This window comes from Synergistetes bacterium HGW-Synergistetes-1 (assembly GCA_002839185.1).
In the GTDB taxonomy this organism is placed as follows: Bacteria; Synergistota; Synergistia; order Synergistales; family Synergistaceae; genus Caenicola.
Genome location: PGXO01000005.1, coordinates 230,686 through 288,356 on the forward strand (window position 1 = coordinate 230,686; position 57,671 = coordinate 288,356).

At 46.4% G+C, this 57,671-nt stretch carries 57 protein-coding genes (2 of these 57 only partly in view); 34 read left to right on the plus strand and 23 right to left on the minus strand.

Annotated features, from left to right (window positions below):
- Together folK and CVV54_06315 are read left to right on the plus strand one after the other, a co-directional pair.
- On the plus strand, positions 1-233 hold the end of the coding sequence (folK, locus tag CVV54_06310) for a 2-amino-4-hydroxy-6-hydroxymethyldihydropteridine diphosphokinase (protein PKL04485.1). The gene continues 256 nt to the left of window position 1, outside the view; the window shows 233 of its 489 coding nt (coding positions 257-489); its start codon lies beyond the left edge, outside the window; its stop codon occupies positions 231-233.
- Between the two features lie 2 nt (positions 234-235).
- On the plus strand, positions 236-1,051 hold the full coding sequence (locus tag CVV54_06315) for a hypothetical protein (protein ID PKL04486.1): 816 nt from the start codon (positions 236-238) through the stop codon (positions 1,049-1,051).
- Between the two features lie 76 nt (positions 1,052-1,127).
- On the opposite strand, the gene CVV54_06320 is transcribed toward CVV54_06315, so the two are convergent.
- Positions 1,128-1,619 (minus strand): aminoacyl-tRNA deacylase, encoded by a 492-nt coding sequence (locus CVV54_06320; protein ID PKL04557.1) that lies wholly within the window; start codon positions 1,617-1,619, stop codon positions 1,128-1,130.
- Positions 1,620-1,682: 63 nt separating this feature from the next.
- Positions 1,683-2,657: a hypothetical protein gene (locus tag CVV54_06325; protein PKL04487.1), complete on the minus strand. Its 975-nt coding sequence runs from the start codon at positions 2,655-2,657 to the stop codon at positions 1,683-1,685.
- Positions 2,658-2,741: 84 nt separating this feature from the next.
- On the opposite strand from CVV54_06325, the gene CVV54_06330 reads away from it, so the two are divergent.
- The 6 genes from CVV54_06330 to CVV54_06355 all read left to right on the plus strand — a co-directional run bounded on the left by CVV54_06330 (position 2,742) and on the right by CVV54_06355 (position 7,797).
- Positions 2,742-3,593, plus strand: coding sequence for a triphosphoribosyl-dephospho-CoA synthase (locus CVV54_06330; GenBank protein PKL04558.1), 852 nt, complete (start codon positions 2,742-2,744; stop codon positions 3,591-3,593).
- A gap of 53 nt (positions 3,594-3,646) precedes the next feature.
- A complete protein-coding gene (locus tag CVV54_06335; protein PKL04488.1) occupies positions 3,647-4,012 on the plus strand; it encodes an XRE family transcriptional regulator in 366 nt (121 codons plus the stop codon).
- Positions 3,996-4,433 (plus strand): ImmA/IrrE family metallo-endopeptidase, encoded by a 438-nt coding sequence (locus CVV54_06340; protein PKL04559.1) that lies wholly within the window; start codon positions 3,996-3,998, stop codon positions 4,431-4,433. Before CVV54_06335 ends, CVV54_06340 begins: the two co-directional genes overlap by 17 nt.
- Positions 4,400-5,404 carry a hypothetical protein gene (locus tag CVV54_06345; GenBank protein PKL04489.1) on the plus strand — a complete coding sequence of 335 codons (1,005 nt, stop codon included), beginning with the start codon at positions 4,400-4,402 and terminating at the stop codon, positions 5,402-5,404. The genes CVV54_06340 and CVV54_06345 overlap by 34 nt, the downstream gene beginning before the upstream one ends.
- A gap of 117 nt (positions 5,405-5,521) precedes the next feature.
- Positions 5,522-6,694, plus strand: coding sequence for an NADH-dependent flavin oxidoreductase (locus CVV54_06350; protein PKL04490.1), 1,173 nt, complete (start codon positions 5,522-5,524; stop codon positions 6,692-6,694).
- 236 nt (positions 6,695-6,930) lie between these two features.
- Positions 6,931-7,797, plus strand: a complete 867-nt coding sequence (locus CVV54_06355; protein PKL04491.1) for a MurR/RpiR family transcriptional regulator — start codon at positions 6,931-6,933, stop codon at positions 7,795-7,797.
- A gap of 60 nt (positions 7,798-7,857) precedes the next feature.
- On the opposite strand, the gene CVV54_06360 is transcribed toward CVV54_06355, so the two are convergent.
- From CVV54_06360 to CVV54_06370, 3 genes are all read right to left on the minus strand, one after another.
- Positions 7,858-8,121 carry a hypothetical protein gene (locus CVV54_06360; GenBank protein PKL04492.1) on the minus strand — a complete coding sequence of 88 codons (264 nt, stop codon included), beginning with the start codon at positions 8,119-8,121 and terminating at the stop codon, positions 7,858-7,860.
- Positions 8,122-9,117 (minus strand): membrane dipeptidase, encoded by a 996-nt coding sequence (locus CVV54_06365; GenBank protein PKL04493.1) that lies wholly within the window; start codon positions 9,115-9,117, stop codon positions 8,122-8,124.
- A gap of 78 nt (positions 9,118-9,195) precedes the next feature.
- Complete coding sequence (locus CVV54_06370) at positions 9,196-10,041, minus strand: thiamine biosynthesis protein ThiF (protein ID PKL04494.1); 846 nt, start codon at positions 10,039-10,041, stop codon at positions 9,196-9,198.
- Positions 10,042-10,160: 119 nt separating this feature from the next.
- Here CVV54_06370 and CVV54_06375 point away from each other — a divergent pair, with 119 nt between their 5' ends.
- The 4 genes from CVV54_06375 to CVV54_06390 all read left to right on the plus strand — a co-directional run bounded on the left by CVV54_06375 (position 10,161) and on the right by CVV54_06390 (position 14,892).
- Positions 10,161-11,261: a tRNA 2-thiouridine(34) synthase MnmA gene (locus CVV54_06375; GenBank protein ID PKL04495.1), complete on the plus strand. Its 1,101-nt coding sequence runs from the start codon at positions 10,161-10,163 to the stop codon at positions 11,259-11,261.
- A 217-nt stretch (positions 11,262-11,478) separates the two neighbouring features.
- Positions 11,479-13,149 carry a hypothetical protein gene (locus tag CVV54_06380; GenBank protein ID PKL04496.1) on the plus strand — a complete coding sequence of 557 codons (1,671 nt, stop codon included), beginning with the start codon at positions 11,479-11,481 and terminating at the stop codon, positions 13,147-13,149.
- A gap of 1 nt (position 13,150) precedes the next feature.
- Positions 13,151-13,729 (plus strand): sulfurtransferase-like selenium metabolism protein YedF, encoded by a 579-nt coding sequence (gene yedF, locus CVV54_06385; protein ID PKL04497.1) that lies wholly within the window; start codon positions 13,151-13,153, stop codon positions 13,727-13,729.
- Positions 13,730-13,731: 2 nt separating this feature from the next.
- Entirely contained in the window at positions 13,732-14,892 is a 1,161-nt protein-coding gene (locus tag CVV54_06390; GenBank protein ID PKL04498.1) for an aminotransferase class V, read from the plus strand.
- A gap of 25 nt (positions 14,893-14,917) precedes the next feature.
- Here CVV54_06390 and CVV54_06395 read toward each other — a convergent pair whose 3' ends face one another.
- Both CVV54_06395 and CVV54_06400 read right to left on the minus strand, forming a co-directional pair.
- Entirely contained in the window at positions 14,918-15,202 is a 285-nt protein-coding gene (locus CVV54_06395; protein ID PKL04499.1) for a hypothetical protein, read from the minus strand.
- On the minus strand, positions 15,192-15,428 hold the full coding sequence (locus CVV54_06400; protein PKL04500.1) for a hypothetical protein: 237 nt from the start codon (positions 15,426-15,428) through the stop codon (positions 15,192-15,194). Before CVV54_06400 ends, CVV54_06395 begins: the two co-directional genes overlap by 11 nt.
- A 111-nt stretch (positions 15,429-15,539) precedes the next feature.
- Here CVV54_06400 and CVV54_06405 point away from each other — a divergent pair, with 111 nt between their 5' ends.
- Positions 15,540-16,085, plus strand: a complete 546-nt coding sequence (locus CVV54_06405) for a hypothetical protein (GenBank protein ID PKL04560.1) — start codon at positions 15,540-15,542, stop codon at positions 16,083-16,085.
- 33 nt (positions 16,086-16,118) lie between these two features.
- Positions 16,119-18,032 (plus strand): hypothetical protein, encoded by a 1,914-nt coding sequence (locus CVV54_06410; GenBank protein ID PKL04501.1) that lies wholly within the window; start codon positions 16,119-16,121, stop codon positions 18,030-18,032.
- A 136-nt stretch (positions 18,033-18,168) separates the two neighbouring features.
- Here the strand turns inward: CVV54_06410 and CVV54_06415 are convergent, their stop codons facing one another.
- Complete coding sequence (locus tag CVV54_06415) at positions 18,169-19,614, minus strand: glycoside hydrolase (GenBank protein PKL04502.1); 1,446 nt, start codon at positions 19,612-19,614, stop codon at positions 18,169-18,171.
- Positions 19,615-19,747: 133 nt separating this feature from the next.
- On the opposite strand from CVV54_06415, the gene CVV54_06420 reads away from it, so the two are divergent.
- Positions 19,748-20,278, plus strand: coding sequence for a hypothetical protein (locus tag CVV54_06420; protein PKL04503.1), 531 nt, complete (start codon positions 19,748-19,750; stop codon positions 20,276-20,278).
- A 33-nt stretch (positions 20,279-20,311) separates the two neighbouring features.
- Positions 20,312-21,226, plus strand: a complete 915-nt coding sequence (locus CVV54_06425) for a hypothetical protein (protein ID PKL04504.1) — start codon at positions 20,312-20,314, stop codon at positions 21,224-21,226.
- Positions 21,227-21,276: 50 nt separating this feature from the next.
- Here the strand turns inward: CVV54_06425 and CVV54_06430 are convergent, their stop codons facing one another.
- Together CVV54_06430 and CVV54_06435 are read right to left on the minus strand one after the other, a co-directional pair.
- Positions 21,277-23,019, minus strand: a complete 1,743-nt coding sequence (locus CVV54_06430; GenBank protein ID PKL04505.1) for a pyruvate, phosphate dikinase — start codon at positions 23,017-23,019, stop codon at positions 21,277-21,279.
- Positions 23,016-24,752, minus strand: coding sequence for a pyruvate, phosphate dikinase (locus CVV54_06435; GenBank protein PKL04506.1), 1,737 nt, complete (start codon positions 24,750-24,752; stop codon positions 23,016-23,018). The genes CVV54_06430 and CVV54_06435 overlap by 4 nt, the downstream gene beginning before the upstream one ends.
- A gap of 129 nt (positions 24,753-24,881) precedes the next feature.
- Between CVV54_06435 and CVV54_06440 the strand changes: the two genes are divergently transcribed.
- The gene (locus CVV54_06440) at positions 24,882-25,325 is read left to right on the plus strand and encodes a hypothetical protein (protein PKL04507.1); all 444 of its coding nucleotides are present in this window, start codon (positions 24,882-24,884) and stop codon (positions 25,323-25,325) included.
- Between the two features lie 106 nt (positions 25,326-25,431).
- On the opposite strand, the gene CVV54_06445 is transcribed toward CVV54_06440, so the two are convergent.
- The 4 genes from CVV54_06445 to CVV54_06460 all read right to left on the minus strand — a co-directional run bounded on the left by CVV54_06445 (position 25,432) and on the right by CVV54_06460 (position 30,419).
- A complete protein-coding gene (locus CVV54_06445; protein ID PKL04508.1) occupies positions 25,432-26,175 on the minus strand; it encodes a hypothetical protein in 744 nt (247 codons plus the stop codon).
- Positions 26,176-26,243: 68 nt separating this feature from the next.
- A complete protein-coding gene (locus CVV54_06450; GenBank protein ID PKL04509.1) occupies positions 26,244-27,074 on the minus strand; it encodes a hypothetical protein in 831 nt (276 codons plus the stop codon).
- Positions 27,067-27,546 (minus strand): hypothetical protein, encoded by a 480-nt coding sequence (locus tag CVV54_06455; protein ID PKL04510.1) that lies wholly within the window; start codon positions 27,544-27,546, stop codon positions 27,067-27,069. Before CVV54_06455 ends, CVV54_06450 begins: the two co-directional genes overlap by 8 nt.
- Positions 27,546-30,419 (minus strand): hypothetical protein, encoded by a 2,874-nt coding sequence (locus CVV54_06460; protein PKL04511.1) that lies wholly within the window; start codon positions 30,417-30,419, stop codon positions 27,546-27,548. The genes CVV54_06455 and CVV54_06460 overlap by 1 nt, the downstream gene beginning before the upstream one ends.
- A 187-nt stretch (positions 30,420-30,606) precedes the next feature.
- Here CVV54_06460 and CVV54_06465 point away from each other — a divergent pair, with 187 nt between their 5' ends.
- Positions 30,607-31,368: a hypothetical protein gene (locus CVV54_06465; GenBank protein PKL04512.1), complete on the plus strand. Its 762-nt coding sequence runs from the start codon at positions 30,607-30,609 to the stop codon at positions 31,366-31,368.
- Positions 31,369-31,372: 4 nt separating this feature from the next.
- Here the strand turns inward: CVV54_06465 and CVV54_06470 are convergent, their stop codons facing one another.
- The 6 genes from CVV54_06470 to rarD all read right to left on the minus strand — a co-directional run bounded on the left by CVV54_06470 (position 31,373) and on the right by rarD (position 40,009).
- Positions 31,373-32,329 carry an LPS biosynthesis protein WbpP gene (locus CVV54_06470; protein PKL04513.1) on the minus strand — a complete coding sequence of 319 codons (957 nt, stop codon included), beginning with the start codon at positions 32,327-32,329 and terminating at the stop codon, positions 31,373-31,375.
- Between the two features lie 116 nt (positions 32,330-32,445).
- The gene (locus CVV54_06475) at positions 32,446-33,921 is read right to left on the minus strand and encodes an RND transporter (protein PKL04514.1); all 1,476 of its coding nucleotides are present in this window, start codon (positions 33,919-33,921) and stop codon (positions 32,446-32,448) included.
- A 10-nt stretch (positions 33,922-33,931) separates the two neighbouring features.
- Positions 33,932-37,057: a hydrophobe/amphiphile efflux-1 family RND transporter gene (locus CVV54_06480; protein ID PKL04515.1), complete on the minus strand. Its 3,126-nt coding sequence runs from the start codon at positions 37,055-37,057 to the stop codon at positions 33,932-33,934.
- A gap of 2 nt (positions 37,058-37,059) precedes the next feature.
- A complete protein-coding gene (locus CVV54_06485; GenBank protein PKL04516.1) occupies positions 37,060-38,469 on the minus strand; it encodes an efflux RND transporter periplasmic adaptor subunit in 1,410 nt (469 codons plus the stop codon).
- Complete coding sequence (locus CVV54_06490; protein PKL04517.1) at positions 38,360-38,980, minus strand: TetR family transcriptional regulator; 621 nt, start codon at positions 38,978-38,980, stop codon at positions 38,360-38,362. Before CVV54_06490 ends, CVV54_06485 begins: the two co-directional genes overlap by 110 nt.
- 120 nt (positions 38,981-39,100) lie before the next feature.
- Complete coding sequence (gene rarD, locus CVV54_06495) at positions 39,101-40,009, minus strand: EamA family transporter RarD (protein ID PKL04518.1); 909 nt, start codon at positions 40,007-40,009, stop codon at positions 39,101-39,103.
- A gap of 123 nt (positions 40,010-40,132) precedes the next feature.
- Between rarD and CVV54_06500 the strand changes: the two genes are divergently transcribed.
- The 12 genes from CVV54_06500 (at position 40,133) to CVV54_06555 (ending at position 53,509) form a co-directional block, all read left to right on the plus strand.
- On the plus strand, positions 40,133-41,323 hold the full coding sequence (locus CVV54_06500) for an amidohydrolase (protein ID PKL04519.1): 1,191 nt from the start codon (positions 40,133-40,135) through the stop codon (positions 41,321-41,323).
- An 18-nt stretch (positions 41,324-41,341) separates the two neighbouring features.
- The gene (locus CVV54_06505) at positions 41,342-42,817 is read left to right on the plus strand and encodes an AMP-dependent synthetase (GenBank protein ID PKL04520.1); all 1,476 of its coding nucleotides are present in this window, start codon (positions 41,342-41,344) and stop codon (positions 42,815-42,817) included.
- Between the two features lie 6 nt (positions 42,818-42,823).
- Complete coding sequence (gene citC / locus CVV54_06510) at positions 42,824-43,879, plus strand: [citrate (pro-3S)-lyase] ligase (GenBank protein PKL04521.1); 1,056 nt, start codon at positions 42,824-42,826, stop codon at positions 43,877-43,879.
- Positions 43,860-44,384 (plus strand): hypothetical protein, encoded by a 525-nt coding sequence (locus CVV54_06515; protein ID PKL04522.1) that lies wholly within the window; start codon positions 43,860-43,862, stop codon positions 44,382-44,384. Before citC ends, CVV54_06515 begins: the two co-directional genes overlap by 20 nt.
- Positions 44,385-44,621: 237 nt before the next feature.
- A complete protein-coding gene (locus tag CVV54_06520) occupies positions 44,622-45,113 on the plus strand; it encodes a cytidine deaminase (protein ID PKL04523.1) in 492 nt (163 codons plus the stop codon).
- Entirely contained in the window at positions 45,114-45,677 is a 564-nt protein-coding gene (locus CVV54_06525) for a hydrolase (GenBank protein ID PKL04524.1), read from the plus strand. It abuts the gene before it with no gap.
- Positions 45,678-45,718: 41 nt separating this feature from the next.
- A complete protein-coding gene (locus tag CVV54_06530) occupies positions 45,719-46,357 on the plus strand; it encodes a DNA-binding response regulator (GenBank protein PKL04525.1) in 639 nt (212 codons plus the stop codon).
- A complete protein-coding gene (locus CVV54_06535; GenBank protein ID PKL04526.1) occupies positions 46,354-47,739 on the plus strand; it encodes a sensor histidine kinase in 1,386 nt (461 codons plus the stop codon). The genes CVV54_06530 and CVV54_06535 overlap by 4 nt, the downstream gene beginning before the upstream one ends.
- A 55-nt stretch (positions 47,740-47,794) precedes the next feature.
- A complete protein-coding gene (locus CVV54_06540; GenBank protein PKL04561.1) occupies positions 47,795-49,426 on the plus strand; it encodes an MBL fold hydrolase in 1,632 nt (543 codons plus the stop codon).
- 100 nt (positions 49,427-49,526) lie between these two features.
- The gene (locus CVV54_06545; GenBank protein ID PKL04527.1) at positions 49,527-51,077 is read left to right on the plus strand and encodes a hypothetical protein; all 1,551 of its coding nucleotides are present in this window, start codon (positions 49,527-49,529) and stop codon (positions 51,075-51,077) included.
- 61 nt (positions 51,078-51,138) lie between these two features.
- The gene (locus tag CVV54_06550) at positions 51,139-52,419 is read left to right on the plus strand and encodes a tyrosine--tRNA ligase (protein ID PKL04528.1); all 1,281 of its coding nucleotides are present in this window, start codon (positions 51,139-51,141) and stop codon (positions 52,417-52,419) included.
- Between the two features lie 229 nt (positions 52,420-52,648).
- Positions 52,649-53,509, plus strand: coding sequence for a lipid A biosynthesis acyltransferase (locus CVV54_06555; GenBank protein PKL04529.1), 861 nt, complete (start codon positions 52,649-52,651; stop codon positions 53,507-53,509).
- Here CVV54_06555 and CVV54_06560 read toward each other — a convergent pair.
- The gene (locus tag CVV54_06560; GenBank protein ID PKL04530.1) at positions 53,506-53,718 is read right to left on the minus strand and encodes a 4-oxalocrotonate tautomerase; all 213 of its coding nucleotides are present in this window, start codon (positions 53,716-53,718) and stop codon (positions 53,506-53,508) included. The genes CVV54_06555 and CVV54_06560 overlap by 4 nt on opposite strands.
- 65 nt (positions 53,719-53,783) lie before the next feature.
- Between CVV54_06560 and CVV54_06565 the strand changes: the two genes are divergently transcribed.
- The 3 genes from CVV54_06565 (at position 53,784) to CVV54_06575 (ending at position 56,489) form a co-directional block, all read left to right on the plus strand.
- The gene (locus CVV54_06565; protein ID PKL04531.1) at positions 53,784-54,584 is read left to right on the plus strand and encodes a prepilin peptidase; all 801 of its coding nucleotides are present in this window, start codon (positions 53,784-53,786) and stop codon (positions 54,582-54,584) included.
- 16 nt (positions 54,585-54,600) lie between these two features.
- Entirely contained in the window at positions 54,601-55,788 is a 1,188-nt protein-coding gene (locus CVV54_06570; GenBank protein ID PKL04532.1) for an alcohol dehydrogenase, read from the plus strand.
- A gap of 74 nt (positions 55,789-55,862) precedes the next feature.
- Complete coding sequence (locus tag CVV54_06575; protein ID PKL04533.1) at positions 55,863-56,489, plus strand: nitroreductase; 627 nt, start codon at positions 55,863-55,865, stop codon at positions 56,487-56,489.
- A gap of 72 nt (positions 56,490-56,561) precedes the next feature.
- On the opposite strand, the gene CVV54_06580 is transcribed toward CVV54_06575, so the two are convergent.
- Positions 56,562-57,041, minus strand: a complete 480-nt coding sequence (locus CVV54_06580; protein ID PKL04534.1) for a Cys-tRNA(Pro) deacylase — start codon at positions 57,039-57,041, stop codon at positions 56,562-56,564.
- A gap of 65 nt (positions 57,042-57,106) precedes the next feature.
- On the opposite strand from CVV54_06580, the gene CVV54_06585 reads away from it, so the two are divergent.
- Positions 57,107-57,502: a ribonuclease H gene (locus CVV54_06585; GenBank protein PKL04535.1), complete on the plus strand. Its 396-nt coding sequence runs from the start codon at positions 57,107-57,109 to the stop codon at positions 57,500-57,502.
- A gap of 90 nt (positions 57,503-57,592) precedes the next feature.
- On the opposite strand, the gene CVV54_06590 is transcribed toward CVV54_06585, so the two are convergent.
- Positions 57,593-57,671, minus strand: the 3' end of a protein-coding gene (locus CVV54_06590) for a phenylacetate--CoA ligase (protein PKL04536.1). It continues 1,151 nt past the right edge of the window; 79 of the gene's 1,230 nt are visible here — the last part of the coding sequence; its start codon lies off the right edge, out of view — the gene reads right to left on this strand; it ends in the stop codon at positions 57,593-57,595.

Genomic DNA, 57,671 nt, shown 5'->3' on the forward strand with positions numbered 1-57,671 from the left:
GCAAGAGCATAAAATGGGGGCCGCGTGAGATAGATATCGACATCATAGCAATAGACGAACTGGTCATTGAGACACCGGATCTTTCTGTTCCCCACCGGCATATGCATGAAAGGGCCTTTGTCCTGATACCTCTTAAAGAGATCGCTCCTTGGTTCAGGCATCCGGTAACAGGGAAAACTCTGGACGAAATGATATGCGCTCTCCCTGCTGAAAAAATGGAGTGGATCATATAGAAATGAAAAACATAGATGAGGCAATCAACAACTTAAGAAAAAAGTATGCTTCTTATTTCTCCGATAATTATCTGATCTGGCTAATGCCCGCATTGGCACTCTTCCTTGCCCTGATCATCTATCTGGTGCCGGGGAACGAAATCCCCGAGGGCGGTGCTAATCTCAGGACCCTTAGAGTCGGGAATTTTCCGATAGTACTTATTCTGGAGCAAAGCCAGGGAGAGGTTGCATCGGCATGGCTGAGGACTCCGGCAGGGGTAAAGCAGATAGAACAGCTTGACGGACTCTCTTATGTATCGGACAGCATATTCCTCTCTAAAGTAGACCAAGATGACAAAGAGGATCTCCTTTGGCGGACATCCTTCACAAATTTTGAAGGTACCGGGGTCCACCTTTGGGTAGGTGTCACGACATGGTCACCCAAGGCGCACATATTCATCACTCCATACGAATACACAAGATGGGATGCTGTTCCGGCAAAGCTGGTAGTACCTAAGGGAACAGCTGTATATGTTTCTCCTGCCATTCCTACATATGACAAGGCAGATTCATTCCGGGGCCGCGACAGTTATTCTTTCATCTACACCATAAGGATGACGCCGGAAGGACCTGCTTTTGTACCTGTGCCTGAGGTTTACAGACAGCTATCCATACTCCTCAGAGCTGGAATACAGGGAGAATTCACACCTGCCAAGAGACTCGCATATGTCAGGATGCTCAATGAGTTCAACAGCCTTGCTGAGGGGAAGCCTCCCAAGACAGAGACCCTCCTGAACTTTCAGATCGAAAAGATAGCTGCTCTGAGCTGGAGAAGATGATCCCGAGGACAGTTACTGCATGACGATCATTTTGATAAGAGAAAGTAATATTTGCTGTTGATAAAAACTTCGCAATTCACTTTTTGATATCAACTTTTTCTCCCTCCGTTATCCTCATCAGCTCTTCAGGGGATATCGGGAAAAATTCGTGATCGGTCCCGGCAGCAGCCCACACTTCGGAATATTTAAAAAGATCTTCGTCCAACAGCGTCTTTGGCTGCTCGGGATACCCAACAGGCGGAACTCCTCCAGGTTTGAATCCTGACCAGTTACTGCACTCTTCCGGATTTGCGAAAGATACATGGGAGACTCCCATGATTTTTTTTATTTTTTTTGTGTCGACCCGGTTTATCCCTGACATCAGAGCAAGAGCAAAGTATTCACCCCTGTTTACCCTCAGAAGGATGCTTTTGAGTATCTCCTCTTCAGGCGCCCCGACAGCCGAAGAGGCATCAGAGACAGTGAATATCGTTTCTTCTGTATGAAATATCCTTCCGTCAAACCCTGAGTTTGAAAGATATCTGCTTACAGCCTCCACAGGATCAAAATCTTCTGCCGCCTTAAGAATGCACAATTTAAACCAACCTCGTTTCTGGCTTAGTGTATTAAATTTTCTGGATATCGATCATTTTCACCTGTTGGCCGAAGCCAGTTTCTCGACAGGCATGGGTCTCTCTGAGATTAAAAAAGATATCGGAAGACCATGATTTTCGCCGGAGATCATGTTGTACATCTCTCTGTTCTGAAGTACGGCCCTCACAAATTCCCTCGTCTCGGAATAAGGTATCTCCTCAATCCATTCAATCCAGTCCCCTGCTGAAAGTGTGTTCCATCTGATGACTGGCATCATCCCGGCATTGTATGCCGCAATCACTCGAGGGAGATCTCCTTTGAATTTACGTGAAAGACGGGCAAAATAGCTTGCCCCGATAAGGATGTTTTTTCTCGGGTCAGTGATCTCCGAAGAGAGGATATCAAGAGATCGCATCTCTTCTTTTGCGGTAGACGGCATCAGCTGCATAAGTCCCAGCGCACCGGACCTGCTTACAGCGTTTTTCCTGAACTTGCTCTCCTGTTTCATAACCGACCATATCATCACATCAGAGATCCCTGTCCGCTTAGCAGCATCAGATACTTCTTTTTTCCAGGGACAGGGATAGAAAAGGCTTTCTGTCTTTATTCTGCAGGCATTGTTTAAAATCCCGGCTCCACCGTCTTTAAAAAACAAAAATGTATAAAAATCAAAAGGATATTTCCTGGCAAGATCTACCTTAAGATCATCAGCCTCAGCGTGCATTCCTAATTTTTCAAGTGCCCTGATCTTCCAGTAAAAGATCCTTGAAGGCCTTACTGTAAAATTTCCCGAAACGCCGATTTCAGACCAATACCCAAGAGCAGTCTCCGGATCATCGTTGCGCCATGCATGCCAGCCTTCATTCCATTTCTCCGAAACATCCTTCCTGCACATAGATATGACCGAAGGCAAAGAGAGATGGGCGGCAAATGCAAACAGGACAAATAATGACAACATCACATGCTTGCGGGAGACAACGAATTGAGTTAATGTAGAGAGGCATATTTTGAACGCGGAGGTAATATCTTGCATAGATCCGGGCCACCCTCTTATTTTTTTACATACACCGAAAGTATCCGTCACTTGAACAGACAAGTCAAGCCTTTCTCTCCCTCGATATTATGGCAGGCTGCATCTGAAGCAGTCGCAGATGAAATAGCTACAGCGCCTAAACCCGGATTGGTAGATCCTCTTGGTCAGGGCTGCCACTTAGATATGACCTGGCGAACATTTATCAAAAGCGCCCAGGCAATAGAACCTTTCTGGGAGTACCAGGCATTGATCGGATTATCAGGCACTTCGCCTTCAGAATCCTTGGGGCGCCTGAGATTTATCGGTATTGAAATGGAGAAAAAAATGTTTGCCGCGACTTCAGGCATAAACACTCATAAAGGCCTGATATTTCTTTTGTCCCTCCTTTTATACGGGGCAGGCTACTGCATATATTCCAGAAAAGAGCTGACTCCTGAAAATATTACATGTTTCGCTTCCGGATCCGTTGAGGGGCTGACGTCCAGAGAGCTGAGCTCTCTTTCTGAAAAAATCGCCTCAGAAAATCTGACAAACGGCGAAAGGCTCTTTCTCACGCACGGTATAACCGGTGCAAGAGGAGAAGCTGAAAAAGGTTTTCCCTCACTACTGCAGCATGGGCTTCCTGAACTCAGGCGCGTATCCTCAATGGGTGGGTCAATAAACAGCTCGCATATTGCCGCTCTTTTAGAGATCATGCACAACTGCGAAGACAGCAACGTGATCCACCGAGGAGGTTACGGCTTCTGGCAAAATGACTATAAAGATATGGTAAAAGAGACTATCGAAAAATTCGATCCTCTGTCGGAAGACTACCGCCCTATAGAAGACCTCGAAAAAAAATTCTTGAGATACCGCATCAGCCCGGGCGGAGCAGCAGATCTGCTCTGCTGTTCGATTTATATTGACCTTATAACTAAACCTACTTGTCAACAATAAAAAAATGTTGTATTCTTTTATTGCACATAATGTAAAGAAAGGGTGGATATTTTATGAGTCTTGGCAACAGGATTAAGACATTGCGCAAGGCGCAGAACCTTACTCAGCAAAAGCTTGCTGATAAGGTCGAGGTCAGCAGGATATACGTACAGGCTCTTGAAAGCAACAGGAGACTGCCTTCGATGAAACTTCTCCAAAGGCTTGCACCTGCTCTCAATGTAGACGTAACAGACCTTCTGATGGACTTTTCATCCCCGGACAACCCTGGGAGAGTCCAACTTGAATCAATGCTGGACAACGGAGAGCTTGAAATATGGTACCGCAGCAAAAAACTGACCGAGCAGGAACTAAAAAGGGTTTACCGTCTTATTGAGGCGGCTCTTGATGACTGGGAAACAGAGGATGCTTCAGCAAAATAAACCTGACACTGAGGATCTTTGTGAGTGCATCCCCTCTCCTCCGGAAGAGATCCCTCATTGGGCGATCCATGAAGGAAGGGGATGGCAAAGACTGAGCGAGTTCGAGATACTGGCAAGGGCAGAAGAGATCACCGGTCTCTCTCTTGAGCTTAAGTTTGAGCTCCTTCCTGCCGGTGTCTGGGGTATACACATAGTCCGCGGCAAAAGAGGACGTATTTATATAAATTCAGTTCTTCCTTTGGTATGGAGGAGGTTCGCACTTTTCCATGAGACCTACCACCTTTTAAATCACAGAAAAGGACACCGTTTCTGGTCTCACACCTTTGAATCAATGGAAAGTTTTGAAAACAGGGCTGACACTTTTGCCTGGGCTGCTCTCTGGCCCGAATGGAGCGAGGGGGATTACTCGGATTGGGCCTGATAAATTCAATGAAAAAGCTTCCTTTCTTTCTTCCATTCGGCGGATGCAGGGGAAGATGTGTGTACTGCAGCCAAAACACAATAACAGGCGCTTCAGAGATCCCTTCGTCTGAATATGTTTCCTCAGTTTTAAGTGAGCTCGATGAACCGAGAGAGGTTTGTTTTTTCGGAGGGTCTTTCTGCAGGTTCGGTATTTCAAAAGTCAAAGAGTATCTCGATTCTGTAGTAAAGTATGCACCAGAAGGAAGCCGGATACGTTTTTCAACATACCCCGGAGATCTCAGCGACATTTCAATGAGAAACCTCATAAAAATCTACCCTATCTCATGCATAGAACTTGGTATACCTTCTCTTGATCCCAATGTTCTCTCTTTGTGCAAAAGGGAGACTGATCCTGATACAGTTCTCAATGATATAAAAACCATAATGAACGAGTCTCTTCCGCTCGGAGTCCAGATGATGATCGGTCTGCCCGGCCAGACAAAAGAGAGCAGCATCAACGATCTGAAAAATCTGGCTGGGATCAAGGGGGCCATAGCGTGGGATTTGAGACTTTATCCATGTCTGGTCCTTGAAGGAACTGAACTTGAGGATATGATGACCAAAGGGAGCTATATTCCTCTTACTCTGGACCAGGCTATCGAATGGGGCGGTATTTTCATTGACAGGGCAGTTTCTTTGGGATTCAATCCGATAAGGATAGGACTTCAGGAATCTGAACTGCTTGCATCAAAGGTCAAAGGAGGGCCGCATCATCCGGCCTTAGGGGAGATGATAGCATCGGAATCCCTAGTAAGGAAACTGACCAGAAACAACTGGACAGGTCCATGGATTGTCCCTGAAGAGCACATTTCAAAATTCACCGGACATGGGTGCTTTGGACTCAGGCGTTTGGCTGAGCTTACCGGTACAACAACAACTGCAGTATCAGAAAAGCTATCTTTTTTTCCTCCTGCTGGAAAAATACTCTGACACCGGATCATATCTTCTCCCGCAAAATATCAACAGAATCAAAACAATAAAGATTTTAGATTGCAGAAATTGCGCTGTCTTCTGCGTAATATTTGTTATAGATTATTCACAGTTTTTATGAAAGGACAGTTGCACATGGATAAAGCCGAAAAAATTAATTCACTGTTCTATGGATTCGAACGATCATCCTTTAAAGCAAGCAACAGATTCGTCCGTTCTGCCACGCACCTTGGCGGAGCTGATGAGGCTACAGGCGAAATTTCCATTGCCGAGATAAAAAGGCACTCAGAGATCGCAGCAGGCGGTACAGGCACACTGATTACCGGTCTGGCTTTCATAAGCCATGAAGGGAAATCTTTTAAAAGAGAGTGGGGACTTCATACCGACGAGAGGATAAATGACGTTGGCAAGCTATCCGAAGAAGTCCATAAATTTGGTTCCAACCTTATAGTTCAGATATGCCACGGCGGCGGACAGCGCGAAGCTTCCGTTGCTGAAGGAACAGTATCTTTTTCGCCCTCTGGCGGGATCCATCCGATGTGTGATTTTGAAACAACCCCCCTTTCAAAGGATGGCATCAGAAAGGTAGCAGAAGATTTCGCCGCAGCTGCGCTCAGAGCAAAGAAGGGCGGAGCTGACGGAGTAGAGATACATGCAGGACATGGATTCCTTCTGACGCAGTTCCTCTCACCTTCGATAAACAAAAGAGATGACGAATACGGCGGATCACTGGAAAACAGATCTAGGATATTTTATGAAATACTGGAAGATGTAAGGCGCTCTGTCGGAGAGGGTTTCAACATTTGGTTCAAGATAAGCATTGCGGAAGGCACTGAAAATGGTTACGGCCCCGAGGACGGTACAGCGCTTTCCATAGGCCTTTTGAAAAGAGGGGCAGACGGCATAGATGTTTCTTCCGGCACGAGCTATGCCGGAGCAATGAACTCTCCCAGCACTCTGGGGGTATCAGCCGGCGAATCTGAGGCTCCATTTGCGGAATATGCCAGGGAGTTAAAAATACATGCATCCGACAGACAGATAATAATTCTCACAGGAGGACTCAGAAGCCTTCCAGTGATGGCTGAACTGATACATAACAAAACTTGTGATCTTCTTGCTTTGAGTCGTCCTTTCATCGCGGAACCGGATCTGATAAACAGGTGGCGTGAAGAAGATGCCAGGCCGACTGCGTGCATTTCATGCAACGCCTGCTTCAAAACCTCGAAGTATGGACTTATAGAGTGCCCCATACTAAGGGACAGAAATGAAGGAAACTGGGATCCTCTTTAAATCTTCATCCATCAAGGGATCATAAACTTTGAAAAGGTATGAACAGGGGCAAAGACATATTTCGAACTGACCGACTGTTGATTTCCATTTGATATAAATATTTTTACGTATTTTCACTGAACTAACCGGACCAAAAGTTGACTAATGTTGACAAGCTTATCCGGTGAGACTAAACTTGTAATAAAGTTCAGAAATGAAATCAGCAGTTGACCAATAACAATAAGGAGTGTTACCAAATGGACAGCACACAGCTTCAGAACCTGCTTATGGAAAGGGCTCATACGATGCCCAACAAAGCAAGGCGTGTAGCAGAATATCTTCTCGCAAACATGCGTGAAGCCTCTTTTCGTTCTATAGGAGATATTGCAGAAGAGCTTAAAGTATCAAAAGCACAGCTGGTAAGAGTAGCACAAATGCTTGGTTTCTCCGGTTACGCAGAGCTAAAGAGCTGTCTTCAGAAAGCCATTCTGGAACAGATCAACCCTGCTGCCCTTCTTGCCAGAGCGGTAAGCAGCGGGGACAGTTTTCCGGATAGTCTTTACAAAGCAGAGCATGCCAACCTTGATGACACGATGGCACAGCTGTCACCGGAGGACACGGATAAATTCTGTGAACTTGTCCGATCTGCAAACACTATTTACTGTGTTGGGTGGGGCATTTCATCCCTTGTCGTTGAACTCCTCCAGATGCGGCTCTCAGTAATGGGAAGAAAAGCTGTATTCGTACACAGAGGCAGTCTCTCGATGTGGGAACAGGCCAGGTGCATCGGGGAGGACGATCTGGTAGTGGTCTGCGAGCTGCCAAGCTATGCTGTGGAAGTTACCGAAGCTGTTGAGATAGCTCATAAAAATGGTGCAAAGGTAGTTACAATAACTGACAGTGCTGCTGCTCCTGTGTGCAGGACTGCAGAACTTTCATTTTTTGTCTCTGCAAACAGTCCGACTTTCGGAAGCAGCATAATAGGTCCGCTATTCCTGACGCATGTTCTTGCTTCTGCACTTGCTATAACGCTTGAGGCAGATGCGAAAAAACATCTTGAAGAACAGGCTGAGTTCCTCCATGACGAGAGGATCTTCCATCCCATATTCGGCCTCAGATACTAATCTCGATATTAAATTTTTGAACATATAAAAGAGAGCCGCCTTTATTCAGGCGGCTCTCTTTTATATTCTGCACTTCACTATTATTACTTCGCCCACATCAGCTGCTTCAAGATCGTCAGCTTTCGGCGGCCCAGGGATAGGCCACTCAGCTTCAATGCAGCACTTCAGGTACTCTTTTAAAACTTCAGGAGCCCTTTTTATCACATCTTCCCTGTCCTCTCCCTCTACCCAGCAGCCAGACAGTCCAACAAAGTTTGCTGCCCAGAGCCTTCCTTCGTCGTAGCCGAAGGCCAGAACAGCAGGATAAACGTACTCTTTCTCCATTTATCCCAGCACCCTTTCAATGACTCGCATAAAGTTGCCCCCTGTAAAAGCGCAGTAATCTCCAGGACTCAATTTTTTCTTCATAGGTACGATAAATCGTCTCGCTGCGTCCAGATGGTCAGTAAAGAGATCCTTTTGCCGGCTGTCGTCATTCCCCATGCTAAGCGATGCTATACAGTCACACAGATCCAGACCCAATCCCACATTATCTATCCCCGCTACTTGGGTTATATGCTGAAGATGTTCAAAAAACTTATCTGTATTTCGATCAGCTTCGTTGTCCGATACGAATGGTGAATATGCATTAAGTCCGACAACTCCCCCTGATTCTGCTATCATCTTTATCTGGTCATCTTTGAGGTTTCTCGCTGATCCGCACAGCGCCCTGCAGTTTGAGTGCGAAGCTATAAATGGAGCCTTAATCAACTCTGCGACCTCATAAAAGCCAGGATCGTTCAGATGGCTCACGTCGATGACCATGCCCATCTTCTGAGCTTCCATGACCAGTTCCCTTCCAAATTTAGTAAGGCCTCCAGGATGTCTGGGCGCATCTGCAGGGTCGAAGCTGCTGCCGTCACCGGCATAGTTCCTCCTTGACCAAGTAAGTCCGACAAGCCTTACGCCCAGATCATAAAAAGTTCTAAGGAGAAAGATGTCGTTACCCAGAGGTTCAGCTCCTTCAAGAGAGAGAAATAATCCAATTTTGCCCTTTTCTGAAGCAGCTTTCGCTTCAGACGAATTTCTGCAGAGGGAAAAGAGCTCTCGCGATTCTTCCAGTTCTTCCTTCAACGCTGATATTTGATCCAATGCGTTTCGAAGGGCACCCTCGGGCAGAAAAATATCGGAAATATAAAGGGAACATATGATCGTACTTATTCCTGCTTCTTTTAAATTTTGGAAATGTCTTCTTTCAAGGACCTTCCGTTCCCCTTTTTTCCTGTAGCTGAGGACATCAAGGAGCACGTCAAAATGTGCATCAAGTAGCATGTTATACATATCCCTCACCCCATATCATGACGTTGAACATATCATTTATTGATAAAACAGATCCAGCATCCTTTAACTGACGTTGACTCAATCCTCCTCCGACTGACAGATCCTGATCCTCTGTGATCCAAGGTCAGTCATGTCAAACCATAAAAGTTCACCTTTTAAACCTTTTCCCGTAGCTGCCAGTATCTTGATAGCCTCAGAGACCTCCAGGGAAGCGATAAATGCAGGAGTAAAAGGTGGATTTCCCGTCTCTGTCTCGACCCCTTTGTCAGGAACGTCGTCATTTTCCCACAATGGTCTGTCTCCCGGATAAAAGACACCGATCTGCCCGAACATACCTCCAATGGCTCCGTGGACAAAAGGTATCCCCAGCTCACGGCAAACTATTGAGGCATTTCTGCGGCTCCTGTTATTGTCAAGTGCGTCTATTACTACTGAAGAACCCTCAAGGAGCTCTCTTCCGTTTTTTTCATCCAGGAACGTAACCCATGCAAAGGTATCCACGACACTGTTGACAGATGCTACCCTGTCGGCCGCAGCCAGTGCTTTGGACTTTCCAATGTTTCCCTCTGTAGAGAAAAGCTGACGGTTCAGGTTGTTGTCATCGAAGACATCAGGATCGATCATCACTATCTCTCCGACCCCAGCTCTCGCCAACATTTCTATGATCCAGCCTCCAAGACCGCCGCAACCGATTACCGCAGCTCTGGAACCAAGCAGTTTTATCTGACCCTGGATCCCGATAGTACCGATATTTCTCTGATACCTTGAAGGGCAGATACCGTTTTTTAACGCTGTGATCTCTACATCACGGGGCTTCAGTCCAAGTTCTGAAGCGAACCTTCGGCAAGTTAGGAAAGGGATCACTTTTATCCCTCCTCTGTCCTTCGAATTGATCTGCAAATTTTCGACCAGGTCTGCAGGCAAACTTGACACCTCCCTATAAAATCTTATCGGTTGTATTTTTATAGTATACCCGAAAAAAATGATCGGTTTTCTTGATGATCATATTATGGGGCACTCTCATTTTGATGTAAAATATTAGAATGAAATATATTGTAAAAACAACATCGTTGCTCAATAGTTCCAAATGGAAAAACTCCCACTCAAAAAAAGCACTGGTACTTATGAGCGGAGGGGTCGATTCAAGCGCTGCCGCTCTTTTGCTCATGAAGGAAAATTATTCCCTTGCCGGTATGACGATGGAGATAACTGAGAGCGAAGAAGCTCTTGCAACTGAATCTGCGGCCTCTGTGTGCAAAGAATTGTCCATTCCACACTTTTCAGTGAACATAAGTGAAGATTTCAAAAAAAATGTAATACTTCCTTTCTGCAGCTCATATAGCCAGGGACTGACACCCAACCCCTGCGCTGACTGTAATGAAAGGATAAAATTCGGCGTGCTCTGGGAGGCCGCAGAAGAGCTCTTTGGAAATGATTTTTCAGTTGCTACCGGCCATTACGCCAGGATCATCAAAAAAGATGACAGACACTACCTGGCGGCAGGAGCAAATAAAGCAAAAGACCAGTCATATTTTTTAAGCGGGATCCCAGCGAAAAAGATGCAGAGGATACTTTTCCCGCTGGGGGACTTTAAGTCAAAAGAGGAGACCAGGGAGTTGGTAAGGACTTCAGGTCTGGCAGTATCCGAGCGCCCTGAAAGCATGGAAATATGCTTTGCAAATGAGGATGGATACCGGGCCATTATATGCCGCGATCAGCAGCCAGGACCAATAACAGACACTTCAGGAAAAGTTTTGGGAGAACATAAAGGGATAGGAGGATACACTCTGGGGCAAAGGAAGGGGCTGGGCATCGCATCAAAGCATCCTCTTTTCGTTATATCGATAGTTCCGGAGACAAATACTGTTGTAGTAGCTTCAAGGGCAGAGGCTTTCCGATCAGAGGTCACAGCAGGGTCAGTCAACATACTGGCACCTGATTATCTGAGAGAAGGCCTTCCTTTACTTGGTAAGATACGATCCCAGGGAGACCCTATGCCGTGCCGCGTCCTCTCCGTAGATCATGCCTGCCTGACAGTTCGGTTTTCAGAGCCAATTTTTGCTCCGGCACCCGGTCAAAGGCTCGTCATCTATACTGATGAGGGATATGTTGCTGCCGGAGGAGTGATAAAAATCTCCCCGTGATCAATGAGAACGCACAGATGTTTCAATCATCCAGACCGAATAAAACACAATACGCAAACACGTTCCATCAACAATGAAATTTTTCCCATAATAAATTTGCACAGATATTTCTATTCCAATGTTTATTTTCGTCTATCTATTATTCAAAACCTGATTTATCATAGTAGCGTCATCTGTTACAATATCAACAATTCAAGTCACCTATGGGGGGTTGCTCATGACACTGCGCAGAAAGACTCAGATCGCATTAGGGATCACATTGCTCCTCATACTTCTTATGCTAGACCTTACTTTTACTAATTTCCTAAGACGATCTGCCGAACAGACAGACAGGGAAAGGATCACACTAAACCTATCAAGGGCTGTAGTATCGATCAACGCTGAGGCAAAGACCCTATCCGCCATAGCCGCAAATTGGGCGCATTCTGATGCGACCTGGGACTACATGAACGGACGCAACGCCAATTACGCCGCTGAGACCCTCAACAGAGATGCTCTGACTGAGATCGGGATATCTTCAATGATATTCATTGACAGCGGGAACATGGTGCGCCTCTTCAAGGACTTCAGCTCAGATGATGAACCATCCTCCCCTGAGAGTGAATTCGTTGCAATATTCGACGACCCCAGGAACCAGTATCTTTTGGACTATACGGGACCTACAGGTACAAGCGGGATAGTTCTAAAGGAAAACCAGCCGGTACTTTTCACAGTAAAACCGATCCTTACATCCGACATTCAGGGACCTCCTGCAGGCAACCTTATAGTCACTCGGACCATCAGCCCAAAACTTATAGCAAATATTTCGAGGAACCTCCACTTTAATTTTGCCATAGAACCAACGACAGAAAACGAAAAGCAGAATTCTGATAAACTTCCGCTGGTCCTGATCGAGGATGCTGAGAAGAACGCGACAACGATATCCGCAAGGATGCTCGTAAAAGATCACAGCGGCACCCCCTCCTTCTGGGTCAGGGGAATAGACAAAAAGGAAGACATTGCAGCTGCTGAAAAAAAGATCCAATTTCTTTTTCTGATATTTGGAGTCATTGCTGTATTGCTTTCCTTCCTTTATGACTTTTTCTTCAAACATGCGTTTTCAAACAGAATGAAGAGACTCCAAAGAGAGGTCGAAGCGATAAGAGACGAAAAGGGACATAAAGGCATAGTTACAGTTGATTCTAAAAAAGACGAGATCAACAGCCTGCAGAGAACTTTGAGCGATGTCATGGCTTACCACGATTTCAAGCAGGAACATAAAAGTAAGATGGACAGCATCAGCCTGATGGTTTACGAACGTTTCGCTCAGGCAGGAAACCGCCTTTGCTACAAGACTCTTGAGGACATCGCGACTGCCTTCTCCCCCGGCGATGAAAAATTCAGGAACTCGCTCCCCCGTTCAGCAAAAATGACAGTAACGTTCTGCGATAAGCTTAAGCTGCCGGATGAAGAAAAATTCTATGCGTATCTTGGAGCCCTTTTCAGCAGAATAGGACTTCTTGGCATACCCTTTTCGGTACGCAACAAAACTACCGAACTCTCTCCCGTCGAACTGAGGGAGTATCACAAGTACCCTATATTATCCAAGGATTTCCTTGAGTCAGTGGAGTTGCTCCGCCCTGCTACGCAAATCCCGCACTGCTGGAACGAAAAATGGGATGGCACAGGATTCCCAAAGGGGCTAAGCGGAAGCGCAATTCCTTTGACAGCACGCATCTTTGCTATCGTTGACACATGGAATGAGATGACCAGGCCATGGCTTGGAAGAAAGCTTCCGACTCAGGAAGAGGTAGAACTGAAACTCCGTGAAATGGCGGGAACAAAATTCGACCCCTATCTCACAGAACAGTTTATACAATTACTGCATGATGAGAGGAAAACTATCTGAAATGAATATCGTTGACGCAAGAGGGCAGGATTGTCCCAAACCTGTAATATTAACAAAAGAGACTGTTGAAAAGGGATGCAGGTCTTTTGTCGTTTGGGTCGACAACGAAGTCGCAGCATCAAATGTTCAAAGATTTCTTGAAAGCAAAGGATTCATGGTTAAAAAAGAGTACGGCGAAGAATCCATCGTACTTGAAGCTAAAATTGAGTCCAAAGAGGGCGAATCAACTCCTCAAAAAAAAGGGTCAATAGGCATTATGTTCACTTCTGACAAAATTGGGGCCGAATCGGGAGGACTCGGAGACGTCCTTATGAAATCCTGTCTCGGCACCTTGGTGCAGAGTGAAAAAGCCCCCTCTGTCATTGCTTTGATGAACAGCGCCGTGAAGATGGCTTTAAGCGGATCCTCCTGCCACGACTATCTTTGCGAACTAAGGGACCGTGGGACCCTTATTCTGGTCTGCGGGACATGCACGAAACACTTTGGGATCACTGAGGCTGTTTCGGTGGGGGTGATCTCAAACATGTTTGAGATCACAGAGGCAGTTTTCGGTACATCAAAACCTGTAGTGATAGGCTGATCATGTCAATATATCTTAATAATGCCGCAACCACCTGGCCAAAGCCCCCGTGTGTACCTGATGCTATTTATGACTTCATAGCAAACAGGGGAGCAAATGTAGCCAGGGGTTCGGCTTCCATGAGGGACATCCAGAGCCTTGACAATGTCTTTACATGCAGGCAGAAACTGGCGGAACTGTTCGGCGGTTATCAGAAATGCGACCCGAGGTTCATAACCCTCACTTCCAACGTAACGGAATCAATAAATATGATCATCAAGGGCTTCCTTAAACCAGGTATGAGAGCTGTGACCTCCTCTATGGAACACAATTCCGTACTCAGGCCTCTGAGAAGAGCCGAAAATGAGGGTGTCGCACTTGATATCATACAGTGCAGCCTGAAAGGATATCTGGACCCGGCACTGCTGAAAAAAAACCTTTCCGGGGGCGCGGACATCGCGATAATAAACCACTGCAGCAATGTCAGCGGATCCCTCCAGAATATTCAGGACATTGCCGAAGTGTGCAGGGCATCAAATGTCCCGCTCGTGGTCGATTGTGCCCAGACAGCTGGGATAATTGGGATCAGCGCGCAGGCTCTCGGAGCCGCAGCTCTATGCTTCACAGGACATAAGGGACTCTTCGGCCCGCAAGGTACAGGAGGTATCGTCTGGGATCCGGAGTTCGCAAAGATATGTTCTCCCCTTTTTGAAGGAGGAACAGGAAGCATTTCTCATGAGGAGTTCCAGCCCTCACAGATGCCTGACAAGTTCGAGGCAGGGACACCAAACCTGCCTGGCATAGCCGGACTGCTTGCATCTTTAGAGTGGATAGAAAATGAAGGGATAGGCAAAATAAGGAAACATGAGGATCGTTTGGGCAAAATGCTTGAAGAGGGACTAATGAAAATAAACGGACTCAGAATAATCGGTCCCGGATCTGACGACCCAAGGCTTCCGGTTTATTCCGTAAACATAAGGGGAATGGACAACGCAAAACTTGCCCGTGACCTTTCCGACATCTACGGGATCGAGACACGACCGGGACTTCACTGCGCTCCTCTTGCACACAGAACGTTAGGGACGTTCCCTGAAGGAGCACTTAGGATATCCCCCGGCTATTTCAACACAGCAGACGACATCGATCTTGCTGTCAGTGCACTCACGGAGCTTGCAAAGAATTAAAGGTTCTCGCGGAATATTTTTTAGATCAGCCTGATATGAATCCTTTTTCAATGAGTATCTGACGGGACTCTGCATCGGCGGGACGGAAACCTTTACTCAGGAGATCCCTTATATATGTCCCGTTATACGTAAAGCAGAAAATCATATTTGCCAGCCATAAAGTGAGAACGCTTGCAACAAACATTATCACTGCCCACTTTGCATCGCCCCTGAATATCGGAACACAAAAACCAAAAAAGAAGACTGTCCAGCTGAAACCGACCTTAGCTGTGCGAAGCTGGCCTGACTGGTCCTCAAGCCTAATTATCATTTTTGGGCCCTTCTATTCTCTCTTCTTGCTCCAGGGCCATTATTGCAGCCTTTGATGTACCCAGCCATGTAATGCCTATAAAGCAGGCCATCACCGGAAGTGAGACATATTTGAATTCAATGCCGCCCTTCATGTAGACGGCAAAAAATAGAATGAGCAGGACAACAGATGAAGCAAGGAATACTTTTGAGATCTTGTTGATCAATCTGGCTGCACGAAGTGTCATAATATCCACCCTTTGAGAAATATAAGGAACACTGATAAATAATACCACAGGGCTGCTATAAAAAAGGTATAATTTGCATGGATCAAAATAACAGGAGGGGGATTAACAATGATGATGTATTTACTGGCAGCAGCTGCAGTTATAGGTTTATGGCTAATGACCACGTACAACGGCCTCGTAAAGCTTCGCAACCTGATGCAGGAAGGGTGGAGCGGCATAGACGTACAGCTGAAAAGGCGTTCCGACCTGATACCCAATCTCGTTGAGACAGTCAAGGGTTATGCTTCTCACGAGAAGGAGACACTTCAGGGGGTAACTAACGCCCGTGCCGCTGTAATGCAGGCGGGAAACGATCCTGAAGCAAGGCTGCAGGCTGAAAACGCCCTGACTGGAACACTGAGGACTCTCTTTGCTGTAGCAGAAAACTATCCGGAGCTTAAGGCGAATACGAATTTTCTTGATCTTCAGCAACAGCTGGGAACGATCGAAAATGAGATACAGATGTCCAGACGTTACTACAACGGAACTGCAAGAAACCTTAATACTGCCATCCAGCGTTTTCCTGCTGTTTTGATTGCAAGACAGTTCGGTTTTAAAGAAGCTCCATTCTTTGAGGCGGAGGAAGAGGCGAGAGATAACCCGAAGGTTTCATTTTAAACAGCATTTTGTGATACTTAGGGGAGGGAAAATATGAGAAACGGGACAAACTATCTTTTAAAAATAACTGTACTGTTATGCGCAGCTGTTTTTGTTATATTATCAGGAGCTAAGTTGACTGAAGCAAGGGAAGCTTTCAACAGGTTCAACGCTGACATAATAATAAATGAGAACAGCTCGATCGAAGTGACGGAAGAAATCTTGGTCAACGTAGAGAATATCGAGATCAACAGAGGCATAATTCGATCGCTTCCTGTGGAATACAGGGACGAAAAAGGCAATTCAACAGAACTCGGATTAGAGATAAGAGATATAACGCTGGACGGACAGGATATCCCCTGGAGTTCAGTGAGGTCAGGCATAAATGTCGATGTAAAGATCGGTGACCCGGATAAGATCATATCCAGGGGACTCCATACCTTTCTGATAAGATACCGGGTCGAAAGGCACATAGGATTTTTTGAGGACCACGATGAACTTTACTGGAACGTAACAGGAAAAGATTTTTCTTTTCCTGTGCTTGAAGCATCATGCAGAGTCGCGCTTCCGGGAAAGAGTTTCGGAGAGGGATTCAACACGATAGAGTGGTATGTGGGCCAGTATGGGACAAAGGGAGATAACAGCAGAGCGCGCCAGGATTCAGGAAGAGTTTTCACAGTCGGGACACTTCAGCCGGGAGAGGTTTTTACTGTAGTCTACACCTGGCCAAAAGGACTGGTCACACCGCCGCCTCCTCCTGCGAGAGACAACGAAAAAGCTCAGGGAGGGATCGCGGCAGCAACTTTCGCGTTGATCTCCGGATGGTTCTGGTTCGCCTGGAAAAAGTGGGGCAAAGATCCGGATAAAAAGACAGTGATTCCGCTTTTCTACGCACCCGATGGTACATCACCTGCATTTCTGAGGTACGTAAGGGATATGCGGCTCGATCAGACAGGCTTTACTGCTGCAATAATCGGACTGGCTGTTAAGGGCGCCATTAAGATCCTGGAAGTTGAAGGAAAAGAAACCTTCTTTGGAAAGGGCAAGGAGCACTTTGTGCTATATGAAAAAGATACGGAACCGGAAAAACTTCAGCCAGAAGAAGAGGCCCTTATGATGCAGCTTTTTCCGGGAAGCATAGACAGCGTGGCTCTGGTACAAGATAACGGAGACATAATTTCAGGTGCGATGAGAAGCCTGGCAAGGAATCTCAGAAACGCAAACTCCGCCATCTTTACCAGAAACACTGATAAGATGATCCCAGGCCTTGCTTTGTATGGAATTGGAACAGCAGCAAGCTATCCATTCAGCGGGGAATATCCCTTAAACACTCTCATGGCCGGAGTTTGCGGACTGCTCATAATTGCACTGGGAATGAGGCTGAGCAAAGCTGCAAATACCGGAGGCCAGAACATAAGACAGTTCCTTGGAAGGGCTTTTCCTGCCCTTGCGGTGGGTCTAGTAGGAGCTATAGCACTCGGGGGAGAGGGGCTGTCTCCCTTTACATTTGTGTTTTTCGTCGCTTCAGCAGCCGTCATTGCTGTGATGCGGCCTCTTATGGTCTCAAGGACCGCAAAGGGCAGCAGTATTTTGAGCGACGCGGAGGGTCTTAAGCTCTATATGGACACAGCAGAAAAAGAGCGGCTTGAAATGTTCAACCCACCGGAAGAGACCCCTGAGCTCTTTGAAAAACTTCTTCCTTATGCGCTTGCACTTGATGTTGCAAAAACGTGGGGCAACAGGTTTGAGAGCGTTTTGACAAAAGCCGGTTATAAGCCCGAATGGTATTCGGGACCTTCACCATATTTGTTCCTGAATGGTTCAGGCCTGTATAATTTCTCATCAAGCCTTGGCAGCAGCCTGGGACAAAGCATGGCTCCGCAGTCTGCCCCCGGGACATCCTCAGGAATGGGAGGCGGCGGTTTTGCCGGAGGCGGAGGTGGAGGCGGCGGCGCAAAGGGCTGGTAATTTTAAGCTCTCAGTTCCCGACAGATCTCCCTGACAGCAGAATATTCATCAGTTTTTTGGTAAATTAAAGAGGTGCTTTTTGAAACACAATGTTTCAAAAAACACCTCTTTTCATTGACCTACCCTGATAAGTTTCTTACCTGTTCTTTACTACAGTCCTTATCATATCCCAGACATCGGGAGTCTCGTGTCCCTTCCTCCACCCCGCTACCCCGGCAAGACGGTACTTATCAAGGATCGAGAGCTTGGTTTTGATGGAATCCCTGTTTTCTACCCATACCTTATAGGTCTTTCCCTCTGAAAGATACGAATAGAAATACTGCCCCTTGTCACTTAGCCATACCGGAGAGAGCCCTCTCTGGGAAATAATTGAATCGGACTCGGCCATAGTTAGGGTAGAGCCTTTGACTTTCACCTTTCCCTGACCTGCCGGAGTCTCCTCCCACTTTCTCATGTAAAATGGAACGCCCAATATCAGCTTTGCAGGAGGCACACCCTCTTCTATTGTTTTCTGCACTGCACGTTCGACCCATGGCATCGAAGCAACAGAACCTGCCCTCGGGGAGGTTCTCCAATGTTCGTCATAGGCCATGAGCATTACGTAATCCACGTGCTTCGAAAGAGCTGCCCTGTCATGGCTTTTTGAAAGATTACTGTTTCCCGGCACATGAACATCTACTGAGCTGATAAGCCCCTGACCTTTCAGATAACCGCTGAGCAGCGAGATGAAACGTACATATTTGTCCCTGTCGGCAGCATCAACATTTTCAAAATCTACGTTTATTCCGTCAAAACCATACAGCTTCGAATAACAGAGAAGTCTTGCAATAAAGATATTTACAGCAGCTGTATCGTTGAAAAACCTGGAAGTGTTCTCTTTACTGAAACCGTTTGAGACAAGGGGCCATATCCGGTATCCCTTTTCGCGGGCGGCCTCAACATAGGCTGCTGAAGTCCTGTTTGCCATGTTTCCGCTGCCGTCGGTTAAGTTGAACCATGTCGGGGAGATAACATCGAGTCCGTCAATGCGGTCTTCCGCTCCAAGATCAGGATTGCCCCTTGTTATGTGGGCCCATGCAAGGGTGATCCGTTTATCTTTCAAAGACGCCTGATCAGACTTTTTCCTGTTCAAAGGAGTATTGACAGTGATCCTTTTGAGTTCAAGACCTGCGTTTGTCTCCTCTGCAGCGATCCCCGTGAGTTGTTCCAGTCCTGTTACGTTGAAATAAGAGATACCCTCGTTGTCCATCGAGGGGAAATAGAGGGTAATGGAGCTTCCTGCCAGCTTCTCAAGTTCCTTTATTCCAAAAACTATTGAAGGCTCTTTAACATCAATTAGAAAACCTTTTCCGTTCGGACCTCCTCTTAAGTTCAATCCTAGGGTGCTCAGGACATCAGCGGGAACCCAGATATCCTTACCGCGAACGATGGCGGTCCCCAGCAGATCCCTTGAGGATCCATCAGAGAAAATTACGTTAATGAACCTGTCACCGTCATCAGCACTTGCCATGGAACTAAAGATAAGAGTAAAAAACAGGAGAGAGAGAAAGATAACGCGATCCAAAAACTTGATATTGATCAATTCTTATAACCCCTTTCTAAACTTCTGGTATAATCTTAACCTCATTTGCTGATAAGAGATTCGGCAAAATTGCTATATAATGCAAAGATAAAATAATCTGGGACCGGAGTGCTTTGAACTGAGAAAATTATCATTGATCACCGCAATATTTCTGGTACTTTTTTTTACAAATGATGCCCCATGCTCTGAAGGCATGGGCATCAGCTCTGACTACTTTTTAAAGAGGATGGGGTATGCCTGCGTAAAAGTAAAAAATGGGATCTCGAGCGTCACTATAGCTTCTGATATCCAGGATGCTGGAAGATCCAAAAAGGTCCTTGACTGCGGCAGCAGGTTGATGCTCGTACTCACAGAATCAGATGATGAGAAAGAACTTTTGAATGTGGCCTTGATCTATCTTACAGACTCATACTCGGGCGAGGACAGATCCGCTTCTATATCAAGATCCTTCGAAAACAGCCGTTTTGAGAATATCTGCAGACAGCTTATATTTTCTTTGGGCAGCGACATCTCCGACTCAGAAGCTGAAAGCGCTTTAAAGTCTGTAGGGATACATGGCAACATGCTTGACGGGATCCAGAGGAGCAGTTCCGTAAAGGGTTACAGATGCATGCTGAAGCTTCAGCCGGGCGGTATGTTAATGATGGTAATATCAAAGATTTGATCTATCATAAAAAACAAAAAAGGAGAATAAATGATGAATATCGAACAACTTCTTGAAAGACTTGACACAGCAGAGACAGATGAAGAGATCTCTGAGATAGGCAGAAAGATCCTGGAAATCGATCCTGAAAGCCCCTACGGCAAGCTGGCTGTTTGGGAGACAATGGACTATGAGGGCTGCGTAGAAAACCTTGACATGCTTAGAGAGGCTCTTTCCGGAATAAGGATGATAATATCTGAAAAAGATGCACCTCCAAACATAGAAGAAGACCGCGACGCTCAGGCTTACTGCACGATAATGATGAACCTCGGCTATTCTTTGCTTGCTGAGCAGGAGACTGAAGAAGCTCTTGAAGTGGCAAAAGAATTTGCAAACTTTGATGACGAAGGCTTTTATCCCAGCCGGACCCTTCTTTATCGTTGCATGCTCGACCTTCAGATGTACAGGCAGATTTTCGATACGCTTGAGAGCGACCCGCTTGAATCTGTCGTGGGAGAACACGCCCGTGCGATAGCGTTGATAGAAACCGAGGCAGAACCCGGTGAGATCCGTGATGCTGTGAGCTACGCCATCTCTCTCGATCCAGAAGTCCCCTTCTTTGTTCTCAACATTTGGGAGTTCCCTGAGCCTGAGGACGACATAGATGAAGATATCGAAGATACAGTAAATTACGCGACTTATGTAGCTGAGCCATGGTGTTCTTCAGACAAAAGGCTGGCTGCCCTCAGTGCGCCGACCTTCCTTTTCGGATATCTGACAGACAGACTGAACGATGAAAAGGAGATCCAGGTCTTGAAGGAAGGATACGAAGGAGCCGGCGTGCTAAAAGAAGTTGAAGAGGCAAAGGCAAAGATCCGTGAAATGGAACAGCAGGCATGCGATCCAGAGGAGATCGACGCTGTAGCGCTTGGTGAAACAGGAGCAATAGTGGAAAAGCTTCTTGGCTGAGAGACCTTTTTAACAGGGCGGCCCCTGTGGGCCGCCCTGTTTTATTGTTTCTATGAAGTACAGCTGTTGTCAATTATCAGACCCTGATTAGTCTCACCCTCCATGTAAGCAGAGAAGCTGCCCCTGTATATCCTGATCGCAGGATGGGGCCCCTCTTCCCATTTTCTCTCACTGAACCAATCCTGGTCTATTAGGTTGTTCGACTCTCCCTCAAAAACAGGCATATAGAGCACATTGTCCACTGCAAGATCAGAGAAAAAATGTGTCCCGTAGGAGAGCTCCGGCATGAAACCAAGCCTTGGGATGCCAAGCTCAACGATGCAGCAGCAGTTTGTCAGTTCATCGTACTTCACTGGGACTCCCAGTTCCGGATTGCTGGAGCCTACCCGACCGGGCGAGACGAAGATGAACTTCTGCCCGTTCATTTGGCTGTTGATCTCTCCAATGCCTCGGGCCACCTTGAAGAAATCCGGGTTTGAATAATATATCCTGTGGTCTACATACACAAGGAAAGGAATGTTGTTTATAACTCCCGGTGTGACCATCCTGTCTGCCTTAAGAAGGATGCGCTTCCCCCCAAGGTCAGGCATATCTTCTTCTGTACATGTCTGGCACCAGCATGGACGGGACTGTATCAGGCAGAAGCTGTCGTCAAGAGGCTCATAAGCAAATTCAATATCGGCCGGCAGTCCCATTGAAGACTCAAGAAGCGGAAGAGTCTTCTTCATCCTTTCAAAGAAGTTTGGATATTTCTTGGGGAAATTATCAAATGTCAGACAGACCTTCGAACCGACATCGATCTTTTTCGTTGTCTTCATAAGGGAAGAGAGGCATCCTCCCTCTGAATCATAGCAATAGACCTGAGCATACGCATCAAAATCAGGGTGATGTTCTATCAGCTGTGGCCACTCTTTTTTAATGTCCAGAGTCGTCAGCTCATTCGGGTTTTCCCTGTCGATGACATGAAATCTTTCCTGCGAATGGATAGCAATTTTTTCCGGGTTCTGTCCGTCAGGCCTGAGATAAGCATTGGTAAGGGAGATCGTTCTTGCATAACCTCTCTTTGTGCTCATAGTCCCAAGCCCGAACACGATCCTAAGAACGCCGTCTTTTTGTTTTACTCTTTTGTTCCATCGTCGGAAATTCTGTGAATATCCCACTCCGGCTATAGTTGGGTAATAATATCTGCCATGCCATCTTCCTGACATCCTTATTACAATTATCCCCATATCGTCATCGCCAAGACAATGCTTTTCCCTGTAACTTACGGCCTGAGGGAAATAGATCCTTGCGTATATCTTTCTTATTTCCCGTTCTACGACACTTACCCTTTCTTCCAGTGAGGGCGAATCATTGCTCATGAAAGTAGTAAGATACTTCCCTGCGAATGAATGCTTTGCAGAATCTTCCAATCTGCTGCTGCTTCTTATTACCACCGGGTCATGCATTTCTGACAGGAAATTCCGCACTGCTTCGGCAACTATCTTTGGCAGCGGTGTCTTAAGGAAAACTTCTTCCAGCCTCTCAGGTTCATTTTGTGATATCAGGAGATCCAAAGATGGTACTGATTCAAGGAACTGGTGGAAAATATCGATCCCAAAGTAGATAGACTCAGGCACCTTGCTGTTACAAAGCTGCGGGTCTCCTGAATCACGCAGTTTTCTGAGCGCAAAAAGAAGAGATCTGCCTTTTCCTCCGATAGTCCCTTTGCCGAATATCATCGGCTCAAATTCCGGATCGTCGTGCGGGTCCCAAGAAAAGTATTCTTCCCTGATCCTTTCCAGATCGGTCACTTGCCTTTCACCTCCGTGTCGCCTTTGTCGATCACGATCCCAACTTCGCTGTCACCATCAAGCAGGACATCGAATGTACCCTCGTAGTGCCTTACGGCCGGATGATGGGTAGATATCCAACTTCTGCTGTCGAACCATTCCTGGTTGTATATATTTCCTTTCTCACCATCAAATACCGGAAGATAGAGGATGTTGTCCCCGTCAAGGTCAAGGAAAAAATGTGTCCCGTACGAAAGCTCCGGAGCCATCCCTTTGCTCGGGATGCCAAGTTCGACCAGACAGCCTGAATTTGATAGTTCACTGTACTGTACCGGTACTCCCAGAACAGGATTGGAACTCCCCCAGCGACCGGGACCTACGAGGAGATACCTCTCTCCGTCCAGTTTCTCGTTAATGTCACCTATCGCTCTTGCTACATCATAAAAATCAGGTTTTTTACCATATAATTCAGGGTCCACATATACTATATGCCTTATGTTTTCCAGCCTGCCGTTTGCCACCATACGGTTACCTCTCAGAACGATCTTTGCTGGGTCAACTTCCGGGATCTCGACCTTCCCCCTGTCATCGTAAACTGATAGAGGCCTTAGTTGGACAAGGGTAAACTCGTCTTCTGCGCTTTCGTAGGTAAACTCCATATCTGACGGCAGCTGCAGCTCTTTTTCAAAAAGCTTAAGCAGCCTCTTGATCCTTTCAAACAGTTGAGGGCATCTTTTAGGAAGCTCTGCAAAAGTAAAAACCGCCCTGGGCGCTACCATGTCATTTGTGTCGGCAAGAAGCCAGTGAAACATGTTGTCATCAAACCATTGAAGGTAAGACTGTGCCATCTTGTGTTTTTTTGAGATCATATTGATGTTATTTGCGGCATAGGCTGTCATAAAGGCGTTGTGCTCAATATCCACATAATCAAACTGTTCCTGCGCATGTGAGACGATCTCCGAAGGCCTGTTCCCTTCGGGCCTTAAGTTGGGGTTTGTAAGATAAAAAGTACGTGCGAAGCTCCTGTCGACTGTCCTTGTACCAAGACCGAAGCATATCCTTGCCACACCATCTTCCTTTTTGATTCTGGGCGATGGACGTCTGAAGACCTGAGAGAAAGCCGCTCCTGCAAGCTCAGGATAATATTTATTGTCTCTCATCCTTCCGGCGATCGGTTGGATAAGGACTCCCATACGCTCCCCTCCCCAGAGTATGTTGTGTTTTCTCTTATACTCCCTTGCTGCGGGGTTGTATGTTGAAGCGTATACCTCTTTGATCGCTGCTTCCAGGCCTTTTCTTCTCGAGACCCTGTCACCGCTGTTGGCAACAAATTTTGTGGCGTACTTGCCTGCGAAAGAAAGGTTGACATCATCTTCCAGTATCGATGATGAACGGACAGACATCGGGGTATCGATCACATCAAGGATACGTTCAAGATCTTCATCAATACTCGCAGGCAGTTCAGCCTCCTGGCAAATCCTGTGGAGCTTAGGAGCATCGCTGTGCTCCCTCAGATCCAGGAGCCTGTCCCATAATCTGTTCTCTTCCATAAATTCTTCAAAAACAGAAGTCGTTATAATGAAAGAACATCTGGGCAGAAAGACATCTTTGAGCATCCCGTTCGACTTCAGGACCTCATGAGCAAAGCTCAGACCTTTTGCCTTCCCCCCGACCTTTCCGCTACCTATCAGCCAGCCTCTTTCCCTGTAGTAAGGCTCCGGGTCAAAACTTTTATAATATTCTCCATATTCCATCCTTCCACCCCCGCTAAGCGACATAAAACAAACTTTTTCGAACATATTTCTTGTTTTGATCATCTCTACCTATTAAGATGATATACTGTTGAAGCTTCTTTTACAAGAATTTTAAATAGGAGGAAAACAATGAAAAGAGAGCTTCGTCGAGATACTTGGTCCTGCGGGGTATTTGCATTGTTCGCCCTGGACAGGTTTTCTAAAATATTTGCAAACAAGGGCGTTGGTTTTGAACTCGGGCCGCTCTCTTACTCTCTGACACAGACTACCCAAGTCTTGGCAAGCGAATCAGCACGCAGCAGGGCTTTTATAATAATACCCCCGGTCATACTGATTTTCTGGGTCTTTTATAAATGCGGCGGAATGAAGCCTAAATTTTGGACGATGCTCCTCCTCGCCGGATTAACAGCCCTGGCATACGACCTGATAATGGTAAGGGGATTTCAGTACCCTCTCTTCTTTACGACACAAAGCGGCGTGACAATATTCAGCCTGGCAACTCTTTATCTCCTGCTGGGAACAATAGCAGGAATATTTGATATGGCATTTGAAACTATCAGAGGTAAAGACTAGGTACAACATCAAAGAAGAACGGAGGCAGATGAGTACTGCGCTCCGTTCTCTCTTACGAAAAAACAATATTTATTTTGTCTGCAACAGTCAGGAGATAAGAAGCACCTTACGGGTTTATCCAGATATCTCTTTCGTAGTTGTCTTCCATGACTTCATATACATAGCCCCTGTCCCTGTCCCAAGCGTACCTTCCGTTCGGAGCTATTGAGCCGTACCCGTCAAGATACTGCATATTTCTTGAATCAGCGGTATCTCTGGTAACATAACCGCGGTAGAAAGGCAAGATCGGAAGTTTTCCTCTGGTCCTTTTTACGCTCCAGTCACCCTGAAGGCCCGTTACAGAGACTACGTCGTTGAGAACCTGATCCATCCCTTCGGGGATCTCTTCAATAAACATGACTTTGCCCATTCCTGATTTACCAAAGAGAGACAACAAATATGCAGATCCCCACACGCCGTCAGGTATATGTCTCAAAGAATCAACGGCAACAAACAACGCATCTATTGCCATGAGTTGCCTGGGCTGTATGCTCCGCTGTGGAGCGAATCCTGATACTTCCTGCCACTTCGACGGGTCTCCCTGGGGAAACATCCTGTTGATAAGTGCTACAGCAGCTGCCGCCCTCCAGCGAGGTTCTCCGTCCCAAAGTTTATCCCACAGCTCCATCTCGGTTCCCTGCGGAGCAATGTCAAGCATGTCTGCTACGATGGCAGCTCCGGTGTCTTTTATTTTGCTTCTTTTCTCCATCTCTGCAGCAAATGTATCCCAGTCAGATGCTGCAAAGACTGGCGCAGAAAATAATGTTATCGCCAATACCAGAAACACAGCTAATGTCCATTTTACTTTCATCTTTACAACACCCCTCAAAAGGTAAGTTATGATAAGGAATATCCGATAAGGCTTTTATGGGTATTATCTCAGTTGACCCTGTCGCCTCTTATCGTTATCTCTCTCTCCCAGTGGCCGGCTGCCCAAGCTTTCCGGTTTATGCCTCCGGGAAGTATCTTCCATACAGCCGCTTCCCCCTGATCTGAACCAACAATATCAAGTATAAAGATCTCCCCTGAAGAAAAAGGAATATAAACGGCATCGTCAGCCTGGTATATCCTCTCAAGTTTTTCAGACTGGACCTTTACCTCTTCAACAAACTTCCAGAGTTCTCCCCTTCGTTTGCCTGAGGCACTTAACTTTTCAATCCCTTCTCTAGAAACCATTACTACTCCGGATTTTCCGTAACCGGACAAAAACCAGCTAAGGAACTGAGCCCTTTCATTGAGATCCCCCGCAACTGAAGGCAGGGCTTTTCTGCAGTAAAAACCGAGATATGCCTTTGAGTTTTTCCTTTCACGCCCTATGATCTCTCCAAGTTTTTTGGCAGCATCTTTTTCCCTGCTCTCGATCAACAGTTTTTTTATAGAAGCCATCAGCTCGTTTTTTAGATATCCTTCACCCGGATAGATCAAATTGATCGAAACTTCATAGATTTCCGGAAACATGAATATCGCATCAATTTCTTCTTCCATGTCTGAAGATGCTACTGTCAATGATGTTTCATAAAACGGAGGGTTATCACCGGATAATACATCTTCATTATTCGCAGCCAATAAGTCATCCCTTCCCACAGAGAGAAGAAATAATAGTGATATGGCAACGTATGTAAGAACTGCTTTTGCATGTCTTATCTCCACTTTATGGAGTCCAAGGTCTTTTAACGTGAAAACTGAACAGATTTTTGTATAGCTAGACATCTATATATCTTGTCTCTCCTTTACTTGAAGATCCTCTGTCCCTGAGCGGCATGGACCCGTCAAATGCCAATACCAGGACAGGCAGTCCAAGAAGGATAGGGGTGATGAAACCCCAAAGCCAGAAATTTTTACCAAGTCTCTCTGCGATCTTTCCCCAAAGGTAGACATTTGCGGCAAAAGCTACCAGTGCAGCCCCCGAGCTGAAGACCTCGCTAAAAATATAGAAACTTACGATGTTCATAGCAGCAGTTATGATCCCAGGCGCAACTATCGCTACGGTAAACCAGCGGGATATCCTGGCACAGTCGCAAAGAAGTGCTATGTTATAAAAGGGGATAAGAAACCTGAGGAAAGATCCTATCCTGAACTTCTCCCCAAGCCTGGAAAATACATAGGCTGCAAAAATATATATTCCAAAGCACATGAGTACAAGCACAATAACTGCCAATGCTCCGAAAAGTATTGTGAACATTACTCTTTTGACCTCTTTTCCAGCTCTGATATGACATTGCCAAGTTCTTTTATTTTATCTCCGTAAAGCGCCCAGTTGCCCTGGCGCTGTGCTTCCTGAGCTGAATCGTATATTTCCTGGGCCTGTTTTGCAAGGGCAGAGATGTCTTTTTCTCCAAGCACATTATCTCCGGACAGGACACCGCTTCCGCTTCCTCCCACCATGTCTGCTACTGATCCCGGCCTGACAGCAGATCCCTTTTCTGAAGCTTTTTTGCCTATCAGCTTTTCAAGAGCCCCGGCAAATGTCTCATCCCATTCCACTCTGCCTCCTGTTGAAACTATCACTCTCTTCAACTCAGGCAGTTCGCCGTTCTCTGCTTTTAGATAGAGTGGCTGGACATAAAGCAGTGATTTACCTATCGGTATGACCAGCAGGTCGCCGATAATCACTTCTGATCCCCTCTGGCTCCATAGAGAGAGCTGTGCTGAGATCTCCGGGTTCTGGTTTATAAGAGCCTCGATCTGAGCAGGACCATATATCAGTTTTTGTTTTGGAAACTGGTAGACAAGGAGTTCCCCGTATTTTCCGGGATCGCACCGACCTGCCATCCAGCCAATAAGATTATCCCTTCCAAGCGGCATGTAGGGAACAATGATCGCAAATTCAGGATCTTTTTCCCCCCAGAGTTTCATCGTGACGTAGTTAGGCGAGATCCTTCTCTTACGCCCTACCGGCGTAACTTCCCACACGTCTTCCCTGTTGTAGTAAGTGTTGGTGTCAGTCATGTGGTATGTCCTGTAGACGTCAGTCTGGACCTCAAAAAAGTCTTCAGGGTATCTCATGTGTTTCCAAAGTTCCTCTGACATCTCCCCTGCCGGTTTGAAAATTGCAGGGAATATTTTTCGCCATGTCTGGACTAAAGGATCCTTTTCATCAACTACATAGAAGGACATTTTGCCGTCGTAAGCATCAACCGTTGCCTTGACACTGTTCCTTATGTAATTGACCCCGTTGAAGTGGCTCAGTGTGGGGTCCGGAGTCATAACCGGCTTTGAGTATGGATACCTATGAGTCCATGTAAAGGCATCCTGGACCCATATTATCCTGCCGTCAAATATTACAGGGTATGTATCCTGGTCAAAAATAAGGAATGGCGCTATCTCTTTCAGAGCCTCACGGACATTTCTGTAGTAAAGGATTCTGCTCTCAGGTCTGAGTGCTCCTGTAAAAAGTATCTCAGTATCCCTGAACCTGAGTGTAAAGAGAAGTCTTTTCCAGAAAGACCCGATCTCTACCCCGCCAGCACCCTCATAAGTGCTTCTGACGTTAGAGTCTCCCATCGGGTAGTCGAATTCCTTGACATCAGTATTGACCAGGACATAAAAATCCTTCATCGATCCATAATATATCTGGGGACTGTCAAGCCTGATATCAACAGTTGACCTGGGAGGGAGGTCCTTCATAAAGAAGAAAGGCAGCCCTCCGGGAGATACTTCGTTTACAGGATTCATTACTACTCCGTATCCATGTGTAAACTCAAGATGCATGTTTACCCATGTCTGGTTCTGAAGCTTTGAGAGATCCAATTCCCTGACGGAGAGCATTACCTGCCTGTTGCCCCCGTTCAGCTTGTATCTGTCTATATAAACATCTTCAAAATCATAATATGTCCTAATGGCCTGAAGCTGTTTATAAGTCCTCAGAAGCGGAGAATAATCCCAAAGGCGAATATTTTTCACTGTCTCCTGATCGGCCAGCAGCTCTTCGGGTGTGACCTCGTTCTCAGGCGTGACATCTATTGTCCTCACATTATTGAGTCCAAAGGCCCTGCGCGTATAATCCAGATGGTAGTCCAGAAAGGGTTTTTCCATTTCGTACTCATTGGGCTTTACCCTATACTGCTGGACAAGTCCCGGAACAAAAGAACTTGATACCCAGCCAAGCAAAAGAAGTGCCCCGATCAGAACAGCCGACATTTTCCACATCGGCTTGTAGAAATTCATAAGAAGGAGTGCAGCAGCAACCACGGCAGCAACAGTCAGGATATTGAAAGCAGGCAGCAATATGTTCACATCCGTATAGCCGGCACCGAATACCACTCCTGTCGGTGAGAAGAGAAGTTCATATCTCGCAAGCCAGTATCCGGCTCCCCATATAAGAAGAAAGAGCACGCCAAGAAGGGACATATGCAGCCTGGCCCTTGAAGATGTGGTTAATTTTGTCCCGTCAAGTGAAAGTGAGCGTGTCATGAAATATGATACGAAAGTTCCCAGAAGGGTGATGACCAATACTCCCTGGAACCAAGACTGGATGTATTTTATGAACGGGAGTGTAAAGACATAAAAACCTACATCAAGACCAAATAATGGGTCAGATTCCCCAAAGGGGGTCGGATTCATAAATTTAAGGAACGTACCCCATGAACCCATTGCATTCAGTGCGTTTACTAATGCCATAAGCGCGGCAGCTACTATTATTACCCATTTTGAAGCGTTAAATTTTACATTTTCGTCTGATGATGCATCGTTTAATATTCTAAGCCCGCTTTTCCATGCAGAATTCCAATTGAACCAGTAAATGGCAAAAGCAGGAACGAGAGCTATGAAAAAGAGTTCCCACCTTGCGGTGAACCGTCTCCAGAAAACAGACTCAAAACCGTAAGATTCAAACCAGTAGAGATCCGTTAGAAAAACAGCAAGACCAGGCAGTATGACTGTAAACAGTATAAAAATACCACCCAGTATGAACCATATCCTCGAGATCTTTGGCATCCTTATATTCGGGATCTTCGGTCTTTCCTCATTCCATCCGCTTTCATTGTCCCCTGATCCGTCCGTCCATTCCTGACGAGTACGCCCGTATAAGCTTTCAAATATTTTTTTAAGATCCATGGTCACCAGCTCCTCGCTCAGTGTACAATCGTATCTGGTTATTGTTAACTAAAATCAGATGTATGTCCAGCGCCGCATCACCTAAACAGCTGTTTGAAATGTAAGAATTTATTGAAACGGAGCAGATTAACATACTGGAACTGATAATGAACATTTTTTTGACCTATTTTGCGTAAGAGGTGAGGATATGTTTTATGCATACAAACTGATAGGATCGCTCTTAGTTCCTCCCGGGCTGCTGTGCGTTATCACAGCTATCTTCTCTTTTGTCCTTTTCAGATCAAAAAACAAGAAGTTACTTTCTATTGCTATGCTGATGCTTAGCCTATCCATCTGGTTTATGAGCACCTCAGCCGGATCCTTTTTTATTACAGGCGGACTGGAAAGGAAACATTTGAATTCTGTGCCGGAGACGGAAAGGCCTGTAGCTTTCCTTGTACTGGCGGGCGGTTCTAACTACGACAGAGATGGGGATGCAGTTACACCCGGTGTCTACTCCCTTGAAAGGATCTATTCTGCTGTCACGGCGGCGGATAGCAGTAAAGATGTACTTATCTTTTCAGGTGGAAACGTCTATGGGTACGATCAGAGGACAGAGGCAGAAATAATGGAAGATTGCGCAAAGAAAATGGGATGGAAGGGCAAAACACTGCTTGAAACTTCTTCAAGAACGACGGGAGAAAACATGATCTATGCCGAAAGGATGCTTTTCGGTCCAGACTTTCATCATGTCGTTATAGTGACCAACGCCTTCCACATGCCCCGTTCAATGTTAAGGGCTCATTCAGTGTTTAGGGGAAAGAGACTCTTCTCTCTCTCTGCAGGGATGGAGACAGAACCAAAATTTAGGGGCATCCCGGACCTTTTCCCGGATGCTCACAATTTTCACCTCTCCTGTCTTGGCATCAAGGAATGGGTCGGTATATTGGCATTCAGGATACTTGGATGATCCTTTATTTTTTATAATTATCCTTGTACCAGTCCGCAGTATCAGAGAGTGCACACATGATTTCGGTAAATTCTGTTTTTCCCAGGGCTTCGGTAAGGAGAGAGATATCAGCACTGCTTATCTTTATGTCTCCCGGTCTCTCAGGAAGCCTCACTTCTTTGACATCTGAACCCATTATCTCAGAGATAAGTTTCAATAGTTCGTTTACCGTCATACTCTTTCCGGTAGCAAGATTAAAGACTCGTCCCCTGTTTTGGTGTGCTCTCTTACACATCTTCAGGAGTACCGACGTCAGATCCCTGACGTATACGAAATCCCTTGTCTGGGTGCCGTCTCCGAAAACCACGGGGCTTCCTCCGGAAGAAAGCGCATGACAAAACCTCGGTATTACAGACGCATATGAGCCAAATGGATCCTGCCTCGGGCCATAGACGTTAAAGAACCTGAACCCGACACAATCCAGCCCCCAGACTCTTGCAGCAGAACATGCCTGTATTTCGTTTATGGCTTTGCTTGCTCCATACGGCGACATTGGCAGAGGGATCTCTCCCTCGTGCCTCAGCCCCTCACTTCTGTTGCCGTAAACTGCCGCAGAACTCGCATATATGAGAGGGATCTTCATGTCTTTCAAAGCTATGATCAGATCACTGAAAGCTGTTACATTATTGAGATGACACTCTTCGGGCTTTTCTATCGACAGCGGTACGGAGACCATGGCTGCAAAGTGGAAGACTGCATCTATGCCCTCCAGCAGTTTCTTCAGAAGATCTTTATCTGAGACATCTCCCTCAACGAATCTGAGCGAAGGGTCGTTAGACAGGTGTTCCAAATTCTCTCTCTTTCCGGTAATCAGGTTATCGAGCACAGTGACCTTCCACCCGTCAGAAATGAGTTCGTCAGCCATGTGCGAGCCAATAAATCCGGCCCCCCCTGTTATCAAAGCAGATCTGGTCGGTTTCATGCGTTTATTTCCCCCTAGAAAAGCTTTTTGTAATAATACTCTTTCATTATAACAATGAGAGCCCTGTCTTAGTATGCGACAGAGCTCTCAAAATTATTATATTGAATAAAATGATCCTACTTGTTCACTGCAGAAGTATCATATTCTTCGCTGATAGGGGCCCATCCGCCGCCCAGAGCTTTAAAGAGCATTACTGAATCAGATGTAATCTGTCCGTCGCTTATCGCAGTCGCTTCTGACAGGGAAAGGAGTGCTCTCTGTGCGTTTATGACATTGTTAAAATCGGTAAGTCCGTTCCTGTACTTGTCATTAGCTACATCGAGCGCTGTCTGTGCAGCCTCTCTCCCCCTCCTGAGCGCATCGTTCCTTTTTCTTTCCTCTATGCCTGCGGTCAGGGCATTCCTGACCTCAGCCACGGCTTTGAGTACTGTCTGTTCGTATGCGGCAAGGTACTGTTCCTGCCTTGCTGTCTGGACTTTGATATTATTCCTGATGGCACCTGCATGGAAAATTGGCCAGACTATCTTTGGTCCGAATGAATATACTTTGTTGGGGCCTTCAAAAAGGCTTCCGGTATCAAGAGCTTCTGTACCTATGGAGCCAATCAGGTAGAACTTAGGCCAAAGATCAGCCTTTGCCGATTTTTTCCGGGCTATCTGTGCAACGAGCTGACGCTCAGCGGCAAATATGTCCGGTCTCTGACGGAGGCTGTTTGCCGGAATACCTGTCATCATTTTTTGATCAAGCTTAGGGAGCGGTTTTCTTTCGCTGAGCAACTGGTCAAGACTTCCGGGGACCCTTCCAGTAAGCACTGCGAGATTATTTTTGACCTCCTCAATACTTTTTTGTATAGGGGGTATTTCAGCTTTTGTCTGTTCAAGTGTGTATTTGGACTGGTTAAGCGCAAGGTGGTCGCTCAGTCCTGCATCTACCCTTGACTGAAGCATTTCCAGCGTATCTTCCTGAAGGGCCAGGTTGCTCTCTGCAATAAGAAGCCTCTCCTGAAGAGTCCGGAGTGTCAGATAGTTCAGTGCAACCTCAGCAGAAAGGGAGACCCAGGCGGCATGCAGTGATGCATACTGTGCCTCCAGAGAAGCTGCTCCCGCTTTAACCGTCTCTCTTCTTCCGCCAAAAATGTCTATCTCCCATGACGCATCTATACCTAACTTATATACATCAACACCTTTACCCTTACCTCCTGTCTCGACAGGAGTTCTAGAGTTGTACCAGTAGTCAGTGTTGTCAAGCCATGGCAAAAGTGCGGCTTTGTTTATCCCAAGTGCGGCCCTCGCCTCTGTCACTTTTGAACGGGCAGAAGCCAGATCCCTGTTGCTCTGCAGTGACCATTCAACAAGCTGTGTGAGTATCTCATCATTCAAGGACTCCCACCATTTTGCCAGCATTTCGGGATCGGGCTCGCTTAAAACATCACCAGACATCGCAGGGATAGGGTACCTATGGGTCATCTCTATCCATTTCCCTTCACTAAGTTCGATATCAGCGTTTTGCTGAGGAGCATTTTCAGCAAAAACAGAACCTGCCATAAGAAGGATGAATATGGAAATTACCGCTATATTGATCTTTTTCATCATCCCACTCCCCTTAATCCTTACCAAACGAAGCCTTTATACGCCCCTTGATGTTTTCCCTCAGAGTCTGGAAAAGGACGTAAAGGGCAGGTATCAAAAATATACCAAGTATGGTTGCGGTCGTCATACCGAAGCATATCGTGGTTCCGACAGCCCTTCTGCTTCCGGCACCCGCACCGCTTGCAAGAAGCATGGGAAGAACTCCCACTACGCATGTGAAAGCCGTCATCAGAACTGCTCGGAAACGTTCTCTGGCAGCTTCCGCCGCAGCATCAATAATTGAAAGTCCCTTCTCCTCCCTCTGTTCCTTGGCAAATTCAATGATCAGTATCGCATTCTTGCCAGCCAGCCCTATAAGCAGCAATATTCCAAGCTGCACATAGATCGAGACTGAAAGTCCCATAACATAAACTCCGCCAAGAGCTCCCAGGACTGCTACCGGAAGTGAGAGAATTACAGGTACCGGAACCGTCCAGCTTTCATACTGAGCAACCAGAAAAAGATAGGCGAATAACAGAGCTATCAATATGACTATGGCAATCTGCCCCTTTGCCTGCTGTTCCTGGTATGTCATTCCCGACCACTCGTAGGCGTAACCCTCAGGCAGGCTCTTAGCCAGCTCTCTAAGTTTGGTTATCCCCTGCCCTGTTGAAAATCCATCTTTCATCACAACAGTTATGGCTGCGCTGGGGTAGAGATTGTAGCGAGAAATTGCACGCGGTGCCACCGTATTCTTTATTGAAATCAAGCTCTGGAGCGGAACAGGTTTTCCTGCCGTGCTGTTTACGTAGATGTTTCCGACTTTGCTTATGTTGTTCCTGAAATTCCAGTCAGACTGCACCATTACCTTGTTGACCTGCGTTCCGATGTTGATGTCGTTTATGTAGGCCGAGCCAAAGTATGTCTGCAGAGTGGAGAATATGTTCCCGATCGGCACATTGAACATCTCAGCCTTCTCCCTGTCAATATCCAGGAAGAGATGGGGCGTGTTGGATGTATAGGTGCTGTAGGCATAAAGAACTTCCGGGAGCTGGTTAATCTTCCCTACGAAACCCCGCAGGACCATGGCCATCTTTTCGGGATCGTTCTCAAGCCTTGACTGCAGCCGCATGTCGATCCCGCCGCTGATACCCAGCCCCTGGATCGCAGGAGGCGTGAAAACATTTATCTGAGCCTCAGGGACAGAAGAACCAATGGCTACGATCTTTCCAACTATGCTCTGCAGGCTCTTTTCTCTGGAACTCCTCTCATCCCAGTGCTCAAGAGGAACTATTATCGAACCCAGGTTTTCGCTTAATCCGCCGATTAAGCTGTAGCCTTTTATTCCCATTACAAATTTAACTCCCGGGATATCCTTTATCTGAGGTATAAGTTTGTTCATCACAGCATCTGTTCTCCCAAGGCTTGCACCCTCAGGCAGCTGGACCGCCGCGAAAACAGCCCCCTGGTCTTCATCGGGCAAGAACTCTGTCGGCAGATATTTTGCCGACAAAGCTGCTGCCGCTATCACAGCTGTAAGTATCGCTACCGTTATCACCTTTCTGCTCGCCAGCCAGACTGAGCCAGCGACGTATTTCTTAGTAGAAACACCCAATAAATCATTGAACCACTTAAGAGGTCCGTTTTGTTTTTGATGAACTTTTCTAAGCAAATGAGCGCACATTGCAGGGCTTAGAGTAAGGGCAACTATCAGAGAAAAGACAACTGAGAATGAGATGGTAACTGCAAACTGGCGATAGATCTGGCCCGTAATCCCGCCCATAAAACCTACCGGCACAAAGATAGCCAGGAATACCAGTGTTGTAGCGACCATAGGCCCTGTAACGTCCTTCATGGCCTGCACAGTGGCGGTTTCTGTATCACAGTGGTCTCTGTCCATTATGAAGAGAACGCGTTCGACAACTATTATAGCGTCGTCAACGACCGTTCCTATTACAAGCACCAGCCCAAAGAGTGAGAGAATGTTAATGCTGTAGCTCATGAATGCCAGCCCTGAAAATGTAGCCAGGAGAGAGATCGGAATAGCTGCCACGGGCACAAGTGTTACCCTCAGGTCCTGGAGGAAGATATAACAGACAAAAACAACAAGAGAGAATGTAATAAGGAGCGTCATCATGATCTCTTTTATAGTGGCAGTAACATATTCTGTTGAGTCATAACCAAGAACGAACTCTGTATCGTTTGGAAGCTGAGGAGTTAGTTCTTCAATTGTTCTTTTGGCTCCTGCCATTACATCGAGAGCATTCGATCCCGGAGACTGCGTCAAAAGCATCATTGCCGTAGGCCTTCCGTTGAATGAGGAATCAAAGGAATAAAACTCAGAACCCAATTCGATCCTGGAGATGTCCTTTAGTTTGACAAGTCCTCCCTGAGCGGTGGTTCTAAGAATTATATTCTCAAACTCACTGACAGAATTCAGTCTTCCGCGCGTAGTCAATGAATATACTATGGGTTGGTCTGATTTTGCAGGTGCTGTGCCTATTGAGCCGATCGAAGCCTGTTTGTTCTGGCTCTTTATCGCTTCGGCAACGTCATTGATGCTGAGGCCAAGTGAAGCTATTCGGTCCGGGTCGAGCCATATACGTATACTGTATTTGGACCCGAATACCTTACAGCCTCCCAGTCCGGGAACCCGCTTAAAAACGTTTTTGATGTTGTTTTCAGCGTAGTCCATAAGGAAAGATCCATCTTTCGTACCGTTGGGAGATATCAGGCCTACGAACCCAAGAGTGTCCGAAAAACTTGACTCAACGATTATCCCCTCTGCCGTAACTGCACTTGGCAGCATGGGAGTTGCCTGCTGAATACGATTCTGAACTTTTACAAGTGCCATGTCAGGGTCTGTTCCCATATCGAAAGTTATTGACAGCTCATAGTTCCCTCCGTTGTCGGAGGTAGAGCTCATGTATATCATTCCGTCTACACCGTTGATCTGCTCTTCCAGAGGAGCAGCAACAGTGTTTGCAAGAGTTGATGCATCCGCGCCACGGTACGTTGCCTCTACTCTGATCTGAGGAGGTGTGACATTTGGGTACTGCGCCACAGGCAGTCTGAACGCGCTTATCAATCCTGCGAAGGCAAGTACTATTGCTATGACCATCGCAAATCTTGGGCGCTTGATAAAGAATTCCGAGAACATCTTTAGTTTCCTTCTTTGTTTTGGGAATCAGAAGAAGAGAGTGATAGCTCTACCTCGTTCTGTCCTGCGATCTCCGCGGCAGTCTTTGCTGCTGTTTCTTCCTGTGCAGGAGCTACGGGCCCTTCGGGCTGAACATTCTGCAATCCTACGCGTATCACTTTGTCCCCTGCTTTCAGGCCCTTCACAACTTTGCGCATTGTGCCAACTTCTTTTCCAAGTTCTATCCTTGTTTGATGTGCTATTTTGTTCTCATCAACTGTATATACATAATTTCCCTGAGAATCAGCCAGGATTGATTCCTGTGGGACAACCAGGCTGAGCTCTTTATCAACAGGTTTAGTCCCAAGACGTACCATTGATCCGGGAATAAGGAAACCCTCCGGGTTCGGGAATCGTATGATCATCTCCAGGGTACCAGTCTTCTCGTCAACTTTATTGCTTTCGAAATCGCGTTCTCCCTGAACATTAAGTTCCTTGCCGTTTGACAGTATCAGAGAAGTCTTATACACTGGACCGTTTTTCCTGAACTGCTCCAGCTCATTAAGATAATCTTTGTCAGGCAGTGCAAAAGAGACCCGTATCGGATCCATCTGAACTATCATCGCAATAGCTCCGGATGCCGGAGTTACATAATTTCCTTTTGTGAATGCCGCTGCTCCAATCTGCCCGCTTATAGGAGAAGTTATCCTGGTATGAGAAAGGTCTATCTGTGCCAGCCTAAGAACAGCTTTAGCCTGTGAAACACCTGCCTTGGCCTGAAGAAAAGCGCTCTCGGCAGTATCAATGTCGCTCGCAGAAATGCTGCGTTCATCTGCTGCCTTAACGCGAGCAAGATATTTTTCAGCCTTCACCAGTTCTGCCTGAGCCTGTTCCAGTTCTGCTTTCCTGAGGTCTACGGTTGCCTGATATTGGCCGGAGTCTATCGTAAAAAGGATCTGTCCTGCCTTTACGAGGGATCCCTCTTTGAAGTTGACTTTAACGATCTCTCCTGAAATCTGGGGTTTTATGGATACAGTCTGAATAGCATCTACCTTTCCAATAAAGCTGCGGCTCGACGAGAGGTCCTTTTCTGTCACAGTGTAGAGAACAACAGCAGGGGCAGGTGGCTGCATCTGAGAATTTTTATTTACTGCGTCAGATTTCAAATAGCTCTTTGCTGCAAATCCGAGTACGACCATTATTGCAATTATTGCTGCAGCCTTGATCCATCCGTTCTTACCCGAAGAATTTTTGATCTGAATCTTTTTTTCTTCCCCTTGTGCCGTCATATAAACGCACCTGCTCTTTCTTGAATATAGATGTTCAGTTTTCTTTATAAAGTAATTCTTTCTTGAATGCGTTGCATATAAAATCTGTGCACTTTGTAATGTCATCTGTGACAATTTCGTTGAGCACCAATATAAACAGACCATAAAAGACCGAAGTTATAGCTGAAGAAACTTCATCAGCCTCAATATCCTGCCTAATGATACCCTCCTGTCGGGACCTCAGCAGAATATCGTTTATCATCTTCTTTTCCCTTGTTATCTGGTCTTTCAGAAGAGAAAATACATTTGACCTGACATCCTCCGGCCATTCAAAACGCCTTAGCATGATGGCATTGATCTTCATAAATTTGTCGTTTCTGCTGGGCAGCACAAGTTTTTTCTTGTAGTAGTCACGAAGTTCTGCCAATGTTTTTGGTTCACCGAATTTTTCTGCAAACTCCATTTCAGAATCAAGGAATATCTCTCCAATAAGCTTGGAAAGTAAGTCGCTCTTATTTTTAAAATGCCAGTAAAGAGCGCCTTTTGTCATTCCGACCCGTTCTGCTATCTCACTCAATGTAACATCTGAAAAACTTTTTTCAGAAAAAACATCAAGGGCCGATTCAAGAAGCTTGCTTCGTGTTTTTATGGAGTCTTCTTTGGTATTTCTTGGCAATCAACCACATCCAGACATAAAAAAATAGCATAGCGAATTATACATACGCTGAAGTATGTATGTCAACACAAATCAAAATTTATATCGTAATTATATCGTCTGTATTGTAACGGAAAAGTATCAGGCTTTACTGCTGTCGAGCCTGCGCCTGCTTTTGAAAATTGCATCTGCAGAATAGACAGCCAGAGCTGTCCAGATAAAAATAAATGTAGTTATCCTGGACATCCGGATAGGTTCGTTGTATACAAAGACACCAAGCACGAAACTGAGTGTCGGCGAAACATATTGGACGAAGCCTATCGTCGTCAGAGGAACCCGTGCTGCACCATAAGCGAAAAGTATGAGAGGAATGGAAGTTAGTATCCCTGTACCTGCAAGCAGAATGTTCGTCAGACCGTCATAAGGAAAAGATGCAGTTCCCTCTTTCTGGAGAAACATGAGAAATGCCAGCGCGATCGGAGATACTGTGAGGGTCTCAATGAAAAGGGCTATATCCGGTTTGGCCTTGATTGCCTTTTTGAGCACTCCGTATGATCCAAAGGAGAGAGCCAGACCTATAGAGACAAGAGGTATGGAGCCAACAGAGATCAGTTCGAGACTTACTCCGAGAACCGCAAGGCAAAGTGCCACGGTCTGTATTTTGTTAAGCTTTTCCTTAAAAAACATCATACCGAAAAACATACTTACAAGAGGATTAATAAAGTATCCCAGGCTTGTCTCCAGAATCCTGCCGTGGTTGACAGCCCATATATAGAGACCCCAGTTGAAAGAGATGAGGAATCCCCCGCCGGCAAGCCAGAATACATCACTTCTTCTCTCTTTCAGCATACCCAGGAGGATCGTTCGATTTTTGTGCGCGAACATAAGAATGAAAGTAAACAGTGCAGACCATATGACCCGGTGGCCCAATATTTCAAAAGATGAGACCGCCTCCAGTGCTTTCCAGTAGACCGGCATTGCTCCCCAGATAAAATATGCAAAAAAAAGAGCTGCTATCCCTTTCATATTCTGGTCCACCTGATTCAGCATCCCCTGTCATCATTTAAGAAGAAAAGCCTTCCGACTGCACAATTGTACACTATATCCCTGATTTGTGATAAACTAAGCCATTATTCATCTAGTGCTTTCTAAAGATGGAAGGAAGTATCCGATATGTCTGATAATTCAAGACTATCTGCTCTGGGAGCCCAGCTTCTGGCTGAAGCAGAGAACATCTCAGAGGAAATGCGGGATTGGAGAAGGGATTTCCATCAGTTCCCCGAACTTGCGTTTGAAGAAAATATTACTGCCTCCAAAATAACAAGGGTGCTCGATTCTATCGAGGGTATGGAGGTCATCTCAGGTTTTGCAATTCCAACATCCGTTATCGGGATCCTGGGGAAAGACCTTCCGGGGCCTGCCATCCTTCTGCGCTCTTGTATGGATGCACTTGCTGTTGAAGAAGAGACCGGACTTTCCTTCTCTTCGTGCATGCCCGGCCTCATGCATGCCTGCGGACACGATGCCCATATGGCTTCCCTGCTTGGAGCAGCCAAAGTACTCTCCCTTCATATAGATGAATTAAAAAGAAAAGTTGTATTCCTTTTCCAGCCTGCAGGAGAGGGTAAGGGCGGAGCTAGGATACTTGTAGAAAACAGATTTCTAGAAACTTTCAACATAGGGAACGCAGCTTCTCTGCATTGGTGGTCAGAAATTCCATATGGGGAACTTTTCCTGCGCAAAGGAGTGCTGACAGCGCTGTCAGACAGGATACATATTGACATCCGAGGTACTGCCGGGCACGCTGCAGAACCTCATATGGCTATCGATCCAATAACGATCGCGTCTCACATAGTGATAGCGATACAGACGATGCTTACAAGAGAGATAGACCCAAGAGATCCGATAGTCGTATCTTTCGGACAGATCGAGGCAGGTTACGCTTATAATGTAATACCGGAACAGGTCAACATATGGGGAACACTGCGCGCTTTCAACCCAAAAACAAGGGATTTCGTCCAAAGTAGAATTGAAACTGTTGCGCCCGCAATTGCCAAAGCATTCAGAGGCCTTGCTTCAGTAGAATACACCAGGAATTACAGTCAGGTGGAAAATGACTCTGAAATGGTAGACAAGGTTGTAAATGTTGGTATTCCTTTCTTTGGTGAGGATGGCATTAAAATGTTGGAACGGCCGTTGCTCTCCGGAGAGGATTTTTCCTTCTTCAGTTCATGTGTCCCATCTGTCTTTATGCTTATGGGCACCGGGCTGGAATACGGTCTTCACCATCCCAGATATGACATCCCTGAGAGCATGCTGCCTTTTTCTGCTGCATGGGAATCATACATGGCATTGACGCTTTAATAGAGTGGAGGGGAAGCATTGGCTCCCAGACTTGAAGATATCATAATATCAAACCTTGAATCACTTCGGACAGAACCATTTATATGGTGGCAGAAAACATGGTGGTCAGGCGGCGCGTTTCTTGAACTGACAGAAGAATGCGAGAAAGGCTTCCGTTCAAGCGGCTTCAAGGCCGGACAAAGAATGGCTTTCCTTCTTCCCAACAGCCCAATACTGCTCGCATCAATGATAGCCATATGGAAGCTTGGAGGAACTGTAGTACCAATAGATCCCAGAAGCGGTTATGTTTCTCTGATAAAACAGCTGAAGCACGCAGATGTATTCGCCTCTATAACTTACAGGGGTTCATCAAGCATAGTCCCGCTTATCTCTGAGGAGGGCATACCCTGTGCCGTCACTTCTTTGGATGCCCCTGTAGAAAGCATTGCAGGAAGAACGTCCGATGAAGAATCGACAGATACTGCCGTAATTTTTTACACTTCCGGCACTACAGGCGAACCGAAGGCTGTCCCTTTGACTCATGCCAACCTTTATGCCAGCATCAACGCATGTGTGGATCATATTGGCAAACTGACGGATGATGACGTTTTTCTTAATGCTCTGCCTAATTTCAACGCATTCGGATTTGTCTGCGGTTCCCTGATCCCTCTTGTCAAGGGCACATGTCAGGTCGTCCTTCCCACCTTCATGCCTCCTGAAGCTGCAATGGACGCTATGAGAAATGCCTCTGTAACTATCGTGCCCGCAGTTCCGACTATTATTTCGCTTCTGCTGGGAACTGTTGCAAGGGGAATTACACCTCCAAAAAGCCTCAGATACATACTCTCCGGAGGCGACAGGCTTCCTCTGGATTTTGATAAAAGATCCCAGGAGTATCTCGGCGTTCCTGTTATAGAAGGATACGGACTCACTGAAGCAGCATCGGTCGTATCGATCGCCCCTGGGATAGAAAACAGAAAAGCGGGCAGTGTCGGCACACTTTTATCATGTGTCGAAGCTGAGATAAGAAATGATGAAGGAAAGGTCCTTCCAGCAGGTTCAGAAGGCCATCTTTGGATCAGGGGCGACAATGTGGCAAAATGCTACTACCGAAACCCTGAGCTTACTGCAAAGAGATTCGTGGACGGATGGTTCGACACCTGTGACATAGCCAGATTCGACAAAGATGGATATCTCTACCTTGTAGGACGCAGGACAGAGGTGATCTTCGTCGGAGGCTTCAAAGTCTATGCACAGGAAGTAGAGAAAGTTCTGCTTGAACATCCCGCACTAGCTGAGGCGGCTGTCATAGGAGTGCCCCGCTCAATAAGCGGAGAGATAGTAAAAGCATTCGTTGTGCTGAAAAAGGATGAGAAGGTCACTTCAAAGGACCTTATCGAACACTGCAAGAAAAAACTTTCATACTATAAAGTTCCCAGAATAATCGATTTCCTCACCGAGATGCCAAGATCAAGCATCGGCGAAATTTTAAAAAGAAAACTTGAAAAGGACTAAGACTAAATGTTTGGCCTTCAGACCAGAACGATAAAAAATCTCAGCAAAAATGAAAAAAAACAGGTGGAACTTCTGCTTGAGAGAAACGGACTGACCTTTGAAGGCACACCTGACTGTACTGCTGTCGTAGAAAACCCCGATGAAAAGATAATCGCGACTGCAAGCATACAGGGCAAAGTGATAAAAATGGTGGCAGCAGACCCCGAATGGCAGGAAACCGGCCTATCCGGCATGGTGATATCTGACTTGCTGCGTTATGCCAGAGAAAACAACATATTCCACCTTTTCGTCTTCACTAAATGTGATATGGCAGATAAATTTGCATATCTGGGCTTCAGCGAACTGGCAAGGACTGAGACTGTTGTTCTGATGGAATCCGGACAACCATCTTCTGACGATTACCGTAAGATCCTTCAGCAAAACAAAATATTTTCGGGTCAAGACAACATTGGGGCTGCTGTAATGAACTGCAACCCATTTACTTATGGGCACAGATATCTCATAGAGACCGCATGCAAAGAATGTGACGGCCTTTATCTCATAATCGTCCAGGAGGACCTCTCCCTCTTTCCTTTTAATGACAGGATGATGCTGGTAGAAGAGGGCACGAAAGATCTCAGGAATGTCAGGCTGATCCCCAGCGGGGACTACGCAGTATCAAGAGCCACGTTCCCCACTTACTTCCTGAAGGACAAATGTACGGCTTCTGTTGCAGGAACACAGGCTGAACTTGACGCGACCCTTTTTGCGAACCTTTTCGTCCCGGAACTCTCAATTGTAAAACGTTTCGTTGGAACAGAACCATTTTGTCCGATCACAGCAAAGTACAACGAGATGATGAAGAAAGTCCTCCCGGCACGGGGTGTTGAAGTTGTCGAGATAGAAAGGCTGAACGACCCTACAGGAACAGCTGTGTCAGCTTCCAGGGTCAGAAAAGCCATCGTTGACAACGATTTTGAGGCGTTGAAGAAAATGCTCCCTCCTGTTACGCTGGATTACCTCTCTTCCGGGAGAGGAAGGTCTGTCGTTGAAAAACTGATCAATGAACACAAAAAAAACTGACACTGACATTGAGGATATCCTTTCTGAAATACTTTCAGGAAGAGAAGATAGAGTAAGGACCAGGGACGCACACCTCTCTGCGAATGTATTTGCCTGTCAGATAACCCTTAACATTCCCGGATATCCCAAACGCATCCCCAATGATGAAAGGGCTGTGGAAAGCTTCGGCAAGGCATTCATTGAAAAATGGACCTCCTGTCCTTTATGCGAAAAAAAGATCACAAATGCAGCGGGAGTTTGCTGGGTGGGGTTTTTTGCAGGAGATCTCACTGCTGCAAAAAAAGCAAAGGAAATTGCTGTCAGTATAGAGGAAGGGATCCCTGAAGGACGCATCTTAGACATAGATATTATCGTGCAGATAAAAACTATCTCAAGATCAGACCTTGGACTTCCTCCCCGTACATGCCTGCTCTGCAGCAGACCGGCAAAGGAGTGCGCGAGGGATCGCAGTCATTCTTATGAAGAACTTAGGACCTCAACAGAAAAACTTATAAAAAATATTTGATATCTCCGCAATTTCCTGTCGAAAAAAAGTTATCCAACATGTAAATTTAATAAAGAGTATAAATCCACTTATGATTTATTCTCATCTTTAGTCGTATAGTTTTTGAGGATATGATAAACGCCGGATCAGTTCGATCAACATAAAAAAATGGAAGATCATTGACGTTTTTATCAACATAAATTGTGCAAAATAAACTATACTTTATATAATATTTGAATACACTCAGGAGAGGATCACATGCTGAACCGTCCGGACTGGGACAGTTATTTTTTAATGATAGCAAAGGTAGTTGCCAGCAGAAGCACATGCATGCGAAGAAATGTCGGAGCTGTTCTTGTAAAGGACCAGCAAATACTCAGTACCGGATATAACGGAGCTCCCAAGGGAATAATACACTGTGAGGAAGCAGGATGTCTGAGGGAAAAGCTTGGCATCCCTTCAGGTGAAAGGCATGAGATCTGCCGCGGGTCCCATGCTGAGATAAACGCTATAGCACAGGCGGCATATGCAGGAGTAGCCACTGCGGGATGCTGGCTTTACTGTACACATGAACCCTGTGTCTACTGCACTAAAGCTCTTATAAACTGCGGATGCAGGCGCATTGTTTATATTCATCCATACCCTGACAGGATATCGAGGGAGATCATTTTGCAGTCGGGGATCGAAGCGGTATGCATACACGACGATGAACCGGTGAAGAATAATTTTTCAATAGGAGGAAATAAATAGATGTTTACACGCGAAGAATCGATCGAGTTCCTCATGGAACACAACAAGGAAGAGATGCACATCAAACATGCGTACGCTGTTGAAGCAGCAATGAAATGGTTTGCCCGGGAAAACGGCGAAGACGAAAACTACTGGGGCCTGATCGGACTTATGCACGATATTGACTGGGAGGAATTCCCCAGCACAGAAACCCACCCAATGAAGGGCGGGGAGATGCTCAGAAAAAAAGGCTACCCTGATGATTTCGTTCATGCTGTGCTCGCTCATGGGTGGGAATACTCCGGGATAAAACCTGAAACACTATGCGAAAAATATCTTTACACAATAGATGAACTTACCGGATTCATAACAGCGGTAGCACTTGTACGTCCAAGCAAATCGCTCCAGGACCTGGAACTGAAATCAGTAAAGAAAAAATGGAAAGACAAGGCTTTCGCAAGGGGTGTAAACAGAGAAGTGATCGAGAAAGGATCAGAATTGCTGAACATCCCGCTGGAAACGCTTATTGAACAGACCATCACGGCTTTAAGACCCGTAGAAAAAGAGATCGGGCTTGGTTCCTGAAAAATAATAAGAAGTATAAATATTCGGAGGGAGGATACAAAATGTCAATTTCATTGGTACTTGCCGATGACCACCCGCTTACAAGAGAAGGCATGAAAGCATATCTGGCTAAAGAGACAGATTTTAATATCCTGGGAAGCTTCGCAGACGGAGAATCAGCATGGGCGGGGATTCAGCAACTCAGACCCCAGGTGGCCCTTCTTGACATCAGGATGCCGGGAATAGACGGTGTGGCTCTCGCGCGAAAGATAAAGGAGGCATCCCTTCCCGTTGCATCTCTCATGCTCACTTCTTACGATGCACAGCAGTACGTTATGGCGTCACTCAGAGCAGGTGCCAGGGGTTACGTTCTTAAAACCGCAAGTATGGAAACTCTTTCAAAGGCGATAAGGATAGTTGCGCGGGGAGGCTTCTATCTTGACAGCGAGGTGGCAAATGCTGTTGAGCAGGAAGGCGATTTCGTTCCTGAACCTGTCTCAGTAAGAGAAAGGGAAGTCCTTCTCCTCGCAGCACGTGGACTTTCAGGAAAAGAGATAGCAACACAGCTTTTCATAAGCGAAAGGACCGTTCAGACACACCTGGCCTCAATATACGACAAACTTGGAGCAAAAAATAAGACAGAAGCAATGCTGCTCTCTCTTAAATACGGCATAGTGACCCTGGAGGAACTGCTCGATTGAGGAGAAACCTTCTCCTTCAGCTGACTGTTGCAGTCTTTCTGCCCAGCCTGGGGGCATTCCTTCTGGCATGGATAGGTTTCTGCCAGTTTGAAAATACCATGGAAGGGGTAGCCGGCTCTTACGTGCAGAACCTTGCGAGGGGAGCTGCGGCAAGGCTTGAATCTTCCCAATGGGACTTGAGGACCGATGGTACCTGGCAACCAAATCAGTACAGGTCACGCATTCTAGGACTTGGAGAAATGATGTCAGATGAGATGGCTGTCCCGGGCATGTTTGCTGTCTTCGACAGTGACGGAAATCTTATATACGGGACATCAGACGTCACGATCCTCTCTATCATATGGAACAAACCGATAGCCACTATGTCTCCCCAAAAAATCAGGGGACCTGACGGAAGATTTTACACCATAGCAGTCTACCCTATGCTTCAGAGAAATCTATTCGTTCTGGCCGCTGTATCCTGGGACAAACTGCTTGGACCAATGGTATCGCTTACTACTTTCTGGCCGTTTATTATGGGGATCCTTGGGTTGATCGGGATCTTCTCAGTCTACATAATGTGGCAGAAAGTGATAATGCCTCTTAAAGACCTCGAAGAAGAGGTCTCGATGCTCAGCTGGGGTGAAGAAGTCCCTCTGAAAAACGCACCTGAAGCAGTTACAGAGCTTCAGAAACTCAGAGAAGCCCTTGTAGTCCTTGCAAACTCTGCAATAGACAAAGTACAGCTCTCACGAAGGTATGTTAATGACCTTGTAAAGGTGCAGGAGGAAGAGAGGGCAAGAATATCTCGTGAGATACATGACGGCCCCCTTCAGGACCTGACTGCCCTGATACAGAGGCTCAGGCTGCTTTCCCTCGACATTGATTCTCCAGTAGAAAGGGAGAAACAGCTTGAAGAGGCAAAAAGCGCAGCAATGGCAGGAGTCAAAGAGATGAGGGAACTATGCAACAACCTTACCCCTCCCTGGCTTGACCTGGGAATAGTCCAGGCCCTTACTGAGCTTTCGGAGAGACAGAGTGCTCAGCTGAACATAAAGATACACCTGGACCTTCAGGAGATCCCTGACCTTTCTGATGAAGCAACTCTTGCATTTTTCAGGGTAGCCCAGGAGGCTGTCAACAACTCAGCAAGACATGCCGACGCGGAGAATGTATCTATTTCACTCAAAAATACAGGCAAAATGATACTCCTTCAGATAGAGGACGACGGAAAAGGCTTTGAGGTCCTGGACAACTTCACTGAACTTCGTGTTCAGGGACACAGGGGCCTTTCGAACATGCGCGAAAGAATGTCCATAGTAGGAGGTCACTTCAGCATTTTCTCAACTCCGGGAAAAGGTACCGTAATTCGTTGTGAACTGCCGCTAGTGACTGTACAATAAATCAGGATCTTTTACCAAAATGATCGAAAGGTGGGAGCCCATAAGGGCGAATAACTTGAAATTAATAATTCATGGAGCAGCTGGAGAGGTAACAGGATCAAACTATATGATCGAAACCGGTTCATACAAAGTCCTTGTGGACTGCGGTTTTCACCAGGGGCAGGACGAGGAGAAGCATGAGGGAGAATCTTTTTCATTTGACCCTGCTTCAGTCGACGCGCTGCTTCTCACTCACGCACACATCGACCACAGCGGAAGGATACCCCTGCTCGTAAAGGAAGGCTTTAAGGGAAAGATCTTCTGCACATTCGCAACATCGGAGCTCGTTGAAATACTTTGGAGGGATTCAGCCAGACTTATGGGAGAAGAGGCTGAATGGAGGACAAGAAAGAATTCAAGAAAAGGCCTGCCTGCAGTAGAGCCCCTATACACTGAAAAAGAGGTGGAGGATTCCCTTGGATTGCGTTCACCTATCCCTTATGACGAAGAAATTGAGATCATGAACGGACTTAAGGTCCGCTTCCGCGAAGCAGGACACATTCTCGGAAGTTCGATAATCGAAACATGGGTATCAGAAAACAACGGAGAAAAACCTGTAAAAGTAGTCTTTTCCGGGGACCTTGGCCCATTTGAAGGTGTTATAGAAAATCCACCGACTTTTATTGAAGATGCAGATTTCGTGCTGATAGAATCAACTTACGGGGACAGGCTTCATAAATCTCTCGAAGACACAAGGACAGAATTTGAAGAAGCTCTCAAGGAAGCTCTCAAAACAAGCGCAAAGGTACTTGTTCCTACATTTGTAGTAGACAGGGCTCAGAGGGTACTTTACGAATTTGACCGTTTCCAGAAAAAATATCCTGATCTCAAGATGCCGAAGATCTATCTTGATTCACCGATGGGAATAAAGGTAACTGAGATCTATGGCAAATATATTCCCCTTCTTTCAGATGACCTTAAAGAAATGTTCCGGAAAGGGGATGACCCGTTCGAACCGGAGAACTTCCAGTTCTCACGGTCAGCAGATGAATCGAGAGCAATAAATGAAGAAAAGAGCGGGATCATACTTGCCGGAAGCGGAATGTGTTCAGGGGGAAGGATAATGCATCATCTCAAACATAACCTCTACAAGCACGATACCCATGTTCTGTTTGTTGGATATCAGGCCAATGGGACACTCGGACGCAGGCTCGTTGACGGGGCAAAAGAGATAAGGATCGCTGGAGAAGATGTATCTGTAAAAGCCCAGCTCCACACTCTTAACGGTTTTTCGGCTCATGCGGACAGGAACGAACTTCTCGAATGGGCAGGTAATTTCCCTAAAAAGACAAGATTCATCGTCGTTCACGGCGAACCAAAATCAGCCCAGGCCCTGGCTATGGGACTTAACGACAAAGGTTATGCAGCTCAGGTTCCGGCTCTTAATGACACAATAGACCTGCTCGCTCCTGCGGAAGAAAAAGCCGTTAAGATGCCTGTAATATCACAGAGAATAATTGACAGGCTGGAACTAAGTCCTCAGGATATAATCCAATTGCTGGCCGCAATTACGCACAAAGCTGACGAGATGCAGAGACAGACAATAGAAGCCAAAGACTACGCCCAAATAATGCCTCTGCTGGTTTCTGCTAAGACCTTGCTGGAAACAGCTGCATCCTTGGGAGAAAATATTAAAAAATCTGTGTGATCTTTATTGCCTTTGAATTCAATGGGGATATAATACCCTGGTTGCAGTGAGAATAATTCTTAGTATCAGATCAAAATATCACGAAGAGGAGAGAGACCTAATGTCAAAAAGAGTCAAATTAGTTATTTTAATTATCTGTACGGCAGCAGCCGCACTCTTTGGCCTTTTTGCATATTTCAGCACAAAAGGTCCGGCAGTCCTGGCATCAAGACTGCCGCTCCCTTCGGCATCAGACCCTTATGTGGTATTTGAGACACCAGAAAACGAATACCCTCTTTCGATCTCTGCTCTTCTGACCGAAGGCCAATATGCGGTATTCAGGGAAGGATCAGCGGGGAATCGGATCCTTTCCATTGCTAAAACAGCAAAAGAATGTGCGGTCCTTATTGAAGACGGTGACGAAGGGATCTTCGACATCTATGCTGTGATGCGCCTGCTTCCTGAGGATATTTCCTCACTGTCGAAGGGAGACCTTCCCAGGTCCTGGAAAATGATCCTGGGAAACACAGAGGTCAGAAAGAGCGGCGAAAATGGTTCCTGGGAGATAAAGACAACAGATGCTGATACATCCCTCTACTATTCCACAGAGAGAGAAATTGCCATTATCTCCCATAACAGGGACTCATTCTTTAAGATGCTGGACGTTAGATCAGGCTCTGTGAAAGGGATCCCAAAAAATTACTGGGGCAAAGAAAAAAAGTCATGGCCTGCCCACATTGAGATCAGTGATGGAGGACTCCTATTTACAGATGACGAGATACAACCTCCTCTGATTCTGAAAGCCGCCTGGCGTTCACATGAACCTGACAAAAAAACAGGCAGGATAGGGGAAGCCATATGGAAGATCCAAGGGCTCGACAAAAGGATCTCTCCAATTTTTATTAAAGCACTCGAATCAAAGAAATGGGATACCACAAACTGCATCATCCCTGAACCATTTCTCCTGTCAGCTGGAATGAACCTTCCTGAACGAAAAGGCTCGCCTTCTGACTGGCCTTTTCCTCTCAAAACCATTGGTGAACTTGGTAAGAGCATGGGGCTGAGCGAAAAAAAGATACAGAAGATCCTCTCAGGAGAGACTATATTTTCAGTCGGGGGGTACAACAAGCTTCTTTGGTTCTCCCTTCCAGGCATATTGGCGGAATTCACAGGCGACAAAGACCTTATGAGAGAACTTGTTGATGCGTTCTGGAACAAATTGTTCTTTGGCGCTGAACCCAGACCCATTGATGGCTTTGATTTTGGCGGAACCACCAACGTTCCTTTTTCTGTAGTAGGTGCCGGCAGGGGAAATGTCGCCATACTCGGACTGCTCTCTCCTGAATCGATCAAAGAGACCGTAAAGCTTGAAAGTTTCATTAAAAATAATGAAGAAGCCATAGGCTGGATAGTTGCAGATCTTCCAAAAATTGGGGTTGCACTTAGCGATATGACCAAAATGAACTCTTTCATGAATGACTCAGAGGTTGATGATGAACAGTATTTCGAGGAAGATACAGACAACATTTTCCAGCCGGATAACACATTCTCGCCTTTTGATCAGGGCATCTCAGACTCTTTTGGAAATGTCCTGAAGGGAATGGGCAAGACACTCATCGTCTGGGAAACAGCCGAATCGGGAAGAATAAACTGGTACAGGAACTCAAAATAGCAGTGACCTGTTAAAAATTTTATGATTTTGATCAGCAATGATAAACCGGAGGGATAACGAAATGTACTGCAATGCGCTTAAAGTTTTGAAGGAACGGGGTTTCGTTGAGTGGAGCAGCCACAATGAAGAGCTCGATGAACATTTTTCAAATAATATGGTCACGGGCTATATAGGTTTCGACCCCAGTGCCGACAGCCTCCACGTAGGAAACCTTGTCGCTATAATGGGTCTTGCATGGATGCAGCGCCTCGGACATCGCCCCATCGCGCTTGCCGGCGGAGGAACAGGACGGATAGGCGATCCTTCAGGCAAGAGCGCAGAGAGAAACCTCCTTTCAGAAGAAGTGATAAGCTACAACGTCGGACGGATAGCAAAACAACTGGAACATTTCCTCGATTTCAACTGCGGGCAGAACAGCGCCGTACTTGTAAACAACAACGAGTGGCTTAAAAAACTCAATTACATAGAATTCCTGAGGGACATAGGGAAATATTTTTCAGTAAGCTTCCTTGTCAACAGGGACTACGTAAGGAGCCGCGTCATTGACCCGGACAAGTCAATAACATATACGGAGCTTTCATACATACTGCTTCAGGCATACGACTTCAACCACATGTACAACGAGCTGAACTGTACACTGCAGATGGGAGGCAACGACCAGCAGGTCAACATAATCGCAGGCATGGACCTGGCAAGGAAAAAATCCAGCGGCCAGTGCTACGGCATCACATTCCCACTCCTGCTCAACGCACAGGGACAAAAATTCGGAAAATCAGAGAGCGGAGCCGTCTACCTGTCTCCGCATCGCACAAGCATATACAAGTTTTACCAGTTCTGGATAAATGTCGATGACAGCGATCTTGAAAAGCTTTATAAACTTTTCACATTCATGGAGCTTGATGAGATAAGTGCCGTCATCGAAGAGCACAACAAAAATCCTCATTTAAGGTCAGCTCAGAAAAAACTCGCATGGGATCTGACGTGCAGGGTGCATGGAGAAGATGCCGCGAAAAGGGCTAAAGACGCAAGCGCCATCCTCTTCGGTGAAATGGACATAAGGGAAGCAGATACAGAACTCCTTGACACACTCTCTGCAGAGATACCTTTTGCAGAAACCGACTCGATAATTGGCGGCCCAATGACAGATCTTCTTGTTCTCTCAGGCGGATGTGCCTCAAAGGGTGAGGCGAAACGTAAAATTAAAGAGGGCGGAGTTTACCTTAACGGAGTCAAAGTCACAGACGAGTCAAAGCTGATCTCATCCGAAGATCTCCTGAACGGCGGATATGTCCAGTTACGGGTGGGCAAAAAAGATTTCAGGCTGGTCAAATTCAGAGATTGAAACACTGCCTTTAAATACATTTTAGGCGCATGCAACGCGGGGATCGTCGCTGTCTGAAAAAATAGGACCTTTCCCGCGTTTTTCAGTTTTAAAGGACCTTTTTGACCGCACAGTCAGCATGCCATTTTCTCCTTGTGCCGTAATTTGAACCTGGTAAAACTGAAACAGCTGCCGCTTTAATTTTTGCCGGCATCTGAAGTCAGATGATAAATTATTTAGGAGCCTTAATATGGATCGGAAACTCAGATTTTTTATCCGTTTTGCAAAAATGATAAGACCCGGATGGAGAGCAAAGGCTCTTTTTTATTTTCTTTTCATCCCTGTCAGGTTTATCGCGCCAAGGAAAAAAGTTGCCCAAAAAAACATCGAACTTGTTTTTCCGGACAAAACTGATTCCGAAAAAAGGAAAATGCTTGATGGATCTTACAGGAGTATGATATGGACCGGCATCGAAATGCTTTCCTGGCAGAGAGATCCCTCTCTCGTTGACAAATGGATCGTCGAGATCGAGGGCAGAGAACACATGGACGAGGCCTTTGCCCGTGGCAAAGGAGTTATTGTAGTATCAGCCCACTGCGGGAACTGGGAACATGCTGCGGCCTGGCTGGGAAGGAACTGCAAGGGCGTAGGCGTGGTCAGACACTCCGATGACCCGTTTCAGAGGGAATTCATTGATACACTGAGGCGTAACGGCGGACTGCGGACACTGGGAAAAGACGAGCCAATGACAAGGGCTGTAAGCATACTGAGAAAAAATGAACTTATAGGTCTTGCAGCAGACCAGCACGGCGGAGGAGATGGGATCATGGTCCCCTTCTTCGGCCATGAGACCAGCACTTTTCAGGGAGCCGCGGTTTTTGCGTGGATATCAGGAGCCCCCATACTGCCATACCAATCCATCAGGATAGAGCCGTTCCGTTTCAGACTGGTGATCGGCCCCCCGATCGAATGGGAGAAGGGCAAGGACCGGGAGGCAACATTCAAGTCATTGACAGCAAAAGTGAATCTGGAGCTGGAAAAAATAATACACAGGGCGCCTGAACAGTACCTATGGCAGCACAAGCGATTCAAGGAGCACTTTTCCGGCTAGCTTTTCTTTTTGACCTGCGCGTCCGGATTGTCGCAGACCAGGGTCCCTGCAACTGCGAAATTGTCGTTTGCCATTTCGTTGATAATGATGCGGACTGACGTTTTAGGGACCTCCATGGTCTCACAAAGGGCTTCAGTGACCTTTGTGACCATATCGCGCTTCTGTTCGAGAGTACGGCCTTCTTTGATGTTTACTATTACGATCGGCATGGACTTTCATCTCCTGTACATAATGTTGTTGGTTCTTGCCTGTGAAGCTTATTTTAACCTTCTGCATGAGGGGTGTCCACATGGAAGGCATGGAAAGTATCAGCATATTTCTGGGTTTCGCGGCAGGAGCGGTGACAGGCTCTTTCATAAACGCTGCAGCGATGCGCACTGTTGCAGAAAAAAAATGGTGGGGAAACGAGCGTTCTGTTTGTGATAAATGCGGCAGACAGCTAAGTTCTTTTGACCTAATACCCATAATATCCTACATAGTTCTCCAGGGACGCTGCCGGACATGCAAAAGCGTCATACCGCCCAGACACTTCATATCTGAGCTGACCGGAGGGATCATCGGAGCACTTTCTGTCTGGTACTGGGGAATAGGCACTCCTCTGATCTTCTCTTTCATAGCTCTTTTTTTCATGCTCTTTCATTCTCTTACGGACATTGAAAGCGGCTACATTTACGATTCCTGGGCGATCGCAATGGCAGCGATCTCGGTCCTGGCAAGACTGCCGGGAGGACTTCCTGCTTTGATCGACGGAGCAATGGGCGCAGCCCTTGGGTTTGCATTTATTTATGCGATAGTTCTTCTCAGCCGCGGTGGGATGGGCATGGGAGATGCAATGATGATGGTCGGTATCGGAGCCCTTATGGGATGGAAACTTACTATTCTCAGCCTTTACCTTGGTTTTATGACGAGCGGTGTTATAGTAATACCGCTTCTGATCGCAAAAAAAATCAACAGAAAGGATGCTGTGGCGCTTGGTCCGTACCTTGCAGCAGGATGCATCCTCGCGATATTTACAGGGAGATGTATTTTCGATTATCTGGGTTTCAGCCTTGGCTGGCCCTGGTCAAATATATGACGGGAGTGTCTGATAAATGATCTTTTCAGAATGTAACATGGATCTTATAAAGCCTTTCAAATTCAGAATGCCGCAGGAAGTGACCTTCGGATCGGGCTATTCACGAACAGCTCCGGAAAAAGCAGCGCTGCTCGGATCCAAAAGGCCCCTATTCATAACCGGCAGTCACATGGCACAAAGCGAACATCTAACATGGCTTATGGAAAGGTCTTCAGAACTGGGCATGTGTCCGGGTCACTGGGACAAGGTCGAACCGGAGCCTCCGGTGGAGCTTCTTGAAGAAGCTGCCGTCTTCATAAGAAATGGTTCTTATGACTGTCTGATAGCTTTTGGAGGCGGAAGCTCCATGGATTTTGCAAAGATGGCGGCAGTAATGGCTGAAAATCCCGATATAAAAGTATCAGATATGGTAGGAAGTGAAAAGATCCCGAGAAAAGGCCTTCCGACAATAATGATACCGACCACCTCTGGAAGCGGATCGGAAGTTTCTGCAGTCGCGGTATTTTCATTCACTGACGAGAGGATGAAAAAAGGAATATCAAGCAGGTTCCTTGTTGCCGACATTGCACTTGTTGATCCTGAGCTTACACTTGACCTCCCTCCGCATATCACTGCGGCGTCAGGCATGGACGCTCTGGTTCACGGAGTGGAATCCTTCCTCTCTCTCGGAACCAATCAATTCACGCAGGACCTTGCTCTCATAGCTATCAGAAATATATATTCCAACCTTACAGAATGTGTTCTCAACGGTCAAAACCTCAAGGCAAGGGAAGCACAGTCCTATGGAAGCATGATAGCAGGAATGGCCTTTTCAATGTCAGGTACAGCAGGCGTCCACGCCATGGCCTACCCGCTGGGAGGACAGTTTCATGTGCCTCACGGGGAGGCCAACACAGCTCTTCTTAGATGGGTAATGAAATACAACCTTGAAGGGTGCGAGGAGAAATTCATTCCTATAGCAAAAGCAATGGGAGTCTACGCCGACCGAATGTCTGCCTGTGATGCGGCCAATGCCGCGCTTAAGGCCATTGTTGAACTTGGCGAGAAGATAGGGGTAAAAACCAGGCTGAGGGAGTTCGGTATACCCAAAGAAGCAGCAGCTGAAATGGCTGAAGCCGCACTCAAAGAGGTAAGACTGATGTCAAACAACCCCCGTCCGCTTGATTTTGAAGCCGTTAAAAAAATATATGAAAACGCCTGGTAGCATGTGAAAAACCTGCACCTTTCAGCATCAGACCAAGGAAACCGGAACTGATCCATAAGAAAAAGGAGGCCGCTATGAAGAATATATTTCTTATCATGTTTTTTATTTTACTCGGAACAATGGCGAACATCTCAGAGGCTGTTAATTTCGACATCATGCTCACTTCTCCTGAAACAGCAGAAGGAAAAAGCGTTCTTCAGGCTATCTCGGAGAGGTCATCTGCCGCTCAGGCACCATTCACCGGGAAAGAGCCTTCGCTCAAAGAACTCTCTACCCTCGTATGGGCAGCAACCGGCAAAAACAGGGACGGCAAGGGCTGGACAGTCCCTTTCGCAATGGGATCCGATCCCTACATAAGCCTGTATGTTCTTCTCAAAAGCGGCGCATATCTATATGATCCGGAAAAAAATATGCTTAAGCTCCTTTCAGACAAAAATTCCCTGTCTCGAGCCGCCAGCCAGGAATTCATCGGAACAGCGCCATCTATTTTCGTATTTGCGACAAAGGGAAGCGGTCCGCGCGTAGAGGGATGGGCAGAAACAGCGGTAGGAGCAATGACACAGAATGTCTACCTTGCCGCAGGAGCGTTGGGCATGAAGACCCGTTACGTTCAGTCATTCAACAGGGAGACATTGATAAACCTGCTGAACATCGGTCCGCTCTCAAGGATAATTGCAATAATGCCTGTAGGTTTCCAATAAGGTAAATAAAACAGGTCAAAAACGAAATAGCCGGTCGGCCCTGTCTTTGGATGCCTAACCGGCTCTTTTTTATTATCTTACGATGCCGGCTGTTTTAGCTCCGGTGGCAGCTATAAGATCGTCAGGCTTCAGTTTAAAGAGAAGCCCTCTCTGCCCTGCATTCACAGTAATAAATTCAAACATGCGCGCGCTTTCATCTATAAAAACAGGATATTTCTTTTTTGTCCCCAGTGGAGAACAGCCGCCTCTTACGTACCCTGTAAGAGGCTGGACCTCTTTTAGTGGGACAAGTTCGGTGCTCTTGTTTCCGCTTGCAGAAGAGAGAGCCTTGAAGTCGAGTTCCCTGCCCGCAGGCAGACAGACCATCATTACACCTGTCTTATCCCCTCTGGCGCAGAGTGTCTTGAAAGTCTGTTCCTCCGGCACGCCGGTCTTTAATGCCGCATCCTCCGCAGAGAGCGCGCTTTCATCAACCTCGTACCCGATCAGCTCAAACCGTATCTTTGCGTTTTCCAATATCCTGACTGCGTTAGTCTTTTTTACAGAAGCCATATCAATACCCCCAATGCAGTATATAATAGAGTATAGCGCATCTATTTGAGTGTGGAAGAGGGATATTGATGGAAGGTTTTTTTGACGGAGCCTCAAGAGGCAATCCGGGAAAAGCAGGAGCCGGCGCTCTTATGATAAATGACGAAGGAAAAGTGGTATGGGAAACATCCCGTTTTCTTGGGGAAAAAACAAATAACGAAGCCGAATACATGGCCTTGATACTCCTGCTCAAAGCAGCAAAAGAACACGGGGTCAGATCGCTCAGGGTCTTCGGGGACAGCAAATTGGTGGTAAGCCAGGTCTCACGGCAATGGAAGATCAACCTTCCCCACCTGCGCCTTCTGGCGCAGCAGGCCTGGGAACTGGCCGACGGGATGAACATCTCCTATCACTGGATACCAAGGGAACAGAACAAAAGAGCAGACATACTCTCCAACGAAGGCATAGACGGCGCAAGATAATTTTCTAAATAAACGTTGAGCGGACTGCATGGTCATCCCTAAAAATGACCACGCAGCCCGCTCTTATTTTATTATCTTCTTTATTGAGAACTATCCCCTGTTGTCTATTACCCTTTTGGTCTTCTTCTCGCTCCTGGGGAGTTCGCCTATCTTCATAACTTCCGGTATT

Excerpts from the sequence above, each read along its gene's own strand:
- CVV54_06315 (PKL04486.1), top strand. The coding sequence starts at position 236 with ATGAAAAACATAGATGAGGCAATCAACAACTTAAGAAAAAAGTATGCT.
- CVV54_06325 (PKL04487.1), bottom strand. The coding sequence starts at position 2,657 with ATGCAAGATATTACCTCCGCGTTCAAAATATGCCTCTCTACATTAACT.
- CVV54_06335 (PKL04488.1), top strand. The coding sequence starts at position 3,647 with ATGAGTCTTGGCAACAGGATTAAGACATTGCGCAAGGCGCAGAACCTT.
- CVV54_06340 (PKL04559.1), top strand. The coding sequence starts at position 3,996 with ATGCTTCAGCAAAATAAACCTGACACTGAGGATCTTTGTGAGTGCATC.
- CVV54_06345 (PKL04489.1), top strand. The coding sequence starts at position 4,400 with ATGGAGCGAGGGGGATTACTCGGATTGGGCCTGATAAATTCAATGAAA.
- CVV54_06350 (PKL04490.1), top strand. The coding sequence starts at position 5,522 with ATGAAAGGACAGTTGCACATGGATAAAGCCGAAAAAATTAATTCACTG.
- CVV54_06355 (PKL04491.1), top strand. The coding sequence starts at position 6,931 with ATGGACAGCACACAGCTTCAGAACCTGCTTATGGAAAGGGCTCATACG.
- CVV54_06360 (PKL04492.1), bottom strand. The coding sequence starts at position 8,121 with ATGGAGAAAGAGTACGTTTATCCTGCTGTTCTGGCCTTCGGCTACGAC.
- CVV54_06365 (PKL04493.1), bottom strand. The coding sequence starts at position 9,117 with ATGTATAACATGCTACTTGATGCACATTTTGACGTGCTCCTTGATGTC.
- CVV54_06375 (PKL04495.1), top strand. The coding sequence starts at position 10,161 with ATGAAATATATTGTAAAAACAACATCGTTGCTCAATAGTTCCAAATGG.
- CVV54_06380 (PKL04496.1), top strand. The coding sequence starts at position 11,479 with ATGACACTGCGCAGAAAGACTCAGATCGCATTAGGGATCACATTGCTC.
- yedF (PKL04497.1), top strand. The coding sequence starts at position 13,151 with ATGAATATCGTTGACGCAAGAGGGCAGGATTGTCCCAAACCTGTAATA.
- CVV54_06390 (PKL04498.1), top strand. The coding sequence starts at position 13,732 with ATGTCAATATATCTTAATAATGCCGCAACCACCTGGCCAAAGCCCCCG.
- CVV54_06395 (PKL04499.1), bottom strand. The coding sequence starts at position 15,202 with ATGATAATTAGGCTTGAGGACCAGTCAGGCCAGCTTCGCACAGCTAAG.
- CVV54_06400 (PKL04500.1), bottom strand. The coding sequence starts at position 15,428 with ATGACACTTCGTGCAGCCAGATTGATCAACAAGATCTCAAAAGTATTC.
- CVV54_06405 (PKL04560.1), top strand. The coding sequence starts at position 15,540 with ATGATGTATTTACTGGCAGCAGCTGCAGTTATAGGTTTATGGCTAATG.
- CVV54_06410 (PKL04501.1), top strand. The coding sequence starts at position 16,119 with ATGAGAAACGGGACAAACTATCTTTTAAAAATAACTGTACTGTTATGC.
- CVV54_06425 (PKL04504.1), top strand. The coding sequence starts at position 20,312 with ATGAATATCGAACAACTTCTTGAAAGACTTGACACAGCAGAGACAGAT.
- CVV54_06435 (PKL04506.1), bottom strand. The coding sequence starts at position 24,752 with ATGGAATATGGAGAATATTATAAAAGTTTTGACCCGGAGCCTTACTAC.
- CVV54_06440 (PKL04507.1), top strand. The coding sequence starts at position 24,882 with ATGAAAAGAGAGCTTCGTCGAGATACTTGGTCCTGCGGGGTATTTGCA.
- CVV54_06445 (PKL04508.1), bottom strand. The coding sequence starts at position 26,175 with ATGAAAGTAAAATGGACATTAGCTGTGTTTCTGGTATTGGCGATAACA.
- CVV54_06450 (PKL04509.1), bottom strand. The coding sequence starts at position 27,074 with ATGTCTAGCTATACAAAAATCTGTTCAGTTTTCACGTTAAAAGACCTT.
- CVV54_06455 (PKL04510.1), bottom strand. The coding sequence starts at position 27,546 with ATGTTCACAATACTTTTCGGAGCATTGGCAGTTATTGTGCTTGTACTC.
- CVV54_06460 (PKL04511.1), bottom strand. The coding sequence starts at position 30,419 with ATGGATCTTAAAAAAATATTTGAAAGCTTATACGGGCGTACTCGTCAG.
- CVV54_06465 (PKL04512.1), top strand. The coding sequence starts at position 30,607 with ATGTTTTATGCATACAAACTGATAGGATCGCTCTTAGTTCCTCCCGGG.
- CVV54_06470 (PKL04513.1), bottom strand. The coding sequence starts at position 32,329 with ATGAAACCGACCAGATCTGCTTTGATAACAGGGGGGGCCGGATTTATT.
- CVV54_06475 (PKL04514.1), bottom strand. The coding sequence starts at position 33,921 with ATGATGAAAAAGATCAATATAGCGGTAATTTCCATATTCATCCTTCTT.
- CVV54_06480 (PKL04515.1), bottom strand. The coding sequence starts at position 37,057 with ATGTTCTCGGAATTCTTTATCAAGCGCCCAAGATTTGCGATGGTCATA.
- CVV54_06485 (PKL04516.1), bottom strand. The coding sequence starts at position 38,469 with ATGGTCTGTTTATATTGGTGCTCAACGAAATTGTCACAGATGACATTA.
- rarD (PKL04518.1), bottom strand. The coding sequence starts at position 40,009 with ATGCTGAATCAGGTGGACCAGAATATGAAAGGGATAGCAGCTCTTTTT.
- CVV54_06500 (PKL04519.1), top strand. The coding sequence starts at position 40,133 with ATGTCTGATAATTCAAGACTATCTGCTCTGGGAGCCCAGCTTCTGGCT.
- citC (PKL04521.1), top strand. The coding sequence starts at position 42,824 with ATGTTTGGCCTTCAGACCAGAACGATAAAAAATCTCAGCAAAAATGAA.
- CVV54_06515 (PKL04522.1), top strand. The coding sequence starts at position 43,860 with ATGAACACAAAAAAAACTGACACTGACATTGAGGATATCCTTTCTGAA.
- CVV54_06520 (PKL04523.1), top strand. The coding sequence starts at position 44,622 with ATGCTGAACCGTCCGGACTGGGACAGTTATTTTTTAATGATAGCAAAG.
- CVV54_06525 (PKL04524.1), top strand. The coding sequence starts at position 45,114 with ATGTTTACACGCGAAGAATCGATCGAGTTCCTCATGGAACACAACAAG.
- CVV54_06530 (PKL04525.1), top strand. The coding sequence starts at position 45,719 with ATGTCAATTTCATTGGTACTTGCCGATGACCACCCGCTTACAAGAGAA.
- CVV54_06545 (PKL04527.1), top strand. The coding sequence starts at position 49,527 with ATGTCAAAAAGAGTCAAATTAGTTATTTTAATTATCTGTACGGCAGCA.
- CVV54_06550 (PKL04528.1), top strand. The coding sequence starts at position 51,139 with ATGTACTGCAATGCGCTTAAAGTTTTGAAGGAACGGGGTTTCGTTGAG.
- CVV54_06555 (PKL04529.1), top strand. The coding sequence starts at position 52,649 with ATGGATCGGAAACTCAGATTTTTTATCCGTTTTGCAAAAATGATAAGA.
- CVV54_06560 (PKL04530.1), bottom strand. The coding sequence starts at position 53,718 with ATGCCGATCGTAATAGTAAACATCAAAGAAGGCCGTACTCTCGAACAG.
- CVV54_06565 (PKL04531.1), top strand. The coding sequence starts at position 53,784 with ATGAGGGGTGTCCACATGGAAGGCATGGAAAGTATCAGCATATTTCTG.
- CVV54_06570 (PKL04532.1), top strand. The coding sequence starts at position 54,601 with ATGATCTTTTCAGAATGTAACATGGATCTTATAAAGCCTTTCAAATTC.
- CVV54_06575 (PKL04533.1), top strand. The coding sequence starts at position 55,863 with ATGAAGAATATATTTCTTATCATGTTTTTTATTTTACTCGGAACAATG.
- CVV54_06580 (PKL04534.1), bottom strand. The coding sequence starts at position 57,041 with ATGGCTTCTGTAAAAAAGACTAACGCAGTCAGGATATTGGAAAACGCA.